Source organism: Streptomyces sp. NPDC045956, assembly GCF_056430705.1.
On sequence record NZ_JBWKKZ010000003.1, the window covers coordinates 640012 to 696586 of the forward strand.

A 56575-nucleotide genomic window follows, 5' to 3' on the forward strand; every position below is an offset into this window, starting at 1 on the left:
CGGCCGAGGAAGCCCCCGGAGGCCGGGTCGCGCCGCATCGAGCCGTCGGCCGTGGGCAGCGCGCCGTCCGGGCCGGGCCCCCACAGCTCCACGAGGGCGTCCGGCAGCGGCTCGCCCGCACCGTCGTACACGTACCCGTGCACGGTGATCGTGTCCGGGTGCCCGAGGGGTGCGATGTCCTCGCCGCCCGGGAAGGGCAGCGCGTACCCGTAGAACGGGCCGACGGTGTGCGAGGGGGTGGGCAGCACGTGCTCCGGGCGGCCCGGGTCGGTCTTCGTCATGGCGGGTCAGCGTCCTTCTTCGATCCAGGTGGCGTTCGGGCCGTCGAGCACGATGTCCCAGTGGTAGCCGAGCGAGAACTCGGGCACGGACAGGCTGTGGTCGTAGGCCGCGATCAGCCGCTGCCGCGCCGCGTCGTCCGTGACGGAGTGCAGGATCGGGTCGTACGGGAACAGCGGGTCGTTCGGGAAGTACATCTGCGTCACGAGCCGCTGGGTGAAGGCCGAGCCGAACACCGAGAAGTGGATGTGCGCCGGGCGCCAGGCGTTGACGTGGTTGCGCCACGGGTACGGGCCCGGCTGGACGGTGGTGAAGCGGTAGCGGCCGTCGTCGTCGGAGAGGGTGCGGCCGACGCCGGTGAAGTTCGGGTCCAGCGGCGCGTCGTGCTGCTCGCGCTGGTGGGCGTAGCGCCCGGCCGAGTTCGCCTGCCAGATCTCCACCAGCTGGCCGCGCACGGGCTTGCCGTCGCGGTCGAGGAGCCGGCCGGAGACGGTGATGCGCTCGCCGATCGGCTCCCCGTGGTGCTGCCGGGTCAGGTCGTTGTCGATCCCGGTGAGGTCCCGCTCCCCGAAGGCGGGGGAGGACAGCTCCACCAGCTCGGGGTCCTTGGTGACGTCGATGGCGACCGGCGGCTGCTTCGGGTGGCGCAGCACCGAGGAGCGGTAGGGGGCGTAGTCGCGGCGCGGGTGGTGCTCGACGGGCGCGCCGTCGGCGACGCGCCGGCCGTAGGCGGCGCGTTCGGCCGCGATCTCCGCGTCGATGTCGTGCTGGGTGAGAGTCATGGGGGTTCCCGTGGTGGCTAGCGGTCGAGGACGAGGGCGAGGCCCTGGCCGACACCGATGCAGAGGGTGGCGACGCCGGTGCCGCCGCCCCTGCGGGCGAGCTGGTGGGCGACGGTGCCGGCGAGGCGGGCACCGGAGGCGCCGAGGGGGTGGCCGAGCGCGATGGCTCCGCCCTGGGGGTTGAGGACCGCCGGGTCGAAGTCGGGCCACTCGGCGACACAGCCCAGCACCTGGGCGGCGAACGCCTCGTTGAGTTCGAGGACGTCCAGGTCGGCGAAGGTCCGGCCGGCCCTGGCGAGGGCGCGCTCGACGGCCTGGACGGGGGCGAGCCCGAAGAACTGCGGGTCGGTCGCCGAGACGCCGGTGGCGGAGATCCGGGCGAGCGGCTCGCGGCCGGTGGCCCGCAGCCCCTCGTCGTCCACGAGCAGGAGCGCCGCGGCGCCGTCGTTGAGCGGCGAGGCGTTGCCGGCGGTGACGGTGCCGTCGGCGGTGCGGAAGGACGGCCGCAGCTTCGCCATCGCCTCCAGGGAGGCGTCGGGGCGTACGCACTCGTCGGCGGCGAAGTCCACCGCGCCGCCCTTGCGTCGCGGCACCGGGACGGGTGCCAGCTCGGCGTCGAACAGCCCGGCGGCCTGCGCGCGGGCGGCCTTGCGGTGGGAGGCGAGGGCGTACTCGTCCTGCCGCTCCCGCGAGATGCCGTGCTTGTCGGCGATCAGTTCCGCGCTCTCGCCGAGGGGGACGGTCCACTGCGGGTCCATCCGCGGGTTGACCATGCGCCAGCCCAGGGTGGTCGAGTACAGCTCGGCGTGTCCGGCGGGGAAGGGCCGGTCCGACTTGGGCAGCACGTACGGCGCCCGGGTCATCGACTCCACCCCGCCCGCCAGGACGATCGACGCGTCTCCCACGGCGACGGCACGCGCGGCCTGGATCACCGCTTCGAGCCCGGAGGCGCACAGGCGGTTGACGGTGACGCCGGGGACCGTGGTGGGCAGACCGGCCAGCAGGGCGGCCATGCGGGCGACGTTGCGGTTCTCCTCGCCGGCGCCGTTGGCGTTGCCGAAGTACACGTCCTCGATGCGGGACGGTTCCAGGGCGGGCGTCCGGGCGAGGAGCTCGCGGACGGCGTGCGCGGCCAGGTCGTCGGGGCGTACGCCCGCGAGAGAGCCGTTGTACCTGCCGAACGGGGTGCGCACCGCGTCGACGATGTAGACGTCCTTCACTTCACGTCCTCCGGGACGACGAGTCCGGCATCGGTCCGGGCGACGACCTCGTCGACGCTCACGCCCGGCGCGGTCTCCACCAGCACCAGGCCCTCACCGGTGACGTCCAGGACGCCGAGGTCGGTGATGACCCGGTCCACACACGCCCTGCCGGTGAGCGGCAGCGCGCACTCCTCGAGGATCTTGGGCGAGCCGTCCTTGGCGGTGTGGGTCATGACGACGATGACGGTGCGGGCGCCGTGGACGAGGTCCATCGCCCCGCCGATCCCGGTGATCATCTTTCCGGGGACCGCCCAGTTCGCCAGGTCGCCCGAGGCCGAGACCTGCATCGCGCCCAGCACGGCGACGTCGATGTGCCCGCCCCGGATCATGCCGAAGGAGAGCGCCGAGTCGAAGAAGGAGGCGCCCGGCAGGACCGTCACGGTCTCCTTGCCGGCGTTGATCAGGTCGGGGTCCACCTCGGCCTCGGTGGGGTAGCGGCCGGTGCCCAGGATGCCGTTCTCGGACTCCAGGGTCACCTCCACGCCCTCGGGGAGGTAGTTGGGGATCAGCGTCGGCAGGCCGATGCCGAGGTTGACGTACTGCCCGTCCCGCAGCTCCCGGGCCGCCCGCGCGGCCATCTCCTCACGGGTCCACGCCATCAGGAACTCACCGTCCGCCGCTCGATCCTCTTGTCCGCCGCCTGCTCCGCCGTCAGCGCGACGACCCGCTGCACGAAGATCCCCGGCAGGTGCACCGCGTCCGGGTCGATCGCGCCGGGCTCGACCAGTTCCTCCACCTCGGCGACGGTCACCCGGCCGGCCATCGCCGCCAGCGGGTTGAAGTTCCGCGACGACTTGTTGAACACCAGGTTCCCGTGCCGGTCGCCCTTCGCCGCCCGCACCAGCGCGAAGTCGGTGCGGATGCCGTGCTCCAGCACGTACGGCGTGCCGTCGAACTCGCGGACCTCCTTGGGCGGCGAGGCCAGGGCGACCCCGCCGGAGCCGTCGTAGCGCCACGGCAGCCCGCCCTCGGCGACCTGGGTGCCGACCCCGGCCGGGGTGTAGAAGGCGGGGATACCGGCCCCGCCGGCCCGCAGCCGCTCGGCCAGCGTGCCCTGCGGGATCATCTCCACCTCCAGCTCCCCGCCCAGGTACTGCCGCGCGAACTCCTTGTTCGCGCCGATGTAGGACCCGGTCACCCGCGCGATCCGCCCCGCGGCCAGCAGCACCGCCAGCCCGGACTCCATCGCCCCGCAGTTGTTGGAGACGACCGAGAGCCCGCCGGTCCCGCGCTCGTACAGCGCCTGGATCAGCACGTTCGGCACACCGCTCAGCCCGAAGCCGCCCACCGCCAGCGACGCGCCGTCCGGCACGTCGGCCACGGCCCCGGCGGCTGTGGCCACCACCTTGTCCATCCGAGAAGCCCCATCTCTTCCAAGCGCCCCGGACCGTGAACCGATCGCCGATTAATCAGGGCACTGAGTATTTCAGCGAGGTGCCCCACACGCTGCCACCGGACCAGCCGGGCGTCAAGAGCCGGAAAAAGACGAGGTAGATCGTCCGTCGGGGCAACGGACAGCGGTCGTCCGCCCGATGTATCGTCAGTGCACCAACAGAAATGACCACTGGAGTGCACATGGCGGCGGTCGACCTGACCACCCATCCCGGGCACCTGGCCCGGCGGCTGCAGCAGGCGCACTACCTGCTGTGGAACACGATGGTCTCGGAGGAGGTCACCTCGCCGCAGTTCGCGGTCCTCAACGCCCTGGTCGCCGAGCCGGGCCTGGACCAGCGCACGGCGGGGGAGCGGGTCGGCCTGGACCGCTCCACCATCGCCGAGGTGATCAGCAGGCTCGGCCGCCGCGGGCTGCTGGACAAGGTCCGCGACCCGCAGGACGGCCGCCGCTTCCTGCTGCGTCCGACCGAGGAGGGCCTGCGCGCCCACCGCAAGCTGGCGGTGCGCACGGCCAGGATGAACCAGGTCTTCCTCGCCCCGCTCGCCGCCGAGGAGCAGGCCGTCTTCTTCGCCCTCATCCGCCGGGTGGCGGACGCCGCCGAAGGCCTCCGCGACCCGGCCGGGCCCGTGGTGGCCCCGAGCTGATCAGGCCTCCTTCGCCGCGTCGACGAACACCACCCACACCTGCCCCTCGGCGAACTCCAGCGGTGCGCCGTCCTCGCCGGTGAAGGACGTGCCGTCCGCGGCCGCGCCGCGCTTCCAGGTCGCGTCGTACGCGCGCCCGTCGCGCAGCACCTCGGCCGCGCCGGAGCCCACCGACTCGACGTAGGGCGAGTTGTTGCCCCGGAAGTCACCGAAGGCGGACTCGCGCACCTTCACGTGCTGCACGACGACCGTCGCCGGTGCCAGGCGCCCCCCGTCGGCCGTCCGGGCCGGAGCCCCGTCCATGGCCACCAGCCAGCGCTCACGGCTCTCGGACCAGGTGAAGCCGAAGGAGGCCGAGGGGTAGCGCACCGTGCGCGAGGACTCGGCGCGGCCACCGCCGGGAGCCTCGCCGAAGCGGAACCCCGTGGTCAGAGCGTCGGCGCCGGGAGGCTCGGGCAGCAGCCGGCCGGGGCGCAGATACAGGTTGTGCGGGGCGGCCCGGTCCTCGTCGCGCACATAGGCGTCGGTCTCCTCGCCGGGCGGCTCCGCGCGCAGCGGCGCCTCGTCGATGAGCGGCAGCAGCCTGCCCTGCGCGCCGGAGAAGGCGAGCGTCGGCCGGTCGAACTGGCGCAGCAGCTCCAGGTCCGACTCGCGGGCGCTGCGCACCGGACCCACCGACTCGGGCAGTTCCGTCGCGTAGATGGCCATCAGACGGCTCAGCCCGGCCTCCACCGGCTCCACGTAGACCACGTCCGCGGCCGCCAGACCCGACTGGGGGCGGGAGGCGGGGACGTTGTCGACCTTCACGGCCAGCACCGGGGCCGGGCTCTCCGCGGTCTGTGACCTCTCCGTGGCCTGCGACCGTTCCACCTCCGGCGCCCTCCGGTCGTCGCCCGCCCCGGGCCCGGCCGTGCAGGCAGCCCCCAGGGAGACCGCCAGCGCCGCGGTGAGCAGCGCGCCGCCCCGCCGCCTGTGCTTCCTTCGTCGCATTCCGACCACCGCCCGACCGTCCTCTGTCCTTGATTGTGTGCTTCTAGGAGCATTTAGCGCCATACCCGACCGAATCTGGTGCGGCGCGCGCTGCGGGGCACATGATCCGCTGTTCGGACGAAACCGGCGGCGGCGACGAGGGCGGCGGGCGGTTCGGTGGAGGGCGGCCGGGTACCCGGCCGCCACGCAGGACCGGCCCGCACGGGGCGACGGAGGGAGCGCGAGGCGATGAAGGCAGTGACATGGCAGGGCAAGCGGGACGTGCGGGTGGAGGAGGTGCCCGACCCCAGGATCCAGGAGCCGACGGACGCGGTCATCCGCGTCACCTCGACCGGGTTGTGCGGCTCCGACCTGCACCTGTACGAGGTGCTCACGCCGTTCATGACACCGGGGGACATCCTCGGCCACGAGCCCATGGGCATCGTGGAGGAGGTCGGCGCCGAGGTGACCGGTCTCAAGCCCGGTGACCGGGTCGTGGTGCCGTTCCAGATCGCGTGCGGGCACTGCCACATGTGCGGCACCGGCCTGCCGACCCAGTGCGAGACCACCCAGGTCACCGGCGAGGGCATGGGCGCCCAGCTCTTCGGCTACACCCGGCTGTACGGCGCCGTGCCCGGCGGCCAGGCCGAGTACCTGCGGGTGCCGCAGGCCCAGTTCGGCCCGATCAAGGTGCCCGAGGGCCCGGCCGACGACCGCTTCGTGTACCTCTCCGACGTCCTGCCCACCGCCTGGCAGGCGGTCGCGTACGCGGGTGTCCCGCAGGGCGGCAGCGTCGCCGTGCTCGGCCTCGGCCCGATCGGCGACATGGCCTGCCGCATCGCCCGCGCCCAGGGGGCCGAGCGGGTGTTCGGCGTGGATCTCGTACCGGAGCGGCTGCGGCGCGCCCGCGAGCGGGGCGTGGAGACGTACGACCTGCGGTCCTTCGACAGCCAGAAGGAGCTGGTCGCCGCGATCCGCGACGAGACCGGGGGCCGTGGGCCGGACGCCGTGATCGACGCGGTCGGCACCGAGGCGCACGGCGGCGCCGCCGCCAAGCTGGTCCAGCAGGCCGCCGCGGTGATGCCCCGGGCCATCGGCGGCAAGCTGGCGGAGCGCTTCAGCGTCGACCGGCTCGCCGCCCTCTACACCGCCATCGAACTGGTGCGGCGCGGCGGGACGATCTCGCTGTCCGGGGTCTACGGCGGCATGGCCGACCCGATGCCGATGCTCACCATGTTCGACAAGCAGATCCAGATGCGGATGGGGCAGGCCAACGTCCGTCGCTGGAGCGACGAGATCATCCCCTACCTGACGGACGAGGACCCGCTCGGCGTCGACGACTTCGCCACCCACCGGGTGCCGCTGACGGACGCGCCGCACGCGTACGAGATGTTCCAGAAGAAGCAGGACGGCGCGGTCAAGGTCCTGATGCAGCCGTGAGCCCCGGACCGGGTGCCGCTCACGGGCCGCCGAGGATCTCCGCGAGGTCGTAGCGGACCGGCTCCTCCAGCTGCGCGTAGGTGCAGCTGCGAGGAGTCCGGTCCGGGCGCCAGCGCCGGAAGCGGGCCGTGTGGCGGAACCGTGCACCGTTCTCCATGTGGTCGTACGCCACCTCGACGACCCGCTCCGGCCGCAGCGGCACCCAGGAGAGGTCCTTCTTGCCCGACCAGCGGCTGGGGGCGCCGGGCAGCCGGGCCGACTCGTGCGCCGACTCCTCCGCCCAGGCCGCCCACGGATGGCCCCGCACCTCGTCCATGCGCAGCGGCTCCAGCTCCTCCACCAGCTCGGCGCGCCGCTTCATGGTGAAGGCCGCGCTCACCCCCACGTGCTGGAGGGCGCCCCGGTCGTCGTAGAGGCCGAGCAGCAGCGAGCCGACCACCGGCCCGCTCTTGTGGAGGCGGTAGCCGGCGACGACCACGTCCGCCGTACGCTCGTGCTTGATCTTGTACATGGCCCGCTCGTCCTGGCGGTAGCGCAGATCGCGCGGCTTGGCCACGACACCGTCCAGCCCCGCCCCCTCGTACTGCTCGAACCACTGCCGGGCCACCTCGATGTCGTCCGTCGCCGGCGTTACGTGCACCGGCGGCGTGACCCCGGCCAGCGCCCGGACCAGCAGCGCCCGCCGGTCGGTGAGTGCCACGTCGAGCAGGGACGTGTCGTCCAGCGCCAGCAGGTCGAAGACCACCAGCGAGGCCGGCGTCCGCGCGGCGAGCGTCCGCACCCGGGAGTCGGCCGGGTGGATCCGCTCGGTGAGCGCGTCGAAGTCCAGGTGCCCCTCCCGAGCGATCACGATCTCCCCGTCCACCACGCACCGCTCCGGCAGGCGCTCCCGCACCGCCTCCACCAGCTCCGGGAAGTACCTGGTCAGCGGCTTGCCCGTGCGGCTGCCGAGCTCGACCTCGGCGCCGTCGCGGAACACGATCGCCCGGAAGCCGTCCCACTTCGCCTCGTAGTGCATGTCCGGCGGGATCTTCGCCACGGACTTGGCGAGCATCGGCTTCACGGGCGGCATGACGGGCAGATCCATGGTCCGACTGTAGGAGCGGCCACCGGTCCCCGCCCGTCAGGGCCGTACGGGCCCGGCGCCGCGGCGCCCGCACGGCCCGCCGCCTGATGTGCGAGGTCCCCGCGGTGCGCCTACCGTGGCTCGCATGGCAGAAGCGGTGGAACTGGAAGCGGGCGGACGGACCGTGCGGCTGTCCAGCCCGGGCAAGGTCTTCTTCCCGGAGCACGGCTACACCAAGCTCGACGTGGCCCGGTACTACCAGGCCGTCGCCCCCGGGATCCTGCGCGCCCTGCGCGACCGGCCCACCACCCTCCAGCGCTACCCGGACGGCATCACCGGCGAGTGGTTCTACCAGAAGCGCGCCCCCAAGGGGATGCCCGACTGGATCCCGACCGCGCACATCACCTTCCCCAGCGGACGCAGCGCCGACGAGATGTGCCCCACCGAGGAGGCCGCGGCGCTCTGGGCCGCCCAGTACGGCACCCTCACCTTCCACCCCTGGCCGGTGCGCCGCGACGACGTCGACCACCCCGACGAGCTGCGCATCGACCTCGACCCGCAGCCCGGCACCGACTACGACGACGCCGCCCGCGCCGCCCGTGAACTGCGGGCGGTGCTGGAGGAGTTCGGCGGCCTCCAGGGCTGGCCCAAGACCTCCGGCGGGCGCGGCCTGCACGTCTTCGTGCCGATCGAACCGCGCTGGACCTTCACCCAGGTACGGCGCGCCGCGATCGCCGTCGGGCGCGAGATGGAGCGGCGGATGCCGGACCGGGTGACCATCAAGTGGTGGAAGGAGGAGCGCGGCGAGCGGATCTTCATCGACTACAACCAGACCGCCCGGGACCGCACCATCGCCTCCGCCTACTCCGTGCGCCCCCGCCCGAACGCCCCGGTCTCCGCACCGCTGACCTGGGACGAGGTGGGCGTCGCGCATCCGCGGGACTTCGACATCACGACCATGCCCGCGCGCTTCGCCGAACTCGGCGACGTGCACGCGGGCATGGACGACCAGGCGTTCTCCCTCGACGCCCTGCTGGAACTGGCGACGAAGGACGAGCACGACCACGGGCTCGGTGATCTGCCGTACCCGCCCGAGTATCCGAAGATGCCGGGTGAACCCAGCCGGGTACAGCCGAGCCGGGCGAGGAAGCCGCGGCCGCAGGAGACGTGAGCTACAGCTCCTTGATCCGCACGTCCCGGTAGGAGACGACGTCCGTCGTGCCGTGGACCTGGAGCCCGATGTGGCCGGAGGAGAACCGCCGCCCGTCCGTGCCCGGGTCGTCCGAGCGCGGCGGGGTGAAGTCCTGGCCTCCGGTGTTGTCGAACTCGTTGATCAGCACGCCGTTGCGGAAGACGGAGTAGTGCTGGTCGACCACGCGGATCTCGTAGTCGTTCCAGGTGCCCTTCTCCGTCACCCCCGCCCCGGCGAGACCGACCCGGTCGAAGCCGTAGACCGACCCGGTCTTGTACATGTCGCCGGTGGGGCCGTCGAAGACCTGCACCTCGTGGCCGTACTTGATGGCGACCCACTCCGGGCGGGACTCCTCCGGGTGGTCGTGCACCTGCGGGAAGCGCACGAACACGCCGCCGTTGGTGTTGGCGGTCCCCGGGGCGTCGTCACGCCACTGGAGCTTCAGCGAGAAGTCGCCGTACTTGCGCTCCGGGAACCACAGCATGCCCATGCCCGGCGTGCTGGTGCTGGACGTGATCGACCCGTCCCCGTTGGGGGCGAACGAACCACCGCCGACCTGCTCCCACTTGGCCAGCGACCCCGCGGTGCCGTCCATGATCGTGCGGTAGCCCTCGGTCTGGCCGGGCGTGCCGATCCCCGACTGCCGGGCGGCCTGGTTGATCGCCCGGTACTCCCGGCGGTCGACGACACCCTCGTCCAGGAGCGCGTCCGCGACCTCGCGGACGTGCTTGAGGAACAGCGCCTGGGACGACCACTCCTTCTCGTCCTCGATCATCTCGTTGATCCGGCACCGGTTGTTCGTGACCCGGTTCGGCACGCCCGTGTCGACCGTGCCGACGATCACCGTCTGCCGCTCGTCGTACTCCGGGCAGGGCGGCGCCGGCACCCCGCCGGACACGACCGTGAAGCTCACGGTCACCGGCGCGGAGGTGTTGCCGGCCTTGTCACTGGCCCGGTAGGCGACGGTGTGCCGGCCCACGCGGTCCACGACCACGGGGGCGCCGTACGCGAGGTAGGGCCCGGCGTCGAGCGAGTACTCCACGCCGGCCACGCCGGAGCCGCCCTCGTCCGTGGCGTTGACGGTCACCTTCGCGCTGCCGACGTAGGCGCCGTCGGAGTTCCTGGTGCCGTCCACGGTCGCGCCGGTCACCGGCGGGACGGTGTCCTGCGGGGGAGCGGCCACCACGGTGAAGGCGACGCTCTTCTCGGCCGCCGCGTTGCCCGCCTTGTCGGTGGCGCGGTAGCGCACGGTGTGCTCGCCCACCGCGTGCACCATGACGGGCGCGGTGTACGCCTGCCAGGCGCCGTCCCCGACGGCGTACTCGATGGTGTTGACGCCGGAGCCCGTGTCGGAGGCGGTGACGGTCACCGTCGCCATGTCGATGTACGCGCCGTCGGGGTTCTTCTCACCGCTGACCGTCGCCGAGGTCTCCGGCGCGGTCGTGTCGTCGGTGTCCGGGGCGGCCACGGTGAACGCGACGCTCTTCTCCTCGGCGGCGTTGCCCGCCTTGTCGAAGGCCCGGTAGCGCACCGTGTGCTCGCCGACCTGGTCGACGACGACCGGCGTGGTGTACGGCTGCCAGGCGCCGTCGGCGCCGACGGCGTACTCGATCCGCTCGACGCCGGAGCCGCCCTCGTCGGTGGCGGCGAGCGTCACGGTCGCGGAACCGACGTAGGCGCCGTCGGCGTTCTGCGTGCCGCCCACCTCTGCCGAGGTCGCCGGCGCGGTGGTGTCGTCGCCACCGCCGCCCTCGGTCACCACGAGGACGCCCTGCATCTGGCCGTGGCCGGGGATCGTGCAGTGGTACATGTACCGGCCGGGCGTGAGGGTGACCTCGGCGGTGTGCTTGCCGCCCTGGTCGTCGCCCGGGTTGGCCAGGATGTTCAGCTGGACGTCCTGGTTGTACTCCGGATCGCTGGTCATGAACGTCAGCGTGTGCGGCATGCCGGTGGTGTTGCCGGTCGCCTCGCTGTTCTCGAAGACGATCGTGGCCGGACCGGCCACCGCCGTCTCGGGCGCCGACGTGTACTTCGTGATGTCGTCGCCGGCGGTCCAGGTGAGCACCTGGTCCGCGGCGGCGGCCTCGGCCTGTGCCCGGGGCTGCCCGGACGCGGACGTCACCTGAAGACCGAGCATCATCAGCAGGCCGGCCAACAGGGCCGCCCACATTCTTCGTTGGCGTATCACTCAGACCCCCTCGCCAGCTGTCCGGCGGCCGGCGTCGGCCCGCCGCCCTTGTAGGTGACCCGCCACAGGGCCGACTTGGAGTCCGAGGTGAAGAAGCCGCGGCCGTAGTCGAGGACGTACAGCGCGCCGTCCGGGCCGAACTTCCAGCCCATCAGGTTCTTGATGCCGTCGTTGCCGATCGGCACGATCTTCTTCAGCGACTCCGAGTGCACCGGCAGACCGCCGTCACCCTGTGTCTTCGGGTCCATCAGCACCGCGTTGCGCGGCTGGTCGGAGTCGTAGAAGTCCCCGACGAACCACTTGCCGTCCCAGTACGCGGGCCACTTGGTCTCGCTGGCGCTGTCCGCGTCGAAGCGGTAGAGCGGGCCGTTCATCGCGGCCTGCCCGCCGCCCTTGAGCCAGGGCAGCCGGTAGGTGGCCTCGTCCTGCTTGTACGACGGGATGCCGTTCGCGTCGCGCGGGAAGTCGGGGCCGCCGCCCTGCGGCGAGTACCAGATGTTGTTGCCGGTCACCGGCGGCAGGTTGACCAGGCCGTCGTTGTTCGGCGACTCGTTCTTCGGGGCGTCGCAGTCGTACCAGCCCAGCGGCTTCGTCGGGTCCGGCAGGTTCCGGTCCCGGTACGGCTGCTTGTTGCCCATGCAGTACGGCCAGCCGCGGTTGCTCGCCTCGGTGATCGTGGCGAACGTGTCGTACTTGGCCGGACCCCACGTCGTCGACGGGGCGCCGGCGTCCGGGCCGACCCAGCCCGCGTACAGGGTGTCGGTGGCCTTGTCGACGGAGATGCGCGCCGGGTTGCGCACACCCATCACGTAGATCTCCCCACGCGTCTTGCCGCCGCCCTCGGCGGTCTCCTTCCCGGTGAACAGGTTGCCCTCGGGCAGCGTGTAGGTGCCGTCCGGCTCCGGGTGGATGCGCAGGATCTTGCCGTTGAGGTTGTTGGTGTTGCCGGCGGTGCGGCGCGCGTCGGCGAAGGAGACGCCCTTGAAGTTGGGCTGCGGGTTGTTGCCCGAGTAACCGCCGCTGAAGCCGCTGGAGTTGTTGTCACCGGTCGCGATGTACAGGTTGCCCTTGGAGTCCCAGGCCATCCCGCCGCCCGCGTGGCAGCAGCTGTGGATCTGCACCGGCCACTTCAGCAGCACCTTCTCGCTGCCGAGGTCCAGCTTGTTCGTCGCCCGGTCCAGCGTGAAGCGGGAGACCCGCCGCTCCGCCATGTGGGTGTCGCGGTTGATCTGCGAGTGCGGCGTGTAGTGCAGGTACACCCAGCCGTTCTCGCTGAACCGCGGGTCCAGCTCGATGCCGAGCAGGCCCTCCTCGACCTTGACCAGTTCGTCGCCGCCGCCCTTGTTGCCGAAGACGGTGAGCGCGCCCGCGAGGGTGACCTTCCTGGTCTTCGGGTCCCAGACGTGGATCTCGCCCGTGCCCTTGCCGATGTCGGGGTTGTTCCAGTCGGTGATCACGGGCTTGGAGGAGTCGGCGCCGCCGCGTCCGATGTAGAAGACGCGGCCGTCGGGCGCGGTGACCAGGCCGTGCGGTTCGCCGATCTGGTCGTTCTGGCCGGCCTGGTTGGCCTGGGTGAGCCGCTCGGCCTGGTAGTTGCCCGTGATGGTGGCCTTGCAGTCGGCCTGCGCCAGCCGCGTCGTCCACATCAGGGCGCCGCGCAGGTGGGCGCGGAAGTCGGTCTCGTCGTAGGACGACACCGTGCCGCCCATGCCGGTGTAGAAGGACCGGCCGCCGTCGTAGTCCCGGCACCAGCTGACCGGGTGGTCCCAGCCGTTGGCACCGGCACCCGGCTGGTACGTCGACTCGCGCACCCGGGCGACGGTGTGCACGTCGCCGGACGGGTTCTTCGCCCAGTTGAGCCAGGTGTCCGGCCGCTTCCACTGCGTCGGCAGGTCCTTGGTGGCCGGGTGGCGCCGGTCACCGACCTCGACGGTGGCCCGCTGGACGGTCTTCGGGCTCGACGCCGCCGGGCGGGCCCCGACCAGACCGGTGAACCAGTCCGAGTACGGCTCCGCGCGGGCCGCGTCGTGGACGCCGACGAACCCGCCGCCGGCCTCCATGTACGCCTCCAGCCCCGCTTCCTGGGCCGGATCGAGCACGTCACCGCCGCCGGTCAGGAACACGACCGCGTTGAAGCGGCCGAGCCTCTTCTCGTTGGTGAAGACGGAGGCGTTGTCGGTCGCCTCGACCGTGAAGCGCTCCTTCTCCGGGCCGGTCAGCCCGATCCGCTCGATGGCGGCGATCCCGGCGTTGACGACCGGGGACTCGTCCCCGGCCGCGGCGGACCCGTAGAAGATCAGCACCCGTACGTTCGCGCCGCCCGGCGGCGACTTGATCGACATCGTTGTCAGGGATGGATCCGGCGCCGGACGGGCGCTTGCTGTGGGGCCAGACAGCAGTCCCGCGGCGACGAAACCGGCGGTAGCGAACGCCGCCCAGCCTCTTCTCCTTGCGCTCAACCCTCTCAAGGGCATGGGCACCTCCTCGGTCACGGCAGCAGCGCCAAGGAAGCTAGACCTCTTTGCGCGGTTCGCCAATAGGTATGACCGGGATGGAACCAACTTTGTCCTGAGTGTGGATAAACGCCGTCGCAGCCGGTACCGTCCCACAGGTTCATCACAGCCAATCACGGCTGCGTCTGCGCAAACACCGGGTCAGCGTGGGGAGTTCGGCATGGACAGGCGAGGCTTCAACCGACGGGTACTGCTGGGCGGCGCGGCCGTCGCGACATCGTTGTCCATCGCTCCGGAGACCGCGGGCGCGGCCGGCGCGGCGCAGGCCGTCACCGCCGGGACGGCACCGGCGGGGGGCGAGGTGAAGCACATCAGGATGTACGCCGAGAAGCTGCCCGACGGTCAGATGGGCTACGGCCTCGAGAAGGGCAAGGCGTCCATCCCCGGCCCGCTGATCGAGCTGAACGAGGGCGACACGCTGCACATCGAGTTCACGAACACGATGGACGTACGGGCGAGTCTGCACGTCCACGGCCTGGACTACGAGATCTCCAGCGACGGCACCGCAGCGAACAAGAGCGACGTCGAGCCCGGCGGCACCCGCACCTACACCTGGCGCACCCACAAGCCCGGCCGCCGCGCGGACGGCACCTGGCGGGCGGGCAGCGCGGGGTACTGGCACTACCACGACCACGTCGTCGGCACCGAACACGGCACCGGAGGCATCCGCAAGGGCCTGTACGGGCCGGTGATCGTGCGCCGCAAGGGCGACGTGCTGCCGGACGCGACGCACACCATCGTCTTCAACGACATGCTCATCAACAACCAGAAGCCGCACACGGGCCCCAACTTCGAGGCCACCGTGGGCGACCGGGTCGAGATCGTCATGATCACGCACGGCGAGTACTACCACACCTTCCACATGCACGGTCACCGCTGGGCCGACAACCGCACCGGCATGCTCACCGGTCCCGACGACCCGAGCCAGGTCATCGACAACAAGATCACCGGCCCGGCGGACTCCTTCGGCTTCCAGATCATCGCGGGGGAGGGGGTCGGCGCCGGGGCGTGGATGTACCACTGCCATGTGCAGAGCCACTCCGACATGGGCATGGTGGGGCTGTTCCTGGTGAAGAAGGCGGACGGCACGATCCCCGGCTACGACCCGCACGCGCACCCGCACGGGCAGCCGGAGGGTGCCGCGAGCGGAGCGAAGAGTGCCCCGGAGGGGGCGGAGGGGGCCTCCGCGGACGCGCACGCCCACCACCACTGAGGGGCGTCGAGAGCGCTCTCTCCCTCGCGGGGCTGCCGCTATCCTGGCGGCAGCCGCCCGACGAGGAGCCCGAAGTGAGCCAGACAGCGCCGCGTCCCACCCTGGAGGCCGTGGCCGAGCACGCCGGGGTCTCGCGGGCCACCGTGTCCCGGGTGGTCAACGGGGCGCAGGGGGTGCGGGACGCGCTGGCCGAGCGGGTGCGGCGCGCGGTGGAGGAACTGGGCTACGTGCCCAACCAGGCCGCCCGCAGCCTGGTCACCAGGCGGCACGACGCCGTGGCCGTGGTGGCCGCCGAACCGGAGGCCAGGGTCTTCGACGACCCGTACTTCGCGCAGCAACTGCGCGGCATCAGCAAGGAACTGACGGCGCACGACAACCAGCTCGTGCTGCTGCTCACCGAGGGACGCGAGGACCACGCCCGGGTCGGGCGCTATCTGGCCGGCGGACACGTCGACGGGGCCCTCGTCTTCTCCCTGCACCTCGACGACCCGCTGCCCGGCCTGGTCCGCAGCGCCGGCCTGCCGACCGTGTTCGGCGGCCGGCCCGGCTGGGACGACGGCCGGGACGGCGCGGTGTACGTGGACAGCGACAACCGCGGCGGCGCCCGTGCCGCCGTCCGCCACCTGGCCGGCCTCGGCCGCGACCGCATCGCGCACATCACCGGCCCGCTCGACCAGACCTCCGCGGCCGACCGGCTCGCCGGCTTCCGCGACCTCCGGGCGGACGCCGGCCCGGAACTGGTCGCGCGCGGGGACTTCACCGCGGTCGGCGGGGAGCGCGGGATGCGGGAACTGCTCGACCGGTGCCCCGACCTGGACGCCGTGTTCGCGGCCAACGACCTCACCGCGGCGGGCGCCCTGCGGGTGCTGCGGGAGCGCGGCAGGCGGGTGCCGGACGACGTGGCCGTGGTCGGTTTCGACGACATGCTGCCCGTCGCCGAGCAGACCGACCCGCCGCTGACGACGGTCCGTCAGGACATCGAGGGGATGGGGCGGCTGATGGCCCGCCTGCTGCTGCGCGGCCTGGACCGCCACGCCGTGGCCGGGGAGGGCGGGGCGACCGTGGCGGACACGTCGTCGGGGGTCGTGCTGCCGACCACGCTGATCCGCCGCGCGACCGCGTGAGGCGGTGACCGGGGCCGGAGGACCGCCTCTCGACGAGCCGCCGCGCGCCGGGTGGGCGAGGGGTCGCCGCGGAGCCGTCTAAGGCGTGCCCGGCGACGGTCTGAGCACCGCGAAGCGCGCGCCGTACGGGTCGGCGAGCCGGGCGAGGCGCCCGACGCCCGCGATGTCCGTGGCCGCCATCCGCACCGCGCCGCCCAGCCGCCCGGCCCGGGCCACCGCGGCGTCCGCGTCGTCCACCGCGAAGTACGGCAGCCAGTGGGCGTCCGTCTCCACGGGGTCGCCGGCGAGCGGGACCACGCCGCCGAACATGCTCTCCTCGCCCTCCCCGGCCGGGTTCAAGCACGTGTACGTGCCCGCGCCGGGGAAGCCGACGGCGGAGGTCTCCAGCCCCAGCACCGCGCGGTAGTACGCGGCGGCGGCGGCGACGTCCGCCGTGTACAGCTCGACCCAGCACAGCGCGCCGCTCTCCCCGGCCACGCCGAGGCCGCCCAGCCGCCCCGGCTGCCAGAGGCCGAACCGCGCTCCGCCCCGGTCGGTGAGGACCGCCGCGGTGCCCCGGTCCCGTACGTCCGTCGGGCGCACGAGCACACCGCCGCGGGCCCCCTCCGAGGCCTCGGCGGCAGCCGCCGCGTCATGGCTCTGGAAGTACACCGTCCAGGACGGCGGGCCCTGCTCCGGCGCCGGCCGCGTGCCGCCGGCCACGATCCGGCCGTCCAGCTCGAAGTGGCCGCACTCCCCGGCTCCGGGGCCCGCCGGCCGGAACCGCCAGCCGAAGAGGCCGCCGTAGAAGGAAGCGGCGCCGTCGAGGTCGGAGGTGGCGACATCGATCCAGTTCGGGGCGCCGGTGACGTAACGGGTGGTGAGCATCATCGCCCTCCTCGGAAGGGACCCGCTGCCTGCTCTGCCGAGTCTCGCACCGACCACCGACCACCGACCACCGACCACCGACCACCGACCACTGACGGCCGCTCCCGCGCGCCGCCGTGCGCCCGCGTCCGTCGCGGGGGACCATCGGGTCGGCCGCAGGCCCGTCCCGACGGCGTTGATCGCGCGTTGATCGAACGTTTTTCGCCGTCCGGCACGCTCTGAGCATGCACATCGAGACGATCGCGACGCCCGACGACCTCGCCTGGCAGCAGGAGGCGTTGTGCGCACAGACCGGGGGCGACTTCTTCTTCCCCGAGCCCGGCAGTTCCGTCCGCGACGCCAAGCGGATCTGCGCCCTCTGCCCGATCCGCTCGGCCTGCCTGGAGTACGCGCTCGACAACGACGAACGCTTCGGCGTCTGGGGCGGGCTGTCGGAGAAGGAACGGCTGGCGCTGCGCCGCACCACGTACTGAGCCCCGCCCGCCGCGCCGTCACGGCGGGGCGGGCGGGGCCGGGCCGGATCGGTCAGCCCGCCGCCCGGGCCGCCATCCGCGCCTTGCGCGCCGCGAGCTTCTCGTCGAACTTGGAGGCCTCGGCGTCCAGCCCGCCCATGTACAGCCCCAGCTCCTCCTGCGCCTGCTGACCCTCGGGGCCCAGGCCGTCGATCTCCATGATCTTCAGGAAGCGCAGCACCGGCTGGATCACGTCGTCGTGGTGGATGCGCAGGTTGTAGACCTCGCCGATCGCCATCTGCGCGGCGGCCCGCTCGAAGCCGGGCATGCCGTGACCGGGCATCCGGAAGTTCACGACCACGTCCCGCACCGCCTGCATCGTCAGGTCGGGCGCCAGCTCGAAGGCGGCCTTGAGCAGGTTCCGGTAGAAGACCATGTGCAGGTTCTCGTCGGTCGCGATGCGGGCCAGCATGCGGTCGCAGACCGGGTCGCCGGACTGGTGGCCCGTGTTGCGGTGCGAGATGCGGGTGGCCAGCTCCTGGAAGGCGACGTAGGCCACCGAGTGCAGCATGGAGTGCCGGTTGTCCGACTCGAAGCCCTCGCTCATGTGGGCCATCCGGAACTGCTCCAGCTGGTCCGGGTCGACCGCGCGCGAGGCGAGCAGGTAGTCGCGCATCACGATGCCGTGGCGGCCCTCCTCGGCGGTCCAGCGGTGCACCCAGGTGCCCCAGGCGCCGTCGCGGCCGAAGAGGCTCGCGATCTCGTGGTGGTAGCTGGGGAGGTTGTCCTCCGTCAGCAGGTTCACCACCAGCGCGATCCGGCCGATCTCGGTGACCTTGGACTGGCCCTTCTCCCACGCCTCGCCGTCCTCGAAGAACCCGGGGAAGTTGCGGCCGTCGCTCCAGGGCACGTACTCGTGCGGCATCCAGTCCTTGGTGACCTTCAGGTGCCGGTTCAGTTCGGTCTCGACCACTTCCTCCAGCGCGTACAGCAGCCGGGCGTCGGTCCATTCGGCTGAGCTGCCGAGGTGCGGGGAGACGATCGTCACAGAGAACTCCAGGGGACGTGCGACTGAGCGGAATGCGTCCGGCGAGCGGTGCCGGGGAACTTACGGGATCGTAGGCTACGAAACCGTAGGTTACGAGACCGTAGGTTAAATGCACTGTAAAGGCCGCTGATCAGCACCGTCCACGGGGGTCCGGCGCCACCCCGGGACACGCAGGTCCCGGGGCCGAACGGGTGACGTGCGCGAGGCTCGGCCGGACGGCTCCCGGAGCCGAACCGAGAGGCACCTCACACAGTCACCGCGTCCGGGTTCCCCGGCCGGTGGGTCACCAGTCCCCCGGCGAGCCGGGGCGCCCGTGGTGCGGCGCCGGTCGGCCATCATGCAGCCGGAGCGCGGCGGAGGGAACCCCCGGCACCCCCGGCCGGCCTCCTGAGGCACTCCGCCGTGCCGGGCCCGCGGGCGCCGCCCGGATCACCCGACGGCTTCCGGCCCGACGTCCTTCAGCTCGCCCCCTTCCATGAGCAGCCGGCGGGTGATGCCGATCGAGTCCAGGAACGGCAGGTCGTGACTGGCCACGATCAGCGACCCTTCGTACGACTCCAGCGCGGTGGTGAGCTGCCGGACGCTCGCCAGGTCGAGGTTGTTCGTCGGCTCGTCCAGCACCAGCAGCTGCGGCGCGGGCTCGGCCAGCATCAGCGCCGCCAGCGTCGCCCGGAAGAGTTCCCCGCCCGACAGCGTCGCCACCCGCTGGTCGGCGCGGGCGCCCCGGAACAGGAAGCGGGCCAGCAGCGCCCGGACCCGGTTGTCGGTGGCGCCCGGCGCGAACCGGGCCACGTTCTCGGCGACGCTCAGCTCGCCGTCGAGGACGTCCAGGCGCTGCGGCAGGAAGCGCAGCGGGACGTGGACCGCCGCCTCGCCCGACACCGGCTCCAGCTCCCCGGCGATCGTGCGCAGCAGCGTCGTCTTGCCCGCGCCGTTGCGCCCGGTCAGCGCGATCCGCTCGGGCCCGTGCAGGTCGAGGCCGCCCTTCACCCTTCTGCCGTGCGCGAGTTCCAGCTCCCGCAGGGTGAGCACCGACCGGCCCGCCGGCACGGCCGTGTACGGCAGGTCGACGCGGATCTCGTCGTCGTCCCGCACCGCCCGTTCCGCCTCGCCGAGCCGCTCCCTGGCCTCGGTGAGCTTCTCCTCGTGCAGGACGCGGTACCTGCCGGCGGACTCCTGCGCGGAGCGCTTGCGCAGCCGCATCACCGCGCGCGGCTCGCGCTTGGTGTCGTACATCTTCTGGCCGTACCGCCTGCGCCGGGCCAGGGTCACGTGGGCGTCGGTCAGCTCGCGCTTCTGCCTGCGCAGGTCCGACTCGGCGACCCGCACCATCCGCTCGGCCGCCTCCTGCTCCACCGCCAGCGCCTCCTCGTACGCCGAGAAGCGGCCGCCGTACCAGGTGATCGCGCCGGAGCGCAGGTCGGCGATCTGGTCGACGCGTTCCAGCAGCTCCCGGTCGTGGCTGACCACGACCATCGGGCCCGGCCAGTTCTCGACGGCCGCGTACAGCCGTCCGCGCGCGTACCGATCGAGGTTGTTGGTGGGTTCGTCCAGCAGCAGGACGTCGGGCCGGCGCAGCAGCAGCGCGGCCAGGCGCAGCAGCACCGACTCGCCGCCCGAGACCTCGCCGACGGTGCGGTCCAGCCCCACATGGCCGAGGCCGAGTTCGCCGAGCGTGGCGAGGGCCCGCTCCTCGACGTCCCAGTCGTCGCCGACGGTGTCGAAGTGCTCCTCGGCCACGTCACCGGCCTCGATGGCGTGCAGTGCGGTGCGCCGCGCGGCGATGCCGAGCGCCTCGTCGACCCGCGACGCGGTGTCGAGCGTGACGTTCTGCGGGAGATGACCGACCTCGCCGGAGACGTGGACGGTGCCGTCGGCCGGGGTGAGCCGTCCGGCGAGGAGCTTCAACAGGGTCGACTTGCCGGACCCGTTGACTCCGACGAGCCCGGTCCTGCCGGGGCCGAACGCGGCGTCGAGTCCCTCGAAGACGGGGGTGCCGTCCGGCCAGGCGAAGGAGAGGGAGGTACAGGTGAGGGAAGCGGACATACGGGGACTCCGTGGTTGCTCGATGCGGTCAGGGGCAAACGCGTATCGAGACACCGGAGGCGGCGACCGCCGTGGGGCGCGGAAAGGAGGGGCCCGGGAGCACCGGGCGGGAGAAGGCCCTGTTCCGCAAGGACGGCTCGAACGCCGAGGTCGCACGCGACGTACACACCCGCGACGGGTGTGGCGCGATGTCTCGAACCTCAGACGAGCAACGTCCTTCTCCGATCAGCGGCAACAAAAGCGATGTACAACGTAGAAAGGCCCAGGAGGGCTGTCAACGCCTTTACGGACCTGCCCCCGGCCCGGTCCGGGGGCCGCCCCCGTCCCACGACTCCGAGGAGGTCCCGTGCCCAACGGCTCGCTCTCACTGCCGGCCCGGCTCTGCCTGCTGGCCTGGGACCCCGCGCGGCCCGGGGCCGGTGACACCGCCCGGGTGCACCATCTGGTGCGGGCCGGCGCGCTCACCGAGCTGGCCCAGCGCGGTCTGCTCGTCGACGACGAGGGCGTCGCCACCCCCGTCGACCTGGACTCGCGCACCGCGGACGCGGTCCTCGACGGAGTGCTGGACCTCGTCCGCGAGTCGATGCCGCACCGGTGGCGCACCTGGGTGAGGCTGCACGCCCGGGTCACCTTCGACGCCGTCCGGGAGCAGTTGGTGGCCGACGGGTATCTGCGCGCCCGCAAACGGCGCGTCCTGGGCGTCTTCCCGTCGGTGGAGCACGTGCTCGCGCGGACCGCCGCCGCGCAGGTCCTGCGCGAGGAGACGCGCTACGCCATCGAGGGCCCGGTACCGGCCGGGGAGGTGTCCGAGCGGGACGCCGCCGTGGCCGCGCTGGCGGCCGCCGCGGAACTGCGCACCCTCGGACCCGTCGTGAGGGGCGCGCGTCGCGAACGCAGGATCGCGGAGCTGACCGGTCGCAGCGGGGCGGCGGCCCCCGGGCTGCGGAAGATCGTCGGCGAGGTGTGGGGCGCCGTGAGCGCCGAGACGGCCCGAACCGCGGCGTCGACGGGCGGCTGAACGGGGCACGTGGGGCACGCCCCTGGTCCGCGGGAGGCTCTCGGCACCTACGGGACCGTCAGGACCCCGGCCTCCGGCACCGACGGCCCCGGCGGGCCGGGAGTCCAGCTCTTCCGAGGCTCGGCTTCGGGGCCGTGCGGTCAGCAGGTGCCGCGCATCAACTCCGCCAGGTCGCGGTCCAGATCCAGCTGGAGGTGCTCCAGCCCCACCGGCACCAGCTCACCGGTGGCGTGCAGGAACCGGCGCAGCTCGCCCGAACGGACGTGGATCACGGCCGTGCCCTCGGGCGCGTGGAACTCCATGACGGTGCGGTCGTACCCGTAGGGCCGCACCCGCACGTCACCGTGACCGTCCGGCTCCCGCATCCCGGAGATGAGCAGTTCGCGGGAGAAGGTCCAGCAGACCTCCACGCCCTCGAGGGTGGCCGGGGCGGGGAAGGTCATGCGGACGGCGAACGGGTCGCCGCGGTCGTAGTGCAGGGTGGCGGGAATGCTCGGCATACGCGGCGCGGCGGCGACGAGACGCGCCTCGACGGGGTGCTCGATGACGGTGGACAACGTCTTGCTCCCTCGTGACGGCTGGACGGGCTCGGGGGTGTACGGGCCGGGCACTGGAAGAGACGACGGAATCAGCCAATCCGTGCACACGAGAAGCTAGTGACCTCTGTCACCGCGTTCATGCACGGGAGTGACACGGCTCTCCTCGGGTGCCACGCCCGGCACTTGCGCCACTCGCGCGCACGCCCGCCCGCCGTCCGGGCCCTCTGGACGGCACCGGGGCGGTGGGCTAGCTTCGCCCGCCATGAGGCGCTCGGGAAGCACGCGACGCACGGCAGGGTCCGTCCGAACCGGCGGCGGGGGAGGGGGACGGGGCCGGGCGGTGGTCGCGGCGGCGGTGTGCGCGGCTGCCCTGGCCGCCCTCACGGCCGCCCCCGCTCAGGCGCGGCACCGGCCGCCGCACTGGGAGGTGAAGGCGACCGACGTGTCCGACGCCAGGTTCCGGGGGCTCGCGGCCGTCAGCCGGCACACCGCCTGGGTGGCCGGCAGCCGGGGCACGGTCCTGCGCACCACCGACGGCGGCGGCACCTGGCGGAACGTCTCGCCACCGGGCGCCGGCGAGCTGGAGTTCCGGGACGTCGAGGCCTTCGACGCCCGCCGTGCCGTGGTCCTGGCCATCGGCGAGGGCGAGGCGTCCCGCGTCTACCGCACCGACGACGGCGGGGCGACCTGGACCGAGTCCTTCCGCAACACCGACGCACGGGCCTTCTACGACTGCCTCACCTTCTTCGACCACCGCCACGGCCTCGCCCTGAGCGATCCGGTGGACGGCAGGTTCCGCATCCTGGCCACCGGCGACGGCGGCCGCTCCTGGAAGGTGCTGCCGAGCCGCGGCATGCCCGCCGCGCAGCAGGGCGAGGCCGGCTTCGCGGCCAGTGGCCAGTGCCTGGTGGCGTCCGGGCCGAAGGACGTCTGGCTGGCCACCGGCGGGGCCGCACGCGCGCGGGTGCTGCACTCCGCCGACCGCGGGCTCACCTGGACGGCCGCGGACGTCCCGGTCCCGGCGGGCGACCCGGCCCGGGGCGTCTTCGCCCTCGCCTTCCGCGACCGCCTCCACGGCCTCGCGGTCGGCGGCGACTACCGCCCCGACCAGAGCTCCCCGCGCGCCGCCGCCCGCACCACCGACGGAGGCCGCGCCTGGCGGCCCGCGGGCGGCCCTCCGCCCGCCTACCGCTCCGGCGTCGCATGGCTCCCGCACAGCCGCACCGCCGCCCTCGCGGTCGGTCCCACCGGTACGGACCTCACCACGGACGGCGGCACCACCTGGCGGACGCTCGACACGGGATCGTACGACACCGTGGACTGCACGCCGGACCTGGGCTGTTGGGCGGCCGGCGAGCGGGGACGGGTCGCCCGGCTGGAGCCGTGACGCCGCGCGCGCCGGGGTGCTCGTCCGTAACGTGGGTACCCGTTCGCTGAACGCGAGAGGAAGTGAGCGGACATGCCACGCGGGTCGAGCCCCAAGCGGGAGCGGCAGTACGAGCACATCAAGGACAGCGCCGAGAGCCGTGGCGAGAGCACCGGTCGCGCCGAGGAGATCGCGGCCCGGACGGTGAACAAGGAGCGCGCCCGGTCCGGCGAGTCGAAGACCGCCAGCCGTACGTCCACCCAGGACAAGTCGCCGAGCAAGCGCGGCGGCCAGCGGTCGGGCAACCGGCAGGGCCCCCAGGGGCCCACCTACGACCAGCTCTACCAGGAGGCCAAGCGCCGCGGCGTCAGCGGCCGTTCGAGCATGAACAAGGGCGAACTCCAGCGCGCGCTGGGCAAGTGAGCCGCCCGGCCCGCGCACGGGCCACCGCGACGGCGACGACCACCCCGCGGTGCGGTACCGCTCGCGCACGAACAAGATCGCGAGCCTGCTCCGGACTCCCGTAGGCTGCGCCCATCATGACGACCGTGACCGCGCGGATACCCGAGGACTGGCCCGCGACCGAGGAGCGGGCCCGCGCCGTCCAGGACGGACTGCGGGCCCGCGTGGTGCTGCACGAACCGGGCCCGCCGCCCGGCACCGGCCTGGTGACCGGCGTGGACGTCGCCTACGACGACGAGCGGGACATCGTCGCGTCCGCCGCCGTCGTCCTCGACGCCGCGACCCTCGACGTCGTCGCCGAGGCCACGGCCGTCGGACGGATCTCCTTCCCCTACGTGCCCGGCCTGCTGGCCTTCCGCGAGATCCCGACGGTCCTGGCCGCCCTCGACGCGCTGCCCGGCCCACCGGGCCTGATCGTCTGCGACGGTTACGGCCTGGCCCACCCGCGCCGTTTCGGGCTCGCCAGCCACCTCGGCGTCCTCACCGGGCTGCCCACGATCGGCGTCGCCAAGAACCCGTTCGCCTTCACGTACGACGATCCGGGCCCCGCACGCGGCAGTACCGCCCCGCTGCTCGCCGGCGCCGAGGAGGTCGGGCGTGCCGTCCGCACGCGCGACGGCGTCAAGCCGGTCTTCGTCTCCGTCGGCCACCGCATGAGCCTCGACAACGCCTGCGCGCACACCCTGGCGCTGGCTCCCGCCTACCGGCTGCCGGAGACCACCCGCCGGGCCGACGCCCTGTGCCGCGAGGCTCTGCGGTCGGCCGCCTACCCGGCCTGACCCCGATCCTCGATGCTCCAGCGGCCCACCTCCCGGTAGGCGGAGTCGTAGACGGCCGAACCGTCGCCGGCCTCCAGGGCGTAGTGCTTCAGGTTGCCGCCCCAGTACCGCAGGATGCGCTGCAACTCGCCCGTGGGGTCCTCGGCGAGCGCGCCCTCGTCCATGGTGACTTCGAGAAGGAACTTCATACCTTCAAGGATTTCATTGAACTGCTCATGGGGACTTCTGCGGCGCACGGCCACCGGCAGTCATGAGCCGACGCGGGAAAAGTCTCAAACGGGGGTGCGGGCACCCGCGCCGGCCCGCACCGGCTCCGGGCGTCCGCACGGACCACCCAGGCCGACTGAGTACCCGTACGGATGTGCCCGTTCCCGACGGACGACAGGCTGGGCCCATGACGACACAGCGCGCACCCCGGCAGTCCACCCACCGACCCGGCCGGCCGGCCGAGCGGGCGGTGGTCGCCGGCCTGGTCCTCGCCATGGCGGCCGGGGTCGCGTGGATCGGCGGGATGATCTGCACGATCGCCGGATGGTCGGGTTAGGGCCCGTCCGACCCTTCCTGTCGTCGCCCGCCAGGCAGGCGACAAGGGCGGACAGGCACCGGGCCCCGGCCCGTCGCACCGGGCCCGCACCGTCCGTCAGCGGGTCGCGGCCACCCGGAAGCCGATGCCCGCCGCCCGCAGGCGCCCGGTCAGGGCGTCCCCCATCGCCACGGCCGTCGTGACCTGCCCGGCCACCGGCGGCAGCTCGTCGAGGGCGAGCGAGAGCGCCGCCTCGGCGAACATCTTCGCCGTCTCGTCGTACCCCGGGTCACCGCCCGTGACCTCGGTGCACACCCTCCGGCCACCGCCCTCGCCGACGAAACGGACCGAGAACCGGCTCCGCGCCCGCTTCTCGGCGCTGGGCCCGTCGCCCGGCTGGAGCCGGCCGGACAGCCAGCGCCGCGCCCGCGGCACCTGGGCCGCCACCGCCAGCGCGCCGACCGCCGCCACTCCGCCGACGGCGACCGGCAGGCGCCGGACGGCCGCGTAGTGGCGGTAGCGGAAGTCGGGGCCGTAGCGGTCCAGGGCCTTCGCGGACCGCCGCACGATCTGCGCGTCGATGGTCGGCAGCGGCAGCGCCCAGGCACCGATCTCCCCGGCGAACCGCGGCGCGCCGGTCGGCGTCACCGCGCGGCGGCCCACCAGCCGCGGCTCGTGCCGCCGGCGTTCCCGCGCGGCGTCCCGCAGCTGCCGCCCGCGCGCCAACTGCCCCAGCGCGGAGGCGAAGGTACCGCCCGAGAAGGCGGCGTCGACGCTGACGAAGCCGTCCACGGTCAGCGGCACGCCCTCCGGCAGCTGCCGCACGGTGAAGTGCACGCCGAGGTCGTGCGGTACGGAGTCGAAGCCGCAGGCGTGCACCAGCCGCGCGCCGGTCTCCCGCGCACGTGCGTCGTGGCGCACGTACGTCAGGTCCACGAACTCGGGCTCACCGGTGAGGTCGAGATAGTCCGTGCCGGTCTCCGCGCAGGCCGCGACCAGCTCGTCGCCGTACCGGACGTAGGGACCCACCGTAGTGGCCACCACGCGCGCCCGCTCGGCCAGTTCGCGCAGCGAGGAAGGGTCGCTGACGTCGGCGCGCAGGACGCCGACCTCCGACGCGCCCGGCAGCCGCTCCCGCAGCCGCCGCAGCTTCTCCTCGCTGCGCCCGGCGATCGCCCAGCGCAGCCCGTCGGGCGCGTGCGCGGCGAGGTACTCCGCGGTGAGTTCACCGACGAAACCCGTCGCCCCGAAGAGCACGACGTCGTACGGCCGGTCGGCCTTGTTCAGCCTGCTCATGACATCCCTTCGTCACCCTTCGGCGACCCCTGGACCCGCAGCACGCGCCGTCGCCGGTGGCCGAGGCTAGCGTGAGGACTGCCGACCCGGAGAGCGGCCCGGCCATAATTGGCTAAGCGCTTGCTCGTCCGGGTCTTGTGTCCGATGGAACACGTTCCTAGCATCACTGGTGTTACAGCAACTGTGTCACATGACTGGGGGCTCCATGTCGGGAGCGAGGACGCCGGGGCGAGAGCCGGGGCCGGAGCACGGCGCGGGCCCGCTCGGCGGGGTGCGCGTGGTCGAGCTGGCCGGTATCGGCCCCGGCCCCTTCGCCGCCATGCTCCTGGCCGACCTCGGGGCCGACGTGGTCCGCGTCGACCGCCCGGGCGGCGCCGGCCTCGGGATCGACCCCGCCCGCGACGTCACCAACCGCAACAAGCGTTCGGTGCTCGTCGACCTCAAGGCACCGGACGGCCCGGCCGCGGTCCTGGACCTCGCCGAACGTGCCGACGTGCTGATCGAGGGCTACCGCCCCGGCGTCGCCGAACGGCTCGGCGTCGGTCCGGACGACTGCCACGCACGCAACCCGCGCCTGGTCTACGGCCGCATGACCGGCTGGGGCCAGCACGGCCCGCTCGCCGACCGCGCCGGACACGACATCGGGTACATCGCGCTCACCGGTGCCCTCGGCATGATCGGCGCCCCGGACGAGCCCCCGGCCGTCCCGGCCAACCTGCTGGGCGACTACGCGGGCGGCTCCCTCTACCTGGTCGTAGGCATCCTCGCCGCCCTGCACCACGCCCGGGCGAGCGGCGCCGGACAGGTCGTCGACGCCGCCATCGTCGACGGCACGGCCCACCTCTCCTCGATGATCCACGGCATGCTCGCCGCCGGCGCCTGGCAGGACCGCAGGGGCGCCAACCTCCTCGACGGCGGCTGCCCCTTCTACGGCACCTACGCGACCGCCGACGGCCGCCACATGGCGGTCGGCGCCCTGGAGCCCCGGTTCTACGCGCAGTTCATGGACCTGCTCGGCATCCCCGAGCGGGCACCCGCCCGCGACGAACCCGCCCGCTGGGCCGAGCTGCGCGACGCCATCGCCGCCCGGTTCGCGACCCGTACCCGGGACGAGTGGACGGCCGTCTTCGCGGACTCCGACGCCTGCGTGGCGCCCGTGCTGTCGCTCCGCGAGGCCCCGCACCACCCGCACCTGGCCGCCCGCGGCACCTTCACCGACCACGGCGGCATCACCCAGCCCGCCCCCGCGCCCCGCTTCTCCGCGACCCCCACCGCCGTCCGCACCGGCCCCGCCCTGCCGGGCGCCGACGCCGAGGCCGTGGCCCGCGACTGGGACCTGCCCCGACGCCCGGACACCGTCCCGGACCTCGCACCCAACCCTCTGTGAAAGGCCTGCCAGTGACCACCGAAGCGTACGTGTACGACGCGATCCGCACCCCGCGCGGACGCGGCAAGGCGAACGGCGCCCTGCACGGCACGAAGCCCGTCGACCTGGTCGTCGGCCTCATCCACGAGATCCGCGCCCGCTTCCCCGACCTGGACCCGGCCGCCGTGGACGACGTCGTGCTCGGGGTCGTCGGCCCCGTCGGCGACCAGGGCTCCGACATCGCCCGCATCGCCGCCATCGCCGCCGGACTGCCCGACACCGTGGCCGGCGTCCAGGAGAACCGCTTCTGCGCCTCGGGTCTGGAGGCCGTCAACCTGGCCGCCGCCAAGGTCCGCTCCGGCTGGGAGGACCTGGTCCTCGCCGGCGGCGTCGAGTCGATGTCCCGGGTGCCGATGGCCTCGGACGGCGGCGCCTGGTTCAACGACCCGATGACCAACCTCGCCACCAACTTCGTGCCGCAGGGCATCGGCGCCGACCTCATCGCCACCATCGAGGGCTTCTCCCGCCGCGACGTCGACGAGTACGCGGCCCTCTCCCAGGAGCGCGCGGCCACCGCGTGGAAGGAGAACCGCTTCGAGCGCTCCGTGGTCCCCGTCCGGGACCGCGCCGGCCTCACCGTCCTCGACCACGACGAGCACCTGCGCCCCGGCACCACCGCCGACTCCCTCGCGGGCCTCAAGCCGTCCTTCGCCGACATCGGCGAACTCGGCGGCTTCGACGCCGTGGCGCTCCAGAAGTACCACTGGGTCGAGAAGATCGACCACGTCCACCACGCGGGCAACTCCTCCGGCATCGTGGATGGCGCCTCCCTGGTCGCCATCGGTTCCAAGGAGGTCGGCGAGCGCTACGGCCTCACCCCGCGGGCCCGGATCGTCTCCGCCGCCGTCTCCGGCTCCGAGCCCACCATCATGCTCACCGGTCCCGCCCCCGCCACCCGCAAGGCGCTCGCCAAGGCCGGGCTGACCATCGACGACATCGACCTCGTCGAGATCAACGAGGCCTTCGCGGCCGTCGTCCTGCGCTTCGTGAAGGACATGGGCCTGTCCCTGGACAAGGTCAACGTCAACGGCGGCGCCATCGCACTCGGCCACCCCCTCGGCGCCACCGGCGCGATGATCCTCGGCACCCTCGTCGACGAACTGGAGCGCCAGGGCAAGCGCTACGGCCTGGCCACCCTCTGCGTGGGCGGCGGCATGGGCATCGCCACCATCGTCGAGCGCATCTGACTCCCTGCGGAACCGCGGCCCCCGAGACCTCACTGGAGACCCCTGTCATGACGACCGAGAGCACCACCATCCGCTGGGAACAGGACGACACCGGAGTCGTCACCCTCGTCCTCGACGACCCCGCCCAGTCCGCGAACACCATGAACCAGGCCTTCCGCGAGTCCCTCGCGGTGGTCACCGACCGCCTGGAGGCCGAGAAGGACGCGATCCGCGGCGTCATCGTCACCTCCGCCAAGAAGACCTTCTTCGCCGGCGGCGACCTGCGGGACCTGATCCGCGTCACCCCGGAGACCGCCCAGGACCTCTTCGACGGCGGCATGGCGATCAAGCGGAACCTGCGCCGCATCGAGACCCTCGGCAAGCCCGTCGTCGCCGCGATGAACGGCGCGGCGCTCGGCGGCGGCTACGAGATCGCCCTCGCCTGCCACCACCGCGTCGCCCTCGACGCGCCCGGCTCGAAGATCGGCTGCCCCGAGGTCACCCTCGGCCTGCTCCCCGGGGGCGGCGGCGTCGTCCGCACCGTCCGCATGCTCGGCATCACCGACGCGCTGCTGAAGGTCCTCCTCCAGGGCACCCAGTACAACCCGCGCCGCGCCCTGGAGAACGGCCTGGTCGACGAGGTCGCCGACAGCCGCGAGGACCTGATCGCGAAGGCCCGCGCCTTCATCGACGCCCACCCGGAGTCCGCCCAGCCGTGGGACAGGCCGGGCTACCGCATCCCCGGCGGCACCCCGTCCCACCCGAAGTTCGCGGCCAACCTCCCCGCCTTCCCCGCCAACCTGCGCAAGCAGACCGCCGGCGCCCCCTACCCGGCGCCGCGCAACATCATGGCCGCCGCGGTCGAGGGCTCCCAGGTCGACTTCGAGACCGCGCAGGTCATCGAGGCCCGCTACTTCGTCGAGCTGGCCGCGGGCCAGACCGCGAAGAACATGATCCAGGCGTTCTTCTTCGACCTCCAGGCCGTCAACTCCGGCGCCAACCGCCCCCGCGCCGTCGAGCCCCGCAAGGTCACCAGGGTGGCCGTCCTCGGCGCCGGCATGATGGGCGCCGGCATCGCCTACTCGTGCGCCCGCGCGGGCATCGACGTCGTCCTCAAGGACGTCTCCCTGGAGTCGGCCCTCAAGGGCAAGGGCTACTCCGAGAAACTGTGCGCCAAGGCCGTCGCCAAGGGCCGCACCACGCGGGAGAAGGCCGACGCCCTGCTCGCCCGCATCACGCCGACCGCCGAGGCCGCCGACCTCGCGGGCTGCGACGCGGTCATCGAGGCGGTCTTCGAGGACACCTCGCTCAAGCACAAGGTGTTCCAGGAGATCCAGGACGTCGTCGACGCCGACGCGCTGCTCTGCTCCAACACCTCCACGCTCCCCATCACCGCGCTGGCCGAGGGGGTCGAGCGGCAGGCCGACTTCATCGGACTGCACTTCTTCTCGCCGGTCGACAAGATGCCGCTCGTCGAGATCATCAAGGGCGAGCGCACGGGCGACGAGGCGCTGGCCCGCGCCTTCGACCTGGTCCGGCAGATCGGCAAGACCCCGATCGTCGTCAACGACTCGCGCGGCTTCTTCACCTCCCGGGTCATCGGCCACTTCATCAACGAGGGCGTGGCGATGGTCGGCGAGGGCATCGAGCCCGCCTCCGTCGAGCAGGCGGCGGCCCAGGCGGGCTACCCCGCCAAGGTGCTCTCCCTGATGGACGAGCTGACGCTCACCCTCCCGCGGAAGATCCGCCAGGAGACGAAGCGGGCCGTGGAGGAGGCGGGCGGCACCTGGACCGCGCACCCCGCCGAGGCCGTCGTCGACCGCATGGTGGACGAGTTCGAGCGCCCCGGCCGCAGCGGCGGCGCCGGGTTCTACGAGTACGGCGAGGACGGCAGGCGGGCGGGTCTGTGGCCGGGCCTGCGCGAGCACTTCACGAAGCCGGGCCACGCGATCCCCTTCGAGGACATGCAGGAGCGCATGCTCTTCTCGGAGGCGCTCGACACGGTGCGGCTGCTGGAGGAGGGCGTGCTGACCTCCGTCGCCGACGCCAACATCGGCTCGATCCTCGGCATCGGTTTCCCCGGCTGGACCGGCGGCGTCCTCCAGTACATCAACGGCTACGACGGCGGGGCCGGCCTGCCCGCCTTCGTCGCCCGCGCGCGCGAGCTGGCCGACCGCTACGGCGAGCGCTTCACGCCGCCCGCGCTGCTGGTGGAGAAGGCGGACAAGGGGGAGGTCTTCACCGACGGCCGCTGAGCCCCCGGATCACCCGGCGGCGCCCGGGCCGGTGTCCGCGCCGGTGCCGTCACCCCCGGCGGTGCCGGCGCCGCCGGGCGCGTCGCCGTCGGTTTCCGCACCGGCGCCGCCGGGCGCGTCGCCGTCGGTTTCCGCACCAGCGCCCGTACCGGCGTCCCCCTCGCCGTCCCTGTCGAGCCATTCCCGCAGCTCCTCGCGGAGCGACCGCTGGAACGTGGTCAGCAGCGCCTGCACCACCAGCGGGTGCATGTGGGCGGAGAGCGACCGCACGTCCCGCGCGTCGCGTTCGGCGACCGCGTCGCGCAGCAGCCGCGACAGGTCCCGCGCGGCGGCGCGGGAGTGTGCCAGCAGGGCGGTGCGGGCGGCGAGGACCGTCTCGGGGGAGAGGGGCACGTCGAGCAGCTCGACGCCGAGCCGCAGCAGCCCGGCGTCGACGCGGTAGCGGTCGCCGTCGGGCACGGCGACGTCCATCGCCACGAGCCGGCCCACCTCCTCGTCGGTCACCGGCCGGCCCGCCCGCCGGTCCAGCTCCTCCCGCGTGACCGTCTCCACCGCCTCCGGCGCCCACGAGGCCACCACGGCCCGGTGCAGCGCGAGGTCGTGCGGGCTCAGGTCCGGCGGCAGCTGCCCCAGGTACCGCTCGATCGCGGCCAGCGTCATGCCCTGGTGCTGCAACTCCTCGATCAGCGCCAGCCGGGCCAGGTGCTCCCCGCCGTAGCGTCCCACCCGGCGCGGGCCGATCGCGGGGGGCGGCAGCAGCCCCCGGGTGCCGTAGAAGCGGACCGTGCGCACCGTGACGCCGGCCCGTGCCGCCAGCTCGTCGATCGTGAGGGCGGGCTCCCCGGTGTCGGTCGTCGTCATGTGCAGCAGTATCGCTGTCTCACCAACACTGTGACACCTCTTGTGCACCAGGTGGAGACCGCCGGCCGATCCTGTGAGAAGTCACCCTGTGTGACATGAGCCACCGCATGGCGACACAGCGTCGTGGGAAGGTGCTGCCTTGGTCTGTGCCGCGAAGGGTGGTGCGGGCCTCGTCACTGTACGGACGACCTGGGCGTATCCCGCCCGGGCGCACCAGAGAGTGGAACCACCCGTGAGCAAGGACGCCGTCGACACGGCACAGGTCGCCGCCCACCCCCAGGCGACCGGGACCATCCCCGCGGACGCGGGCGACGCCGGTTACAGCAAGGGCCTCAAGGCCCGCCACGTGAACATGATCGCCATCGGTGGCGCGATCGGCACCGGGCTCTTCCTCGGCGCCGGCGGACGCCTGCGCGACGCGGGCCCGGCCCTCGCGATCGCCTACCTCGTCTGCGGCGTCTTCGCCTTCTTCGTCGTCAGGGCGCTCGGTGAGCTGGTCCTCTACCGGCCCTCCTCCGGGTCCTTCGTGTCGTACGCGCGCGAGTTCCTCGGGGAGAAGGGCGCCTACGTCGCCGGCTGGATGTACTTCCTGAACTGGTCGACGACCGGCATCGCCGACATCACCGCGATCGCCCTGTACACGCACTACTGGAGTATGTTCACGAGCATTCCGCAGTGGGTGCTCGCGCTGATCGCCCTCGCGGTCGTGCTGGCCGTCAACCTCATCTCGGTGAAGATCTTCGGCGAGATGGAGTTCTGGTTCGCGATCGTCAAGGTCGCCACCCTCGTCGGCTTCATGCTGATCGGCATCTTCCTGCTGGCCACCCAGCACGAGGTGGGCGGCCACACCCCGGGCATCGGCATGATCACCGACCACGGCGGCGTCCTCCCGCACGGCGTGATGCCCGTCGTCCTGGTGATGCAGGGCGTGATCTTCGCGTACGCGGCACTGGAGCTGGTCGGCGTCGCCGCCGGCGAGACCGCCGAGCCGGAGAAGGTCGTCCCGCGCGCGGTGAACTCGATCATGTGGCGCGTGGCCCTCTTCTACGTCGGCTCGGTCGTCCTGCTGGCCCTGCTGCTGCCGAGTTCGCTCTACTCGGGCGACCAGAGCCCCTTCGTCACCGTCCTGTCGAAGATCGGCGTCCCGGCGGCCGGCGACGTGATGAACCTCGTGGTCCTCACGGCCGCCATGTCCTCCCTGAACTCCGGCCTGTACTCCACCGGCCGCATCCTGCGCTCCATGGCGATGGCGGGCTCCGCGCCCAGGTTCACCGGCGTGATGAGCCGCACCCAGGTCCCCTACGGCGGCATCCTGCTGACCTGTGCGGTCTGCGTCCTCGGCGTCGGCCTGAACTTCCTGGTGCCGAGCAAGGCCTTCGAGATCGTGCTGAACGTCGCCTCCCTGGGCATCATCAGCACCTGGGTGATCATCATGATCTGCCACCTGGTCTTCGTGCGCCGGGCGCGCGAGGGCCTGGTCACCCGGCCGCACTTCCGTCTGCCGGGCAGCCCGGTCACGGAGATCGTCACGATCGTCTTCCTGCTCTCCGTCCTCGTCCTGATGTGGAACGACCCCGAGGTCGGCCGCAAGACCCTGTACCTGGTCCCGGTGATCGCGGCGATGCTGGTGGCGGGCTGGTTCGGCGTACGGCGCCGGGTGTCGGCCACCGCCGGACAGGAGCCGTCCGGCCTGACGAAGTAGCGGACCGGGGGCCTCGGGGGCGCCCCGCACGCGGAGGCGTCCCCGGCCCCAGGAGCCACCGAACGCCCTCTTCTGCACGGGAGTTGACCGCTGTAGCGTCCCGCGCATGCCGATACGCATGCGCTTCACGATCTGGAGACCGCTCGCGACGGCGGCCACGGCCGCTCTCATGGCAACCTTCCTCACGCCCGCCGCGACCGCCCACCCCGCACCGCGACAGAGCGAACCCGTCCACTCCTACGCCGACGCCGTCCGCGAGGCCGTCTGGGTGGACACCGGCCACGACGGGGACGGTGACGGCGAGGACGACCGCGTCGCCGTCGACGTCGTCCGCCCCCGCGAACCCGCCCGGCAGGGACGGAAGGTCCCCGTCATCATGGACGCCAGCCCGTACTACTCCTGCTGCGGGCGCGGCAACGAGAGCCAGAAGAAGACCTACGACGCCGACGGCGACGTCGTCGGCATGCCCCTCTACTACGACAACTACTTCGTGCCGCGCGGCTACGCCTTCGTCGGCGTCGACCTGGCCGGCACCAACCGCTCCGACGGCTGCGTCGACGTCGGCGGCCCCTCCGACGTCCGGTCCGCGAAGGCGGTCGTCGACTGGCTGAACGGCCGCGCGAAGGCGTACACCAGCCGCACCGGCGGCGAGCGCGCCAAGGCGACGTGGACCAACGGCAGGACCGGCATGATCGGCAAGAGCTGGGACGGGACGATCGCCAACGGCGTCGCCGCCACCGGCGTCGAGGGCCTGGAGACCATCGTCCCGATCGCCGCCATCTCCTCCTGGTACGACTACTACTTCAGCCAGGGCGCCCCGCTCTACGACTCCGGCCCCGACTGGCTGTCGGACTACGTCAACAGCCCCGACGCCCGCGACCGCTGCGACGCCGTCCAGCAGGAGCTCGTCGACGGCGCCCCGCGCACCGGCGACCGGACGAAGCTGTGGAGCGAGCGCGACTACGTGAAGGCCGCGAGCAAGGTGAAGGCCAGCGTCTTCCTCGTCCACGGCATGCAGGACCTCAACGTCCGCATGCAGCACGTCGGCCCGTGGTGGGACGCCCTCGCGAAGAACGGCGTCGACCGCAAGATCTGGCTCTCGCAGACCGGTCACGTCGACCCCTTCGACTTCCGCCGCGCCGAGTGGGTCGACACCCTGCACCGCTGGTTCGACCACGAACTCCTCGGCTACGACAACGGCATCGACGACGAGCCCATGGCCGACATCGAACGCCGGCCCGGCCGGTGGGAGACCTCGGGCACCTGGCCCCCGCGCTCCACCGCCCCCGCCACCCTGCGCCCCGCCGACGGCGCGCGACCCGGCGTCGGCACCCTGGGCCTGCGCCCGGACCGCGGCACCGAGACCTTCACCGACGACCCCGCCCTGAGCGAGACCGACTGGGCGGCGCACATCGACGAACCCACCCCGGGCAAGGCCGGGTTCGTCACCGGCCCGCTCACCCGCGACCTGCGCCTGTCCGGCGCCTCCGAGGTCACCGTCACGGCCCGCTCCAGCACCCCGACGGCCCACCTCTCCGCCGTCCTCGTCGACCTCGGCCCCGACACCATCCGCGACTACGGCGACCGGGGCGAGGGCGTCACCACCCTCACCGACCGCACCTGCTGGGGCCCGAGCACGCCGGGCGACAGCTCCTGCTACCTGGAGACGGCGGCGAAGACCACCGACGTGGAGTACACCGTCGTCAGCCGCGGCTGGGCCGACCTCGGCAACCACGCGTCCCGGTGGCAGGGCCGCCCGCTGACCCCGGGCAGGGCCTACACCCTCACCCTGGACCTGGCGGCGACCGACCACGTCGTCCCGGCCGGCCACCGCCTCGCGCTGATCGTCGCGGGCACCGACAAGGACCTCATCGACCCTCCCCCAAGCTCTCCGAGCTGGGGGGACCCCCATGCCGACACGCCGACCCTCACGCTGGACCTCTCCCGCACGTCCGCGCGCGTACCGTTCGTCGGCGGCACCGCCGCGTTCGCCAGGGCCACCGCCGGTACGGCGGCCACCGCTCACGCACCCATGCCCCTCGACGGCGTGAGCGCGCCGCACACGACGCACCGCGTCCCGAAGGGAGCCCGATGAAGCGCCTGCGCACCCTCACCGTGACCGGCGCGGCCCTCGCCGCGTCCCTCCTGGCCGCACCGGTCCACGCCGAAGACACCGCGCCCCGACCGCCCCGCACCGGCTTCGAGCGGACGCACGGCGCCCGCTGGACCACGCAGCCCGAGGAGCAGACGCTGCTCGCGGCCGCCGACCGGGCGAGCGACCGCGTCACCGTCGAGCGCGTCGGCACCACGAAACAGGACCGCCCGCTCCAGCTGGTGACCATCGGCCGGCCCACCGCCCCGAACAAGGTGCTCCTCGTGTGCAGCCAGCACGGTGACGAGCCCTCCGGCCGCGAGGCCTGCCTGTCCACCGTCCGCGACCTGGCATACGCGACGGACCGGCCGACCCGGCGCTTCCTGGACCGCACCACCGTGCTGGTCGTCCCCACCGCCAACCCCGACGGCCGGGCCGCCGACACCCGCGGCAACGGCGACGGCGTCGACGTCAACCGGGACCACCTCGCACTGCGGACGGCCGAGGCCCGCGCCCTGGCCGCCGTCGTCCGCGACCGGCGCCCCGACGTCGTGTACGACCTGCACGAGTACGGCGCCACGCCCCCCTACTACGACCGGGACCTGTTCGACCTCTGGCCCCGCAACCTCAACACCCACCCCCGGGTCCACGACGAGGCCCGCGGCCTGTCCGGGGAGTACGTCCGCCCCGCCGCCGAAGCGGACGGACACACGACCGGCACCTACGGCATCTGGACGGACCCCGTCACCGGCGACCCGATCCGGCAGACCGCCGGCGACGGCCAGGAACGCATCCTGCGGAACATGTCCGGCATCAAGCACGCGGTCGGCCTGCTCATCGAGAGCCGCGTCGACCCGCTCACCGACGCCGAGCGCGCGGACCCGGCCCTGAACAACCGGCGCCGGGTCGATTCCCAGCTCGCCGCGCTGGACGGCCTGTTCCGCTTCGCCGACCGGCGGCGCGGACCCGTCGAGGCGGCCACCGCGGCCGCCCGGTGGTCCGGCCTGACCGACACCGGCCCCGTGTACCTCGGCGGCGCGGACAACGACCCGGCCGAACCCGGGGAGGTGCTCCGGGACCCGCCCTGCGGCTACCGGCTCGGCGCTGACCAGTACCAGGAGGTGCGGGACGAACTGGCCCTGCACGGTGTAAGGGCGCACCGGACCGGGGAGGAGGGCGCCTACGTGCCTCTGCGCCAGCCCCTGCGGGCCCTGGTGCCACTGCTCCTGGACGAGCGGGCGACGTACCGCCTGACGGTGGGTGAACCCGACACCACCTGCTGAAGAGGTGAGTTCCGTGTCGCACGTGGTAAGGGCGTAGCAGAGGACTATTTTCAGCCTCACCGACGTGAAAGGTGCCACCTGTGACGCAGGACCGACCGAGCGACAAGGAACACCACGAGAGAGGCACGCTTCCGGGTGCGGAAGCGGGCCTCCCGGGGCAGGAGCGCAAGCCCCGTACCGACTGGATCGTCTTCGGCGTCACAGCGGCCCTGACCCTCGCCTTCGTCATCTGGGGCGCCGCCGGCACCGATTCGCTGGAGGACGCCTCCGGCACGATGCTGAGCGGCCTGATGCACAACGGCGGCTGGGCTTTCGTCCTGGCCGCCTCGGGGTTCGTCGTCTTCGCCCTCTGGCTCGCGGCCAGCCGCTACGGCCGCATCCACCTCGGGGCCGAGGGCGAGCAGCCCGAGTTCCGCACGGTGTCCTGGGTCGCGATGATGTTCAGCGCGGGCATGGGCATCGGTCTGATGTTCTGGGGCGTGAGCGAGCCGCTGGCGCACTTCGACACCGCCCCGCCCGGGACCAGCCCCGCCGACACCGGCGACCGCATGGCCACGGCCATGGCGACCACCCTGTTCCACTGGACCCTCCATCCGTGGGCCATCTACGCGGTCGTGGGCCTCGGCATCGCCTACAGCACCTTCCGCAGGCGGCGCCGCCAGACCATCAGCGCCGTCTTCACCCCCCTCATCGGCGAGCGGCACGCCAACGGCGTCAGCGGCCGGGTCATCGACATCCTGGCCATCATCGCGACGGTCTTCGGCTCCGCTGCCTCGCTGGGCCTCGGCGCCCTGCAGATCGGCTCCGGCGTCGAGAAGCTCGACTGGATGGACAAGGTCAGCACCGGACTGCTCGTCGGCATCATCGCGGTGCTGACCGTGGCGTTCGTGGCCTCCGCGATCTCCGGTGTGGAGAAGGGCATCCAGTGGCTGTCCAACACCAACATGGTGCTGGCCCTGCTGCTCGTGGTGTTCGTCTTCGTCGCGGGCCCGACCATCCTCATCCTCGACCTGCTGCCGACCTCGCTCTTCACCTACCTGGGCGACCTGCCCGCGATGGCCGGCCGCACCGAGATCAGCGGCGGCGAGGGCGTGGCGGACTGGCTGAGCAGCTGGACCGTCTTCTACTGGGCCTGGTGGATCTCCTGGACGCCCTTCGTCGGCATGTTCATCGCCCGCATCAGCCGGGGCCGGACCATCCGTCAGTTCATCGGCGGCGTCATCCTCGTCCCCAGCACCGTCAGCCTGATCTGGTTCGCGATCTTCGGCGGCTCGGCGATGCGGCTCCAGGAGCAGAACCGGCTCGGCGACGAGACGACCCCCGAGGGCCGGCTCTTCGCCGTGCTCCAGGAGTACCCCATCGCCACCGTCACCAGCCTGCTGGTGATGATCCTCGTCGGCATCTTCTTCGTCTCGGGCGCCGACGCGGCCTCCATCGTGATGGGCACCCTCTCGCAGAAGGGCGCGCTCGAACCCAGCCGCTGGGTGGTGGTGTTCTGGGGCGTGGTGACCGGAGCGGTCGCCGCCATCATGCTCCTGGTCGGCAGCGGCGAGGGGGACGCGCTGACCGGACTGCAGAACCTCACGATCCTCGCGGCGGCGCCCTTCGTCATCGTGATGATCTTCATGTGCGTCGCCCTCATGCGCGACCTGCGCCGCGACCCCCTCATCGTGCGCGGCGAGATGGCCTCCGAGGCCGTGGAACTGGCCGTCATCGAGGGCCACAAGCAGTACGAGGGCGACTTCGAGATCCGCATCGGTCCGGGGCCCGGCACCGACGTGGAGGGCGACCCCATCGGCAAGCACCACTGAGCGGACCCCGGTGTCCGGCCCGGCGACGGAACGCCGGCCGGCAGCGGGGGAGCGGCGAGGGGCCGGCACGCGCACGCGTGCCGGCCCCTCGCGTCAGCCGGTGGCCAGCTCGGCGGCCTCCCGTGCGCAGCCCCAGGCCACGGTGACGCCCCCGCCGCCGTGCCCGTAGTTGTGGACCAGCAGCCTCCCGTCGGGGAGCGGCTCGCGCTCCAGCCGCACCGCGTCCCGCGCCGGACGCAGCCCCACCAGGTGGCCCAGCACCCGCGCCCCGGCGATCTCCGGCCGCAGCGCCGCGCACCGCCGCACGATCGCCTCCGCGACCGCGGGGTCGGGCTCCGCCGACCAGGCGTCCTCCTCGGCCGTACCGCCCAGGACCAGCCGGCCGGGCTGCGGGAAGAAGTACGCCATCTCCCCGGACACGGGATCGGTGGAGACCGTCCAGGTCCGGATGCCGGGGTTCGCCACGACGACCAGCTGCCCGCGCACCGGACGCACGGACGGGTCCGGGACCAGCTCCCGGGCCCCCAGCCCCGTGCAGTTGACGACCACCGGCGCCCCGGCCTCCGCCAGATCGGTCACCGCGCGGGTCTCCACCACACCGCCCGCGGCCACCAACCGCTCCCGCAGCCACGGCAGATGAGCCGACATGTCGATGAGCGGCAGGCGCGCCCACAGCCCCGACCCGCCGTACTCCCGCGCGGTCGCCGCGCGCAGCCCCGGCAGCCGCGCGGCCGCCCAGGTGTCCACGTCGTCCGGGCCGGTCTCGCCCAGCACCCCCTCGACCAGCCGTACGCCGGTCTCCTCGGGCCGCCGCGCCAGGTCCTCGTACACGTCCAGCGAGTGCAGCGCCCACGCACGCGCCAGGGCGACCGGCTTCACGCGGTACGGCCACCAGAGCGCGCCCGCGACCGCGGAGGTGGTCCGCTCGGCGGGCTCCCGCGTCCACAACCGCACCCGCCTGCCCCGCTCGGCGAGGACGACGGCCGTCGTCAGCCCGGCCACCCCGCCGCCGACGACGACGATCTCGGCATCCCGTCCGGTATCCACACCGGGACGTTAGCGGAACATGTCATGCCGTGCGCAGAGCGGCTCCGCCCTGGGAAGACTCACCGCATGGCTGTCGAGTACGCGACCTTCGGGCTGGCACCGGCGATGCGGGCCGGGGGAGTGCTCGCCGACGGCGACTACCAGGTCCACCGCGATTTCCTGGACTTCGTCGTCGACGGACGTCCCCTGCTGTTCCGCCTCTGCGACCTGGACGCCGTCTCCCCGCTCGCCTCCGACGTCCCTCCCGCGATCTTCGCCGCGCAGGTCCGCGGCCTGCTCCTGGAGACCGGCGCACCCCTGCCCGGCGGCCGGTACGTCCTCTACGGCTGCCCCGAGTGCGAGGACCTGGCCTGCGGCGCGGTGACCGCCGTGATCCTGCGGGACGGCGACGACTTCGTCTGGCGCGACTTCGCCTGGCAGACCGGCGAACACGCCGACCTGGAACGCGACGGCTACCACGGCATCGGCCCGTACCGCTTCCCCGGCGCCGAGTACCGCGCGGCCCTCGCCCCCCTGCTCGACGGCACCGCGCGCCCCGCCCGCCGGGTCCTGCTGATCGGCGCCCGCGCCGCGCTGCCCGCCCGGCTCGCCGCCGCGCTGCGCACCATCGGCGTCGGCGCCGACATCACCGAGGACGCCGGCGCGGTGCCCGCCGAGGAGCTCCGGGCCTACGGCGCCGTCGTCCTCGGTGACGCGGTCCCGGACGAGAAGCGCACGGCCGTACGCCGGGCCTTCGCCGACGCCGGGGTGGACGTGGCCGAGGTCGACGCCGCGGCCCCGATCGTTCCGCTGCTCGTCGCCCAGGTCGAACACGCCCTGGGCGGCGGCCCGTCCGGGCGGCACCGGCTGGCCCGTCTGACGGCGACCGGCGCCGCGGCGGACGTCGAGGTCACCTCGCCCTGCCGGGTGCGGCTCACCGCGTACCGCCTCGACCGCCTCCACCGCACCCGCACCCACGAGGTCTTCGACGGGGTCCTCGAACCGGGCGGCCACCGCGTCCCCCTGGACGCCGGGGCGGTCAAGGGGGAGGCCTACCTGGTGGCGCGGGCGCCGGGGAGCGTCCTGGTCACGGCGGTGAGGCACGGGACGCCCGGGTGAGCGGACCCCGGCGCGCCGGTAAAATCCACGGTCTGATGACTGCCACCCTCGTCGCCAAGAACCTCGCCGCCGGCCACGGCGACCGCGCCCTGTTCACCGGACTCGACCTCGTCGTCGCCCCCGGCGACGTGATCGGTCTCGTCGGAGCCAACGGCGCGGGCAAGTCCACCCTCCTGCGGCTGCTGGCCGGACTGACCGCGCCGGAACAGGGCGAGCTGCGCCTCTCCCCGCCGGCCGCCACCGTCGGCCACCTCCCGCAGGAGCCCGAGCGCCGGCCAGGCGAGACGGTCCGGGCCTTCCTCGCCCGCCGCACCGGTGTCACCGAGGCCCAGCGCGTCATGGACGAGGCCACCCAGGCCCTGGTCGACGGCGCCCCGGGTGCCGACGACGCGTATGCGGGCGCCCTGGAGCGCTGGCTGGGACTGGGCGGCGCCGACCTCGACGACCGCGCCGAGGAGACCGCCGCCGCGCTGGGCCTCACGGTGGACCTGGACCAGCCGATGACGGCGCTCTCCGGCGGCCAGGCGGCCCGGGCCGGCCTCGCCTCCCTGCTGCTCTCCCGCTACGACGTCTTCCTGCTCGACGAGCCGACCAACGACCTCGACCTGGACGGCCTGGAACGCCTCGAACGCTTCGTGACCGGCCTGCGCGCCGGCACCGTCGTCGTCAGCCACGACCGCGAGTTCCTCACCCGCACCGTCACCAAGGTCCTCGAACTCGACCTCGCCCAGCGGCAGATCAATCTCTACGGCGGCGGCTACGAGGCCTACCTGGAGGAACGCGAGGTGGCCCGCCGGCACGCCCGCGACGACTACGAGGAGTACGCCGACCGGCGGGCGGCCCTCCAGGACCGGGCGCAGACGCAGCGCTCCTGGATGGACAAGGGCGTCAAGAACGCCCGGCGCAAGGCCGGTGACAACGACAAGATCGGCCGCAAGTTCCGCAGCGAGTCCAGCGAGAAGCAGGCCGCCAAGGCCCGCCAGACCCAGCGCATGATCGAGCGCCTGGAGGTCGTCGAGGAACCGCGCAAGGAGTGGGACCTGCGGATGGAGATCGCCTCGGCGCCCCGCTCGGGCGCGGTGGTCGCCACCCTGCGCGACGCCGAGGTCCGGCGGGGCGACTTCGTCCTCGGCCCGGTCTCCCTCCAGATCGACTGGGCGGACCGGGTGGCGGTCACCGGGGCCAACGGCGCGGGCAAGTCCACGCTCCTCGCCGCGCTCCTCGGCCGCGTCCCGCTCGACGCCGGCCACGCGGCCCTCGGCTCCGGCGTCCTGCTCGGCGAGGTCGACCAGGCCCGCGCGCTGTTCCACGGCCCCGAGTCGCTGCTCGACGCCTTCCGCACGGCGACCCCGGACACCGAGCCCGCCGAGATCCGCACCCTGCTGGCCAAGTTCGGGCTCAAGGCGGACCACGTGGTGCGCCCGGCGTCGACCCTCTCACCCGGCGAACGCACGCGGGCCGCGCTGGCCCTGCTCCAGGGCGCCGGAGTCAACCTCCTCGTGCTGGACGAGCCGACCAACCACCTGGACCTGCCGGCCATCGAGCAGCTGGAATCGGCCCTGGACGCCTACGAGGGCACGCTCCTGCTGATCACCCACGACCGGCGCATGCTCGACGCGGTGCGCGTGACCCGCCGTCTGGAGGTGTCCGACGGCAAGGTGACGGAGGCGTCCGCGTAACCGCGGCGCACCCCGCCACCCTGCCCGGGGGCTACGCCAGGCCGGCCCGCCGCAGCGCCTCGGCCATCGCCCCGTCGGCGGGGGCCGGCGCGGGCCGCCCCTTCCCGCCCGAGGGCTGCCGCTTCTGCTGCCCCCGCTGCTTGGGCGGCCGTGCGCCGCGTTCGCGCTTCTCCTCGCCCTGGGGAGCCGCTTCGTCGTCCAGCCGCAGCGTCAGCGAGATCCGTTTGCGCGGGATGTCGACGTCCATCACCTTCACCCGGACGATGTCACCGGGCTTCACCACGTCCCGCGGGTCCTTCACGAACGTCTTCGACATCGCGGACACGTGCACCAGCCCGTCCTGGTGCACACCGACGTCCACGAACGCCCCGAACGCCGCGACGTTCGTCACGACACCCTCCAGGACCATCCCGGAGGACAGGTCGGACAGCTTCTCCACGCCTTCCTTGAAGGTGGCCGTCCTGAAGGCGGGCCGCGGGTCGCGCCCGGGCTTCTCCAGTTCCCTGAGGATGTCCGTGACCGTCGGCAGACCGAACGCCTCGTCCACGAAGTGGTCCGGCTTCAGCGAGCGCAGCACGGACGTGTTGCCGATCAGGCCGGCCACCTCCTGGCCGGTGGTCTTCACCATCCGGCGCACCACCGGATACGCCTCCGGGTGCACGCTGGACGCGTCCAGCGGGTCGCTGCCGCCCCGGATCCGCAGGAAGCCCGCGCACTGCTCGTACGCCTTGGGCCCGAGCCGCGGCACCTTCTTCAGCTCGGTCCGCGACGTGAACGGCCCGTTGCTGTCCCGGTGCGCGACGATGTTCTCGGCGAGCCCCGAGGTGATGCCGGAGACCCGGGAGAGCAAGGGGGCCGAGGCGGTGTTGACGTCCACGCCCACGCCGTTCACACAGTCCTCGACGACCGCGTCCAGCGAGCGGGACAGCTTCACCTCGGACAGGTCGTGCTGGTACTGGCCGACGCCGATCGACTTCGGGTCGATCTTCACCAGCTCGGCCAGCGGGTCCTGCAACCGGCGGGCGATCGACACCGCGCCGCGCAGCGAGACGTCCATGTCCGGCAGTTCCTGGGAGGCGAAGGCCGAGGCCGAGTAGACGGAGGCGCCCGCCTCCGAGACCATCACCTTGGTGAGCTTCAGCTCCGGGTGCTTGGCGATGAGTTCCCCGGCGAGCTTGTCCGTCTCGCGGGACGCCGTGCCGTTGCCGATGGCCACCAGCTCCACGGCGTGCCGAGCGGCGAGCCGGGCCAGCTTGGCGATCGCCTCGTCCCAGCGGTTGGCCGGGACGTGCGGGTGGATCACGTCCGTGGCCACGACCTTGCCGGTCGCGTCGACCACGGCGACCTTCACACCGGTACGGAAGCCCGGGTCCAGGCCGAGCGTGGCGCGGGTGCCGGCCGGCGCGGCCAGCAGCAGGTCCCGCAGGTTCGCGGCGAAGACGTTCACGGCCTCGTCCTCGGCGGCCGTGCGCAGCCGGAGCCTGAGGTCGATGCCGAGGTGGACGAGGATGCGGGTGCGCCAGGCCCAGCGGACGGTGTCCACGAGCCACTTGTCCCCGGGCCGGCCGCGGTCGGCGATGCCGAAGCGGCTCGCGACGATGCCCTCGTAGGACGACGGGCCGTCGGTGGCCTCCTCGGGCTCCAGGACCAGGTCGAGCACGTCCTCCTTCTCACCGCGCAGCATCGCGAGGATCCGGTGGGAGGGCAGCTCGGTGAAGGGCTCGGCGAAGTCGAAGTAGTCGGCGAACTTGGCGCCCGCCTCCTCCTTGCCCTCCTTCACCTTGGCGGCGAGCCGACCGCGCACCCACATCCGCTCGCGCACCTCGCCGATCAGGTCGGCGTCCTCGGAGAACCGCTCCGTGAGGATCGACCGCGCGCCGTCCAGTGCGGCCTGCGGGTCGGCCACGCCCTTGCCGGCGTCGACGAACGCGGCCGCGGCGGCGAGCGGGTCGACCGACGGGTCGCCGAGCAGGCCCTCGGCGAGCGGCTCGAGACCGGCCTCGCGCGCGATCTGCGCCTTCGTCCGCCGCTTGGGCTTGAACGGAAGGTAGATGTCCTCCAGGCGCGCCTTGGTCTCCGCCGTGCGGATGCGCGCTTCGAGTTCCTCGGTGAGCTTGCCCTGCTCGCGCACCGAGTCGAGGATCGCCGCGCGCCGGTTCTCCAGCTCCCGCAGGTAGCGCAGCCGCTCCTCGAGCGTGCGCAGCTGCGCGTCGTCGAGCATCTCGGTCGCTTCCTTGCGGTAGCGGGCGATGAAGGGCACCGTCGAACCGCCGTCGAGCAGCTCCACCGCGGCCCGCACCTGCCGCTCCCGTACGCCGAGTTCCTCGGCGATCCTGCTCTCGATGGACCTCACGTCGATGGACGCGCTGGACCCGGGTGTCGTCACGATCCCGTACCGCCTTCTCACAGAGGTTGCGCGGCAATTGTGGCAGGTGGCGCCGCCGATCGGGGATCAGGGCGCCACCTGGGCCGGGTCGGGACGGTCGCTTCCGGGCCCGGGATCACACCCTGCGGCTGCGGGTGGAGGACGAGGCCCCGCCGAACAGCCGGGCCACGGCTCGGAACGGAAGCGTCACGACGGTGGCGACGGCGCCGCCGATCTGGCGCAGGACGTCTGCAATGGCACGGAACACGAAAAGCCCCTTTCCTCTCCCGGCCCCTCCGGCCGGGACAGTACGGGTACCTCGTCAGCGGCCGGACATGCCCCCGCGCTCCGCCCGAACCGGTGTCACGCCCTGCCGAGCAGGTCCGCCGGGAAGGCGCCGGCGCCGACCGCGGTACGGGCGAAAGCCGTTGCCAGCTCCGTGAGCCGCGCCACGCCGTCCACGCCGAGGTGCGCGTAGGGGGCGGCGTCCAGCCGGTCCGTCTCCCGTTCGATCTCGTCGCGCAGCGCCGCACCCGCCCCGGTCGGCTCACCGGCCCCGTCGAGCAGCCCGCGCCCGCGCAGCCGCTCCGTCGCGGTGTCCCACTCCTCCCGGCTCCAGCCCCGGGTGATGAAGATCCACTTCGGTGTCATGCCCTTGCCGGTCGCGGTGTGCGTCACCAGCGCCTCCAGGCCGTCCAGTCCCGCGGCCGCCAGCGCGGCGACATGGCCGTCGCCCCGGTGCTCGCGCAGCAGGGTCGCCGCGTGCCAGTACGCCAGGTGCGGTGCCGCGGGCACCGGGAGGTCGGCGTGGGCCGCGTAGAGGGGGCGGGCGCCGCGGGCGCAGCCCTCGGCGGCGCGCAGCGCCAGACCGGCCGCCTCCGACATCTCCGGGGAGGTCAGGATCTCCTCGCCCAGCAGCCGGCGCAGGGTCGCGTCGACGGCCCGCTCCCGTGCCGCCAGGGCCTGTCCCGGCGTGACGGTCTCCCACACGGCGGGGACGTGCCGGGCGACGAGGTCGTGCCGGTAGTTGTAGAAGGCCGCCGTCACGACTCCGGCGCCGACCGGACCCAGCGCGGCGGCGCGTGCCGCGAAGTTGACGGCCCGGGGGTCGGTGACCCCGAGGGCGCCCAGTTCCCGGCCCAGGTCGGGCGAGAAGTAGTGCGTCGAGTGCAGCGTGTTCAGCGCGTTGTGGCAGCGGCGGCCGGCGCGTGCGTCGAGGACGGCGGTTGTCATGCTCCGCACGTTACCAACCGCTCAGTACGTCCTCCAGGCCCGGTGCCCCGTCCCTTCCGCGCACCGCCAGCGGCATGGCAGGAAAGGTGGGAAACTCGTCATTGCGGCCATCGCCGTGCGGGCGCACCATCAAGGCATGGCGCAGCGAACCGTCCTCCTCGTCCTGTTCGACGACGTCCAGAGTCTCGATGTCACCGGCCCTGTGGAGGTCTTCGCGGGCGCCGAGAAGCACACGCCGGGGACCTACCGCATCCGCACCGCCTCGCTGGACGGAGCCCCGGTGCGCACGTCCAGCGGCCTGACCGTCGTACCCGACCAGGCGCTCGCCGCGGCGTCCGGTCCCGACACCCTGATCGTCCCCGGCGGCCAGGGGACCCGGGATGCCGATCCGCGCCTGATCGAGTGGCTGCGGGGACAGGGGCCGCGCGCCCGGCGCCTGGTCTCCGTCTGCACCGGGGCGATCCTGCTCGCCCGGGCGGGCCTGCTCGACGGCCGCCGCGCCACCACCCACTGGGCCTACTGCGACCGGCTCGCCCGCGACCACCCGGCCGTGGACGTCGACCCCGACCCGATCTACGTCCGCGACGGCCAGGTCGCCACGTCCGCCGGGGTCACCTCCGGCATCGATCTCGCCCTGGCCCTGGTGGAGGAGGACCTGGACCGGGAGACGGCCCTGACCATCGCCCGCCACCTGGTCGTGTTCCTGCGCCGGCCCGGGAACCAGGCCCAGTTCAGCGCCCAGCTCGCCGCCCAGACCGCACGCCGCGAGCCCCTGCGGGAAGTGCAGCGGTGGATCACCGAGCACCCCGGCGCCGATCTGGGCGTCGAGTCACTCGCCGCCCGCGCGGGCCTCTCGCCCCGCCACTTCGCCCGGGCCTTCCGTGCCGAGACCGGCACGACACCCGGCCGGTACGTCGACCGGGTCAGGATCGAGCACGCCCGCCGGCTCCTGGAGGACACCGGCGCGGGCGTCGACCAGGTCTCCCGGGCCAGCGGTTACGGCACTCCGGAGGCCATGCGCCGCGCCTTCGTCAGGGCCCTCGGAACGGCCCCGGCCGAGTACCGCCGCCGCTTCCGCCCCGCCCCGACAGACCCGCCCCGCGCCGCCCCCGGCGCCGGGCTCACCGGCACCCCCGCGACGCGGGGCCGTCCAGCCGGCGGGTGACCCCGCCCCGTACGCGACACCGGTGACCAGGACCGGAAGCCGGAAGCCCGCAGCGAACCCCCGCCCGGCACCACATCACCCCCGGCCCGCCCGGGACCGCCCACCGGAAGGAACCCCGTGCAGACAGCCATTCTCCTCTTCGACCGCTTCACCGCCCTGGACGCCGTCGGCCCCTACGAGACCCTCGGCCGCCTCCCGGACTCGGAGACGGTCTTCGTCGCCGAACAGGCGGGTCCGGTGCGTACCGACACCGGGAACCTCGCGCTCGTCGCCGACCGGACGCTTGCCGAGGTGCCGGCCCCGGACATCGTCGTCGTGCCGGGCGGCCCCGGCCAGACGGCGCAGATGGAGAACGAGACCCTGCTGGACTGGCTGCGCACCGCCGACACCACCAGCACCTGGACGACCTCGGTCTGCACCGGCTCGCTCCTGCTCGCCGCGGCCGGCCTGCTGGCGGGCCGCCGCGCCACCTCGCACTGGCTGGCCCTGTCCTTCCTCGAACGGTTCGGCGCCGATCCGACCGGCGAGAGGGTGGTCACCGACGGCAAGTACGTCACCGCGGCGGGGGTCTCCTCCGGCATCGACATGGGCCTGACCCTGCTCGGCCGGATCGCCGGCGACGACCACGCCCGGGCGGTCCAGCTGCTGACCGAGTACGACCCGCAGCCGCCCTACGACGCGGGGTCGCCGCAGAAGGCGCCCGCGCACCTCGTGGAGGAGTTCCGCGCCAAGAGCCGGTTCACCCTGACGTAGTCACGCCCGTCGGCGCGCTCCAGTCGAAACGCGGCTGCCTGCGCTCCAGGAAGGCGGCGACGCCCTCTGCGGTGTCGCCGCTGCCGCGGGCCTGCGCGGTCCAGTACGCGTCCCGGTCCGTGCGCCCGTTCGCGAACTCCTTCGCCGCGGCCTGGGTCAGCTGCGAGCGCGACACCAGCAGGCGGGCGAACCGGTCGACCCGCTCGCCGAGTCCGCCCTCCGGCAGCACCTCGTCGACCAGCCCCGTCCGCAGTGCCCGCTGCGCGTCGATCAACTCCCCGGAGAACAGCAGGTACTTCGTGGTGGCCGGCCCGGTCAGCGACACCAGTCGCCGCGTCGACGACGCCGGGTACACCACCCCCAGTTTGGCCGGGGTCACCCCGAACAGCGCGGTCTCCTCGGCGAACCGCAGATCGCAGGCGGCCGCCAACTGCGCCCCACCGCCCACGCAGTGACCGCGGACGGCGGCCAGCGTCGGCTTGGGGAAGGAGGCGAGGGCCTCCTCGGCGCGGACGGCCAGCCCCTGCGCCTCCTCCGCGGACCCCCGCAGCGTCGAGATGTCGGCCCCGGCGCAGAACGTCGCGCCCTCACCGGTGAGCACGAGCACCCGCACCGCCGGATCGTCCGCCAGGGCGTCGAGCAGCGGAGGCAGGGCCCGCCACATCGCGGCGGTCATGGCGTTGCGCTTGGCGGGATGGTGGACGACTACGGTGGCGACCGAGTCGGTGACCCGGTGCAGCAGCTGCGGCTCCATGGCCCGGATGCTATCCGCCGACCGGGGGACCGCACGGACGATGCCGGTGGGACAGGAACGGTCCCACACCTGACCGTGTCATACGCCGATGGTCAGAAGTGTTCGATACCCGCTGACTTGTGTTCACTTTCCCGGGAGGAAGGGACGCGTTACCCAACACTCAGGGGTGTGGTGACAATCGAGCCCAGAGGTGGCGACCGGACGATGGACGAGACCGGGCCCGCCGGGCCGCTGCCGTACGAAGGCGTCTGGCGGTTCACCGCCCCCGCCGTGGACGAGTCGGTCCCGCAGGCGCGGCACGCGGTGCGGGACCTGCTGGTGCGCCAGGGCGTCCCGGTCTCCGAGGACGTGGCCCAGGGCCTGCTCCTGATCGTGTCCGAGCTGGTCACCAACGCCGTCCGGCACGCGGCGGTGCTCTCGCCCGTGCTCGCCGTGGAGGTCGCCGTCGGACCCGAGTGGGTCCGCCTGTCCGTGGAGGACGACCATCCCTACCGCCCGACCGCCCTGGAGACCGATCACGGCCGGACGGGCGGGCGCGGACTGCTCCTGGTCCGGGAGATCACCCGCGAGGCGGGCGGGGCGTGCGACGTCGCCCACACCGCGGGCGGCGGCAAGGTGATCTGGGCCGCCCTGCCGCTCGAACCCGCCCTGCGCTAGACCGGGCTCACCAGCCGGCCGACGGTCCCGTCAGCTCGCGGACGGCGGGCCGGGCCGCGTCCAGCACCGTCATGAACCAGGCGGAGAAGGTGTCCCTCCCGTGCCGCTCGATCAGCTCGGCCGCAGACACCAGGGCCGTCTCGGCCACCTCCTCCGGGTCGGGCCGCGGCGGCGCCTGCACCAGACCCACGAAGAGGTGGTTGTACTCCTGCTCCACCAGCCCCGAGGCCGGGTCCGGGTGGTTGTAGCGGACCGTGCCGGCCTCGGCGAGCAACGACGGGGAGACGCCCAGCTCCTCGTACGTCCGCCGGGCCGCCGCCGCGAAGGGCGCCTCACCGGGGTAGGGATGACCGCAGCAGGTGTTGGACCACACACCGGGGGAGTGGTACTTGCCGAGCGCCCGCTGCTGGAGCAGCAGCCGCCCCCGCTCGTCGAACAGGAACACGGAGAACGCGCGGTGCAGCCGTCCGGGCGGCTGGTGCGCGGAGAGCTTCTCCGCGGTGCCGATCGTGACGCCGTCCTCGTCGACCAGTTCCAGCAAAATCGCGTCTGCGGTGCCGTTCGACGAGTTGTGCGTCGCGGTGGCAGGAGTGATCGGCATACCCATCCTTCACATCGGTCCTCGCGCCCCAAGTGTGCCGTACGAATCCGGCACTCTCGGCACTTCCCGGCACTCCGCATGTCCCGCTGCGGCGCGGGCGGCGGTCGTGACCGGTCGGACGCCGAGGCGGGGCCCGAAGGTTGATCGTTCCCGACCGCCGGGCCGGGAACCGCGCGGAGGCGTCACCGGGCCGAGTCCCCGGGAGACAGGGAGCGGTCGACCGGCGGACGGCTGCGCGGACCGGCGCGTTCCCTCCCGCACGCGCCCCCTTCGACCGCGCGCCGGGGACGCGGCGGCTCAGTGGCACAACCGCGCCTCGTGCTCCGCGTGGCCGCCGGGCTCCAGCTGGAAGGTGCAGTGCTCCACGTCGAAGTGGTCGCCGAGGCAGCCCTGAAGCTCGTGGAGCATCTTCTCGTGGCCGATCGCGCTCAGTGCCTCGCCGCTGACCACCACGTGGGCGGAGAGCACCGGCAGGCCCGAGGTGATCGTCCAGGCGTGCAGGTCGTGGACGTCCTCCACCCCGTCCAGCGCCAGTATGTGGGCGCGTACCTCGGCGATGTCCACGCCCTTGGGCGCGGCCTCCAGCAGCACGTCCAGGGTCTCGCGGAGCAGGCGCCAGGTCCGCGGCACGATCATCACGCCGATGACCAGCGAGGCGATCGGGTCCGCCGCCTGCCAGCCGGTGGCCAGGATCACCAGCGCCGAGACGATCACGGTCACCGAGCCCAGCGCGTCGGCCGCCACCTCCAGGAAGGCGCCCCGCACGTTCAGGCTCTCCTTCTGGCCCCGCATCAGCAGGGTCAGCGAGACCGTGTTGGCGACCAGGCCGATCACGCCGAACACGACGGTCAGCCCGCCCTCGGTGTCGACAGGTGTGAGGAAGCGCTCGATCGCCTCGAACAGGACGTAGCCGCCGACGCCGAGCAGCAGCACGCAGTTGGCCAGGGCCGCGAGGATCTCCGCCCGGGCGAAGCCGAAGGTGCGCCGGTCGCTCGGGGGCCGGCTCGCGAAGTGGACGGCGAGCAGCGCCATGCCGAGTCCCAGGGCGTCGGTCGCCATGTGCGCGGCGTCGGCGACCAGGGCGAGCGAGTCCGCGAGCATGCCGCCGACGATCTGGACCACCATGACGAAGAGCGTGATCGCCAGCGCCACCCGGAGCCTGCCCCGGTACGCGGCGGTCGCCGTGCCCCCGGCGCGCGCCCCGTGCGCATGCCCGTGATCGTGCCCAGCCCCCATGAGAAGCCGCCTCCGTGTCCTCGCCACCGGTGTCCGGCTCACAGTCAACTACGGGCGGGGGGTATCGGGCAACGCGGCACTGAACACCGTTGTCATCTGCTCTGACCTGCGGAAACGTTGTGCAGGTCAGAGCGTTCGAAGATGCGGGAGAGGCATGCCCGAGCGGCGGTCGAGTGCCGCCGCCCGCCCGGCGCGATGACCCTCCGTACCCACCGTCGGACGCTTCGCGATGTCCGCGATGCCCGGTCTGGGAGCGCGGTTTGTGGGGCGGGGCCCGCATCCACGATGATGATCGCGGCAAAGACGGGTGCACGGGTGCCGACCGACCGTGAAACGGGCGGTGAACACGGCGTTCGGGGCATCCGATAACCTCTGCCGACATGCCGCCCGGGTGCCGCAGGCGCGGGCGTCCCACCATGCACAGGACCGGCGCCCCGGGCGTCGGCACCAGGGAGTGAGTTCGGTTGCCGACCGCCATCCTCACCGGTCAGCCGGTCCCCGGTTCGTCGATCGAGAGCGAGCTGCGGTCCCTGGGCTTCGAGGTGCGTGCCGCCTCCGGTGCGGCCGACGCCGAGCTGCTGCTCGCCCAGGTGTCCGCCGGAGAGCGGGTCGCCCTGGTCGACGCCCGCTTCGTCGGCCACCTGCACTCCCTGCGCCTGGGCCTCACCGACCCCCGCTTCCCGCTCGCCGCGGTCCCGGGTGCCGTGACCGCGCGGCCGGAGGCCCGCCAGGCCCTCACCCGCGCGATGGCCCGCGAGAACCTCGCCGTCGGCGGCCCCGCACCCGCGAGGGCGGGCGAAGGGAACCCGCAGAGCCTCCCCGACCGGATCACCGCCTCCCTCGACGCCGACGGCGCCGACGTGCACCGGCCCGAGCTGGGCAGCCTCGTCGCCGCCGTCCCCGCGGACCCGCAGGCCCGCAACGAGGCACGGCAGTCCGTCGCCGCCGTCGACGACGAGGCCGTACGCCTGAAGTCGGCCGTGAAGGCCCGCGACGGCTTCGTCACCACCTTCTTCATCAGCCCCTACTCCCGCTACATCGCCCGCTGGTGCGCGCGCCGCGGACTGACCCCCAACCAGGTCACCACCGCCTCGCTGATCACCGCGCTCATAGCGGCGGCCTGCGCGGCCACCGGCACCCGCGGCGGCTTCGTCGCCGCCGGCGTCCTGCTCATCGCCTCCTTCGTCCTGGACTGCACCGACGGGCAGCTGGCCCGCTACTCCCTGCAGTACTCCACGCTCGGCGCCTGGCTGGACGCCACCTTCGACCGGGCCAAGGAGTACGCCTACTACGCGGGCCTCGCCCTGGGCGCCGCCCGCGGCGGCGACGACGTGTGGGCCCTCGCCCTCGGCGCGATGATCCTCCAGACCTGCCGGCACGTCGTCGACTTCTCCTTCAACGAGGCGAACGTCGACAGCACGGCCGCCGCGGCCAACACCAGCCCCACCGCCGCCCTCTCCGACAGGCTCGACAGCGTCGGCTGGACGGTCTGGGTGCGCCGCATGATCGTCCTGCCCATCGGTGAACGCTGGGCCATGATCGCCGTGCTGACCGCGGTCACCACCCCGCGCATCACCTTCTACGTGCTGCTCGTCGGCTGCGCCTTCGCCGCCACGTACACCACCGCCGGCCGCCTCCTGCGCTCGCTGACCCGCAAGGCGACGCGCACCGACCGGGCCGCGAAGGCGCTGGCCGACCTCGCCGACTCCGGCCCGCTCGCCGAGGCCGTCGCCGCGGGGCTGCGGGGGCCCGTCCGCCGGCTGCCGGGCTTCACCGCCCCCGCCCTCGCCCTCCTCGGCGGCCTCGCGGTCGTCGTCACGGCGGCGCTCACCGGTTTCGGCGGCTTCTGGCCGGCCGCAGCGGCCGTCGCCTACGTCGTGACCTCCGGTGTCACCGTCGCCCGCCCCCTCAAGGGCGCCCTCGACTGGCTGGTCCCCCCGTTCCTGCGCGCCGCCGAGTACGGCACCGTGCTGGTACTTGCGGCGAAAGCGGACGTGAACGGGGCCCTTCCGGCGGCTTTCGGACTGGTTGCGGCGGTCGCCTACCATCACTACGACACGGTCTACCGCATCCGCGGTGGCGCGGGCGCGCCGCCGCAGTGGCTGGTGCGGACGATCGGGGGGCACGAGGGCCGCACGCTGGTGATCACCGTGCTGGCCGTGCTGCTCACCGCCACCCAGTTCACGCTCGCGCTCACGGTCCTCGCCGTGGCCGTGGCACTCGTGGTGCTCGCCGAGAGCATCCGCTTCTGGGTCGCCGCCCATCAGGGCGGCGCACCCGCCGTACACGACGAAGGAGAACCCGCATGATCGGCCTCGTGCTGGCCGCCGGCGCCGGCCGGCGTCTGCGCCCCTACACCGACACCCTGCCCAAGGCACTGGTGCCGGTCGGCCCCGAGGGTGCGGAGGAGAGCATCACGGTGCTGGACCTGACCCTCGCGAACTTCGCCGAGGTCGGCCTGACCGAGGTCGGGATCATCGTCGGCTACCGCAAGGAGGCCGTGTACGACCGCAAGGAGGCGCTGGAGCAGAAGTACGGCGTCAAGATCACGCTGATCGACAACGACAAGGCCGAGGAGTGGAACAACGCCTACTCCCTGTGGTGCGGCCGTGACGCCCTCAAGGACGGCGTGATCCTCGCCAACGGCGACACCGTGCACCCGGTCTCCGTCGAGAAGACGCTGCTCGCCGCCCGCGGCGACGGCAAGAAGATCATCCTCGCCCTCGACACGGTGAAGAGCCTCGCCGAGGAGGAGATGAAGGTCGTCGTCGACCCCGACAAGGGCGTCCAGCGCATCACCAAGCTGATGGACCCCTCCGAGGCGACCGGCGAGTACATCGGCGTCACCCTCATCGAGGGCGAGGCCGCCGCGGAGCTGGCCGACGCCCTGAGGACGACCTTCGAGCGCGACCCGCAGCTGTACTACGAGGACGGCTACCAGGAGCTGGTCAACCGCGGCTTCAAGATCGACGTGGCGCCGATCGGCGAGGTCAAGTGGGTCGAGATCGACAACCACGACGACCTCGCCAAGGGCAGGGAGATCGCGTGCCAGTACTGACGAGGCTCATCCCGTCGCCGGTCGTCGTGGACATCCGCGCGGGTGCCCTCGACGACCTGGGGTGCGTGCTCGCCGACGAGCGCATCTCCCACTCGGGCAAGCTCGCCGTCGCCGTCAGCGGCGGCTCGGGCGCCCGGCTGCGCGAGCGCGTCGCCCCGTCGCTGCCCGGCGCCGACTGGTTCGAGGTCGGCGGCGGCACCCTGGACGACGCGATCAAGCTGGCCGGCGCGATGAAGGCCGGTCACTACGACGCGGTCGTCGGCCTCGGCGGCGGCAAGATCATCGACTGCGCCAAGTTCGCTGCCGCCCGCATCGGCCTCCCGCTGGTCGCCGTGCCGACCAACCTCGCGCACGACGGCCTGTGCTCGCCGGTCGCCACCCTCGACAACGACGCGGGCCGCGGCTCCTACGGTGTGCCGAACCCGATCGCCGTCGTGATCGACCTGGACGTCATCCGCGAGGCCCCGGTGCGGTTCGTGCGCGCCGGTATCGGCGACGCCGTCTCCAACGTCTCCGCGATCGCGGACTGGGAGCTGGCCAACCGGGTCAAGGGCGAGCGGATCGACGGCCTGGCCGCCGCGATGGCCCGCCAGGCCGGCGAGGCCGTCCTGCGCCACCCGGGAGGCGTCGGCGACAACGACTTCCTCCAGGTGCTCGCCGAGGGCCTGGTCCTGACCGGCATCGCCATGTCGGTCTCCGGTGACTCGCGGCCCGCCTCCGGCGCCTGCCACGAGATCAACCACGCCTTCGACCTGCTCTTCCCCCAGCGCGCGGCCGCCCACGGCGAGCAGTGCGGCCTGGGCGCGGCCTTCGCGATGTTCCTGCGCGGGGCCCACGAGGAGTCCGCCCACATGGCCGAGGTGCTGCGCCGGCACGGGCTTCCGGTACTGCCGGAGGAGATCGGTTTCACCCCGGAGGAGTTCTTCCGGGCCGTGGAGTTCGCCCCGCAGACGCGGCCCGGCCGCTACACGATCCTCGAGCACCTCGACCTCAAAACCGACCAGATCAAGGACCTGTACGCCGACTATGTCAAGGCCATCGGTAGCTGAACTACGTCCGGTCGTCCACCCCGCCGGGGTCAAGGACCGGCGCAGCGGTGAGCACTGGGCGGGACGCCTCTACATGCGCGAGGTCTCGCTGCGGATCGACCGCTACCTGGTGAACACCAGGGTCACGCCCAACCAGCTCACGTACCTGATGACCGTCTGCGGCGTGCTCGCGGCCCCGGCGCTGCTGGTGCCGGGGATCACGGGCGCCGTGCTCGGCGTCGTGGCGGTCCAGCTGTACCTGCTGCTGGACTGCGTCGACGGCGAGGTCGCCCGCTGGAAGAAGCAGTACTCGCTCGGCGGGGTCTACCTGGACCGGGTCGGCGCCTACCTGACGGACGCCGCGGTCCTGGTCGGCCTCGGCCTGCGCGCCGCCGACGTGTGGGGCACCGGCCGGATCGACTGGCTGTGGGCCTTCCTCGGCACCCTGGCCGCGCTCGGCGCCATCCTGATCAAGGCCGAGACCGACCTGGTCGGCGTCGCCCGGCACCAGACGGGCAAGGCGCCGGTCCAGGAGTCCGCGTCCGAGCCGCGCTCCTCCGGCATGGCGCTGGCCCGCCGGGCCGCCGGGGCGCTCAAGTTCCACCGGCTGATCCTCGGCATCGAGGCGTCGCTGCTGATCCTCGTCCTCGCCATCGTCGACGAGAGCCGCGGCGACCTGTTCTTCACCCGCCTCGGCACCGCCGTACTGGCCGGCATCGCGCTGTTGCAGACCCTCCTGCACCTGGTGTCCATCCTCGCCTCCAGCAGGCTGAAGTGAGCGGGGCCATGAAGGTCGGCGCCGTCGTCATCACGATGGGCAACCGCCCCGAGGAACTGCGCG

Annotated in this window: 50 protein-coding genes and 1 pseudogene (2 of these 51 running past the window's edge); 28 read left to right on the forward strand and 23 right to left on the reverse strand. The window is 73.0% G+C overall.

Annotation, left to right across the window (positions count from 1 at the left end):
• The 5 genes in view from pcaG to AC07FV_RS11800 are tightly spaced (at most 17 nt apart) and all read right to left on the reverse strand, a layout consistent with a single transcriptional unit that may run on beyond the window.
• Positions 1-281, reverse strand: the start of a protein-coding gene (gene pcaG, locus AC07FV_RS11780) for a protocatechuate 3,4-dioxygenase subunit alpha (RefSeq protein ID WP_479086555.1). Its footprint begins 325 nt before the window's first position; only the first 281 of its 606 coding nucleotides appear in the window; its start codon is at positions 279-281; its stop codon lies beyond the left edge, outside the window.
• A 6-nt stretch (positions 282-287) separates the two neighbouring features.
• A complete protein-coding gene (gene pcaH, locus AC07FV_RS11785) occupies positions 288-1061 on the reverse strand; it encodes a protocatechuate 3,4-dioxygenase subunit beta (protein ID WP_479086556.1) in 774 nt (257 codons plus the stop codon).
• 17 nt (positions 1062-1078) lie between these two features.
• Complete coding sequence (locus tag AC07FV_RS11790) at positions 1079-2281, reverse strand: thiolase family protein (RefSeq protein WP_479086557.1); 1203 nt, start codon at positions 2279-2281, stop codon at positions 1079-1081.
• Positions 2278-2922, reverse strand: coding sequence for a CoA transferase subunit B (locus tag AC07FV_RS11795; protein WP_479086559.1), 645 nt, complete (start codon positions 2920-2922; stop codon positions 2278-2280). Before AC07FV_RS11795 ends, AC07FV_RS11790 begins: the two co-directional genes overlap by 4 nt.
• Positions 2922-3677: a CoA transferase subunit A gene (locus AC07FV_RS11800; RefSeq protein ID WP_479086560.1), complete on the reverse strand. Its 756-nt coding sequence runs from the start codon at positions 3675-3677 to the stop codon at positions 2922-2924. Before AC07FV_RS11800 ends, AC07FV_RS11795 begins: the two co-directional genes overlap by 1 nt.
• Before the next feature lie 221 nt (positions 3678-3898).
• On the opposite strand from AC07FV_RS11800, the gene AC07FV_RS11805 reads away from it, so the two are divergent.
• The gene (locus AC07FV_RS11805; RefSeq protein ID WP_479086653.1) at positions 3899-4363 is read left to right on the forward strand and encodes a MarR family winged helix-turn-helix transcriptional regulator; all 465 of its coding nucleotides are present in this window, start codon (positions 3899-3901) and stop codon (positions 4361-4363) included.
• On the opposite strand, the gene AC07FV_RS11810 is transcribed toward AC07FV_RS11805, so the two are convergent.
• Positions 4364-5353 (reverse strand): DUF3048 domain-containing protein, encoded by a 990-nt coding sequence (locus tag AC07FV_RS11810; RefSeq protein ID WP_479086562.1) that lies wholly within the window; start codon positions 5351-5353, stop codon positions 4364-4366.
• Positions 5354-5581: 228 nt separating this feature from the next.
• On the opposite strand from AC07FV_RS11810, the gene AC07FV_RS11815 reads away from it, so the two are divergent.
• The gene (locus AC07FV_RS11815) at positions 5582-6772 is read left to right on the forward strand and encodes a zinc-dependent alcohol dehydrogenase (RefSeq protein WP_479086563.1); all 1191 of its coding nucleotides are present in this window, start codon (positions 5582-5584) and stop codon (positions 6770-6772) included.
• A gap of 19 nt (positions 6773-6791) precedes the next feature.
• Here the strand turns inward: AC07FV_RS11815 and AC07FV_RS11820 are convergent, their stop codons facing one another.
• Positions 6792-7859: an ATP-dependent DNA ligase gene (locus tag AC07FV_RS11820; RefSeq protein WP_479086564.1), complete on the reverse strand. Its 1068-nt coding sequence runs from the start codon at positions 7857-7859 to the stop codon at positions 6792-6794.
• Between the two features lie 124 nt (positions 7860-7983).
• Between AC07FV_RS11820 and ligD the strand changes: the two genes are divergently transcribed.
• On the forward strand, positions 7984-9009 hold the full coding sequence (gene ligD / locus AC07FV_RS11825) for a non-homologous end-joining DNA ligase (RefSeq protein ID WP_479086565.1): 1026 nt from the start codon (positions 7984-7986) through the stop codon (positions 9007-9009).
• Position 9010: 1 nt separating this feature from the next.
• On the opposite strand, the gene AC07FV_RS11830 is transcribed toward ligD, so the two are convergent.
• Positions 9011-11200 carry an OmpL47-type beta-barrel domain-containing protein gene (locus AC07FV_RS11830; RefSeq protein WP_479086654.1) on the reverse strand — a complete coding sequence of 730 codons (2190 nt, stop codon included), beginning with the start codon at positions 11198-11200 and terminating at the stop codon, positions 9011-9013.
• A 14-nt stretch (positions 11201-11214) separates the two neighbouring features.
• The gene (locus tag AC07FV_RS11835; RefSeq protein WP_479086567.1) at positions 11215-13692 is read right to left on the reverse strand and encodes a ThuA domain-containing protein; all 2478 of its coding nucleotides are present in this window, start codon (positions 13690-13692) and stop codon (positions 11215-11217) included.
• 199 nt (positions 13693-13891) lie between these two features.
• On the opposite strand from AC07FV_RS11835, the gene AC07FV_RS11840 reads away from it, so the two are divergent.
• Both AC07FV_RS11840 and AC07FV_RS11845 read left to right on the forward strand, forming a co-directional pair.
• The gene (locus AC07FV_RS11840) at positions 13892-14944 is read left to right on the forward strand and encodes a multicopper oxidase domain-containing protein (protein ID WP_479086569.1); all 1053 of its coding nucleotides are present in this window, start codon (positions 13892-13894) and stop codon (positions 14942-14944) included.
• Between the two features lie 74 nt (positions 14945-15018).
• Positions 15019-16068, forward strand: coding sequence for a LacI family DNA-binding transcriptional regulator (locus tag AC07FV_RS11845; protein ID WP_479086571.1), 1050 nt, complete (start codon positions 15019-15021; stop codon positions 16066-16068).
• A 78-nt stretch (positions 16069-16146) separates the two neighbouring features.
• Here the strand turns inward: AC07FV_RS11845 and AC07FV_RS11850 are convergent, their stop codons facing one another.
• A complete protein-coding gene (locus AC07FV_RS11850; RefSeq protein ID WP_479086573.1) occupies positions 16147-16935 on the reverse strand; it encodes a VOC family protein in 789 nt (262 codons plus the stop codon).
• A 224-nt stretch (positions 16936-17159) separates the two neighbouring features.
• Here AC07FV_RS11850 and AC07FV_RS11855 point away from each other — a divergent pair, with 224 nt between their 5' ends.
• Positions 17160-17408 carry a WhiB family transcriptional regulator gene (locus AC07FV_RS11855; RefSeq protein WP_356610831.1) on the forward strand — a complete coding sequence of 83 codons (249 nt, stop codon included), beginning with the start codon at positions 17160-17162 and terminating at the stop codon, positions 17406-17408.
• A gap of 52 nt (positions 17409-17460) precedes the next feature.
• On the opposite strand, the gene AC07FV_RS11860 is transcribed toward AC07FV_RS11855, so the two are convergent.
• Positions 17461-18435, reverse strand: coding sequence for an acyl-ACP desaturase (locus tag AC07FV_RS11860; protein WP_356610830.1), 975 nt, complete (start codon positions 18433-18435; stop codon positions 17461-17463).
• Between the two features lie 429 nt (positions 18436-18864).
• On the reverse strand, positions 18865-20481 hold the full coding sequence (locus AC07FV_RS11865) for an ABC-F family ATP-binding cassette domain-containing protein (protein ID WP_479086574.1): 1617 nt from the start codon (positions 20479-20481) through the stop codon (positions 18865-18867).
• A 346-nt stretch (positions 20482-20827) separates the two neighbouring features.
• Between AC07FV_RS11865 and AC07FV_RS11870 the strand changes: the two genes are divergently transcribed.
• Positions 20828-21499 carry a GOLPH3/VPS74 family protein gene (locus AC07FV_RS11870; protein WP_479086576.1) on the forward strand — a complete coding sequence of 224 codons (672 nt, stop codon included), beginning with the start codon at positions 20828-20830 and terminating at the stop codon, positions 21497-21499.
• 140 nt (positions 21500-21639) lie between these two features.
• Here AC07FV_RS11870 and ssgD read toward each other — a convergent pair whose 3' ends face one another.
• On the reverse strand, positions 21640-22056 hold the full coding sequence (gene ssgD / locus AC07FV_RS11875) for a spore wall synthesis regulator SsgD (protein WP_384699520.1): 417 nt from the start codon (positions 22054-22056) through the stop codon (positions 21640-21642).
• Between the two features lie 337 nt (positions 22057-22393).
• Between ssgD and AC07FV_RS11880 the strand changes: the two genes are divergently transcribed.
• The 3 genes from AC07FV_RS11880 to AC07FV_RS11890 all read left to right on the forward strand — a co-directional run bounded on the left by AC07FV_RS11880 (position 22394) and on the right by AC07FV_RS11890 (position 24645).
• Complete coding sequence (locus AC07FV_RS11880) at positions 22394-23425, forward strand: oxidoreductase (RefSeq protein ID WP_479086656.1); 1032 nt, start codon at positions 22394-22396, stop codon at positions 23423-23425.
• Between the two features lie 72 nt (positions 23426-23497).
• Positions 23498-23827: a plasmid stabilization protein gene (locus AC07FV_RS11885; protein ID WP_479086578.1), complete on the forward strand. Its 330-nt coding sequence runs from the start codon at positions 23498-23500 to the stop codon at positions 23825-23827.
• A 116-nt stretch (positions 23828-23943) separates the two neighbouring features.
• Positions 23944-24645 (forward strand): endonuclease V, encoded by a 702-nt coding sequence (locus tag AC07FV_RS11890; RefSeq protein WP_479086580.1) that lies wholly within the window; start codon positions 23944-23946, stop codon positions 24643-24645.
• Here AC07FV_RS11890 and AC07FV_RS11895 read toward each other — a convergent pair.
• Complete coding sequence (locus AC07FV_RS11895) at positions 24633-24833, reverse strand: hypothetical protein (RefSeq protein WP_479086582.1); 201 nt, start codon at positions 24831-24833, stop codon at positions 24633-24635. The two genes, AC07FV_RS11890 and AC07FV_RS11895, sit on opposite strands and share 13 nt — an antisense overlap.
• A 206-nt stretch (positions 24834-25039) precedes the next feature.
• Here AC07FV_RS11895 and mmpA point away from each other — a divergent pair, with 206 nt between their 5' ends.
• Entirely contained in the window at positions 25040-25189 is a 150-nt protein-coding gene (gene mmpA, locus AC07FV_RS11900) for a morphogenic membrane protein MmpA (RefSeq protein WP_479086583.1), read from the forward strand.
• 96 nt (positions 25190-25285) lie between these two features.
• On the opposite strand, the gene AC07FV_RS11905 is transcribed toward mmpA, so the two are convergent.
• Entirely contained in the window at positions 25286-26464 is a 1179-nt protein-coding gene (locus tag AC07FV_RS11905) for a saccharopine dehydrogenase family protein (protein ID WP_479086585.1), read from the reverse strand.
• A 205-nt stretch (positions 26465-26669) separates the two neighbouring features.
• Here AC07FV_RS11905 and AC07FV_RS11910 point away from each other — a divergent pair, with 205 nt between their 5' ends.
• From AC07FV_RS11910 to AC07FV_RS11920, 3 genes are read left to right on the forward strand one after another with little or no spacing between them, the layout of a single operon-like run.
• On the forward strand, positions 26670-27851 hold the full coding sequence (locus AC07FV_RS11910) for a CaiB/BaiF CoA transferase family protein (RefSeq protein ID WP_479086657.1): 1182 nt from the start codon (positions 26670-26672) through the stop codon (positions 27849-27851).
• 11 nt (positions 27852-27862) lie between these two features.
• A complete protein-coding gene (locus AC07FV_RS11915) occupies positions 27863-29077 on the forward strand; it encodes an acetyl-CoA C-acetyltransferase (RefSeq protein ID WP_383643625.1) in 1215 nt (404 codons plus the stop codon).
• A gap of 47 nt (positions 29078-29124) precedes the next feature.
• A complete protein-coding gene (locus AC07FV_RS11920) occupies positions 29125-31311 on the forward strand; it encodes a 3-hydroxyacyl-CoA dehydrogenase NAD-binding domain-containing protein (RefSeq protein WP_479086587.1) in 2187 nt (728 codons plus the stop codon).
• A gap of 165 nt (positions 31312-31476) precedes the next feature.
• Here AC07FV_RS11920 and AC07FV_RS11925 read toward each other — a convergent pair.
• Positions 31477-32172: pseudogene (locus AC07FV_RS11925) on the reverse strand (MerR family transcriptional regulator); the annotation flags it as partial.
• A gap of 232 nt (positions 32173-32404) precedes the next feature.
• Between AC07FV_RS11925 and AC07FV_RS11930 the strand changes: the two are divergent.
• From AC07FV_RS11930 to AC07FV_RS11945, 4 genes are all read left to right on the forward strand, one after another.
• Positions 32405-33874: an amino acid permease gene (locus AC07FV_RS11930; protein WP_479086588.1), complete on the forward strand. Its 1470-nt coding sequence runs from the start codon at positions 32405-32407 to the stop codon at positions 33872-33874.
• 106 nt (positions 33875-33980) lie between these two features.
• Entirely contained in the window at positions 33981-35969 is a 1989-nt protein-coding gene (locus tag AC07FV_RS11935; protein WP_479086590.1) for a Xaa-Pro dipeptidyl-peptidase, read from the forward strand.
• Positions 35966-37249: a M14 family metallopeptidase gene (locus tag AC07FV_RS11940; RefSeq protein WP_479086591.1), complete on the forward strand. Its 1284-nt coding sequence runs from the start codon at positions 35966-35968 to the stop codon at positions 37247-37249. The genes AC07FV_RS11935 and AC07FV_RS11940 overlap by 4 nt, the downstream gene beginning before the upstream one ends.
• 80 nt (positions 37250-37329) lie before the next feature.
• Complete coding sequence (locus AC07FV_RS11945) at positions 37330-39060, forward strand: BCCT family transporter (RefSeq protein ID WP_479086593.1); 1731 nt, start codon at positions 37330-37332, stop codon at positions 39058-39060.
• Between the two features lie 93 nt (positions 39061-39153).
• Here AC07FV_RS11945 and AC07FV_RS11950 read toward each other — a convergent pair whose 3' ends face one another.
• Positions 39154-40107 carry an FAD-dependent oxidoreductase gene (locus tag AC07FV_RS11950; protein ID WP_479086595.1) on the reverse strand — a complete coding sequence of 318 codons (954 nt, stop codon included), beginning with the start codon at positions 40105-40107 and terminating at the stop codon, positions 39154-39156.
• Positions 40108-40173: 66 nt separating this feature from the next.
• Here AC07FV_RS11950 and AC07FV_RS11955 point away from each other — a divergent pair, with 66 nt between their 5' ends.
• Entirely contained in the window at positions 40174-41205 is a 1032-nt protein-coding gene (locus AC07FV_RS11955) for an oxidoreductase (RefSeq protein WP_479086597.1), read from the forward strand.
• A gap of 35 nt (positions 41206-41240) precedes the next feature.
• Entirely contained in the window at positions 41241-42884 is a 1644-nt protein-coding gene (locus AC07FV_RS11960; RefSeq protein WP_479086599.1) for an ABC-F family ATP-binding cassette domain-containing protein, read from the forward strand.
• 31 nt (positions 42885-42915) lie between these two features.
• Here AC07FV_RS11960 and AC07FV_RS11965 read toward each other — a convergent pair whose 3' ends face one another.
• The 3 genes from AC07FV_RS11965 to AC07FV_RS11975 all read right to left on the reverse strand — a co-directional run bounded on the left by AC07FV_RS11965 (position 42916) and on the right by AC07FV_RS11975 (position 46482).
• Positions 42916-45270 (reverse strand): Tex family protein, encoded by a 2355-nt coding sequence (locus tag AC07FV_RS11965; RefSeq protein WP_479086600.1) that lies wholly within the window; start codon positions 45268-45270, stop codon positions 42916-42918.
• 115 nt (positions 45271-45385) lie between these two features.
• Positions 45386-45517 carry an LPFR motif small protein gene (locus tag AC07FV_RS11970; protein WP_252100479.1) on the reverse strand — a complete coding sequence of 44 codons (132 nt, stop codon included), beginning with the start codon at positions 45515-45517 and terminating at the stop codon, positions 45386-45388.
• Between the two features lie 95 nt (positions 45518-45612).
• Positions 45613-46482, reverse strand: a complete 870-nt coding sequence (locus tag AC07FV_RS11975; protein WP_479086601.1) for an SCO6745 family protein — start codon at positions 46480-46482, stop codon at positions 45613-45615.
• Positions 46483-46618: 136 nt separating this feature from the next.
• Here AC07FV_RS11975 and AC07FV_RS11980 point away from each other — a divergent pair, with 136 nt between their 5' ends.
• Both AC07FV_RS11980 and AC07FV_RS11985 read left to right on the forward strand, forming a co-directional pair.
• Complete coding sequence (locus AC07FV_RS11980) at positions 46619-47647, forward strand: GlxA family transcriptional regulator (RefSeq protein WP_479086603.1); 1029 nt, start codon at positions 46619-46621, stop codon at positions 47645-47647.
• 117 nt (positions 47648-47764) lie between these two features.
• Entirely contained in the window at positions 47765-48400 is a 636-nt protein-coding gene (locus tag AC07FV_RS11985) for a DJ-1/PfpI family protein (RefSeq protein ID WP_479086604.1), read from the forward strand.
• On the opposite strand, the gene AC07FV_RS11990 is transcribed toward AC07FV_RS11985, so the two are convergent.
• Positions 48387-49154 carry an enoyl-CoA hydratase/isomerase family protein gene (locus tag AC07FV_RS11990; RefSeq protein WP_479086606.1) on the reverse strand — a complete coding sequence of 256 codons (768 nt, stop codon included), beginning with the start codon at positions 49152-49154 and terminating at the stop codon, positions 48387-48389. The two genes, AC07FV_RS11985 and AC07FV_RS11990, sit on opposite strands and share 14 nt — an antisense overlap.
• Before the next feature lie 204 nt (positions 49155-49358).
• Between AC07FV_RS11990 and AC07FV_RS11995 the strand changes: the two genes are divergently transcribed.
• On the forward strand, positions 49359-49811 hold the full coding sequence (locus tag AC07FV_RS11995) for an ATP-binding protein (RefSeq protein ID WP_479086607.1): 453 nt from the start codon (positions 49359-49361) through the stop codon (positions 49809-49811).
• Positions 49812-49818: 7 nt separating this feature from the next.
• Here AC07FV_RS11995 and idi read toward each other — a convergent pair whose 3' ends face one another.
• Together idi and AC07FV_RS12005 are read right to left on the reverse strand one after the other, a co-directional pair.
• Positions 49819-50412, reverse strand: a complete 594-nt coding sequence (gene idi / locus AC07FV_RS12000) for an isopentenyl-diphosphate Delta-isomerase (protein ID WP_479086609.1) — start codon at positions 50410-50412, stop codon at positions 49819-49821.
• Between the two features lie 297 nt (positions 50413-50709).
• The gene (locus tag AC07FV_RS12005) at positions 50710-51648 is read right to left on the reverse strand and encodes a cation diffusion facilitator family transporter (RefSeq protein ID WP_479086611.1); all 939 of its coding nucleotides are present in this window, start codon (positions 51646-51648) and stop codon (positions 50710-50712) included.
• A gap of 464 nt (positions 51649-52112) precedes the next feature.
• Between AC07FV_RS12005 and AC07FV_RS12010 the strand changes: the two genes are divergently transcribed.
• The 5 genes in view from AC07FV_RS12010 to AC07FV_RS12030 are tightly spaced (at most 8 nt apart) and all read left to right on the forward strand, a layout consistent with a single transcriptional unit that may run on beyond the window.
• Positions 52113-53957 (forward strand): DUF5941 domain-containing protein, encoded by a 1845-nt coding sequence (locus tag AC07FV_RS12010; protein ID WP_479086612.1) that lies wholly within the window; start codon positions 52113-52115, stop codon positions 53955-53957.
• Positions 53954-54706, forward strand: coding sequence for a phosphocholine cytidylyltransferase family protein (locus AC07FV_RS12015; RefSeq protein WP_479086613.1), 753 nt, complete (start codon positions 53954-53956; stop codon positions 54704-54706). The genes AC07FV_RS12010 and AC07FV_RS12015 overlap by 4 nt, the downstream gene beginning before the upstream one ends.
• The gene (locus AC07FV_RS12020; RefSeq protein WP_479086614.1) at positions 54694-55755 is read left to right on the forward strand and encodes an iron-containing alcohol dehydrogenase family protein; all 1062 of its coding nucleotides are present in this window, start codon (positions 54694-54696) and stop codon (positions 55753-55755) included. Before AC07FV_RS12015 ends, AC07FV_RS12020 begins: the two co-directional genes overlap by 13 nt.
• Positions 55733-56512 carry a CDP-alcohol phosphatidyltransferase family protein gene (locus tag AC07FV_RS12025; RefSeq protein WP_383643689.1) on the forward strand — a complete coding sequence of 260 codons (780 nt, stop codon included), beginning with the start codon at positions 55733-55735 and terminating at the stop codon, positions 56510-56512. Before AC07FV_RS12020 ends, AC07FV_RS12025 begins: the two co-directional genes overlap by 23 nt.
• Positions 56513-56520: 8 nt before the next feature.
• Positions 56521-56575 carry the 5' portion of a glycosyltransferase family 2 protein gene (locus AC07FV_RS12030; protein WP_479086616.1) on the forward strand. 818 nt of this gene lie beyond the right edge of the window, so only the first 55 of its 873 coding nucleotides appear in the window; its start codon is at positions 56521-56523; its stop codon lies beyond the right edge, outside the window.

Bases quoted from the DNA above. Each gene is read 5' to 3' on its own strand.
- AC07FV_RS11960 (WP_479086599.1), top strand. From the start codon at position 41,241: ATGACTGCCACCCTCGTCGCCAAGAACCTCGCCGCCGGCCACGGCGAC.
- ligD (WP_479086565.1), top strand. From the start codon at position 7,984: ATGGCAGAAGCGGTGGAACTGGAAGCGGGCGGACGGACCGTGCGGCTG.
- AC07FV_RS12025 (WP_383643689.1), top strand. From the start codon at position 55,733: ATGTCAAGGCCATCGGTAGCTGAACTACGTCCGGTCGTCCACCCCGCC.
- AC07FV_RS11895 (WP_479086582.1), bottom strand. From the start codon at position 24,833: ATGAAGTTCCTTCTCGAAGTCACCATGGACGAGGGCGCGCTCGCCGAG.
- AC07FV_RS11800 (WP_479086560.1), bottom strand. From the start codon at position 3,677: ATGGACAAGGTGGTGGCCACAGCCGCCGGGGCCGTGGCCGACGTGCCG.
- AC07FV_RS11835 (WP_479086567.1), bottom strand. From the start codon at position 13,692: ATGCCCTTGAGAGGGTTGAGCGCAAGGAGAAGAGGCTGGGCGGCGTTC.
- AC07FV_RS12015 (WP_479086613.1), top strand. From the start codon at position 53,954: ATGATCGGCCTCGTGCTGGCCGCCGGCGCCGGCCGGCGTCTGCGCCCC.
- AC07FV_RS11905 (WP_479086585.1), bottom strand. From the start codon at position 26,464: ATGAGCAGGCTGAACAAGGCCGACCGGCCGTACGACGTCGTGCTCTTC.
- idi (WP_479086609.1), bottom strand. From the start codon at position 50,412: ATGCCGATCACTCCTGCCACCGCGACGCACAACTCGTCGAACGGCACC.
- AC07FV_RS11810 (WP_479086562.1), bottom strand. From the start codon at position 5,353: ATGCGACGAAGGAAGCACAGGCGGCGGGGCGGCGCGCTGCTCACCGCG.
- pcaH (WP_479086556.1), bottom strand. From the start codon at position 1,061: ATGACTCTCACCCAGCACGACATCGACGCGGAGATCGCGGCCGAACGC.
- AC07FV_RS11980 (WP_479086603.1), top strand. From the start codon at position 46,619: ATGGCGCAGCGAACCGTCCTCCTCGTCCTGTTCGACGACGTCCAGAGT.
- AC07FV_RS11830 (WP_479086654.1), bottom strand. From the start codon at position 11,200: ATGTGGGCGGCCCTGTTGGCCGGCCTGCTGATGATGCTCGGTCTTCAG.
- AC07FV_RS11910 (WP_479086657.1), top strand. From the start codon at position 26,670: ATGTCGGGAGCGAGGACGCCGGGGCGAGAGCCGGGGCCGGAGCACGGC.
- AC07FV_RS11955 (WP_479086597.1), top strand. From the start codon at position 40,174: ATGGCTGTCGAGTACGCGACCTTCGGGCTGGCACCGGCGATGCGGGCC.
- AC07FV_RS11995 (WP_479086607.1), top strand. From the start codon at position 49,359: ATGGACGAGACCGGGCCCGCCGGGCCGCTGCCGTACGAAGGCGTCTGG.
- AC07FV_RS11975 (WP_479086601.1), bottom strand. From the start codon at position 46,482: ATGACAACCGCCGTCCTCGACGCACGCGCCGGCCGCCGCTGCCACAAC.
- AC07FV_RS11865 (WP_479086574.1), bottom strand. From the start codon at position 20,481: ATGTCCGCTTCCCTCACCTGTACCTCCCTCTCCTTCGCCTGGCCGGAC.
- AC07FV_RS11920 (WP_479086587.1), top strand. From the start codon at position 29,125: ATGACGACCGAGAGCACCACCATCCGCTGGGAACAGGACGACACCGGA.
- AC07FV_RS11935 (WP_479086590.1), top strand. From the start codon at position 33,981: ATGCCGATACGCATGCGCTTCACGATCTGGAGACCGCTCGCGACGGCG.
- AC07FV_RS12005 (WP_479086611.1), bottom strand. From the start codon at position 51,648: ATGGGGGCTGGGCACGATCACGGGCATGCGCACGGGGCGCGCGCCGGG.
- AC07FV_RS11850 (WP_479086573.1), bottom strand. From the start codon at position 16,935: ATGCTCACCACCCGTTACGTCACCGGCGCCCCGAACTGGATCGATGTC.
- AC07FV_RS11795 (WP_479086559.1), bottom strand. From the start codon at position 2,922: ATGGCGTGGACCCGTGAGGAGATGGCCGCGCGGGCGGCCCGGGAGCTG.
- AC07FV_RS11890 (WP_479086580.1), top strand. From the start codon at position 23,944: ATGACGACCGTGACCGCGCGGATACCCGAGGACTGGCCCGCGACCGAG.
- AC07FV_RS11820 (WP_479086564.1), bottom strand. From the start codon at position 7,859: ATGGATCTGCCCGTCATGCCGCCCGTGAAGCCGATGCTCGCCAAGTCC.
- AC07FV_RS11855 (WP_356610831.1), top strand. From the start codon at position 17,160: ATGCACATCGAGACGATCGCGACGCCCGACGACCTCGCCTGGCAGCAG.
- mmpA (WP_479086583.1), top strand. From the start codon at position 25,040: ATGACGACACAGCGCGCACCCCGGCAGTCCACCCACCGACCCGGCCGG.
- AC07FV_RS11805 (WP_479086653.1), top strand. From the start codon at position 3,899: ATGGCGGCGGTCGACCTGACCACCCATCCCGGGCACCTGGCCCGGCGG.
- AC07FV_RS11940 (WP_479086591.1), top strand. From the start codon at position 35,966: ATGAAGCGCCTGCGCACCCTCACCGTGACCGGCGCGGCCCTCGCCGCG.
- AC07FV_RS11815 (WP_479086563.1), top strand. From the start codon at position 5,582: ATGAAGGCAGTGACATGGCAGGGCAAGCGGGACGTGCGGGTGGAGGAG.
- AC07FV_RS11990 (WP_479086606.1), bottom strand. From the start codon at position 49,154: ATGGAGCCGCAGCTGCTGCACCGGGTCACCGACTCGGTCGCCACCGTA.
- AC07FV_RS11840 (WP_479086569.1), top strand. From the start codon at position 13,892: ATGGACAGGCGAGGCTTCAACCGACGGGTACTGCTGGGCGGCGCGGCC.
- AC07FV_RS11885 (WP_479086578.1), top strand. From the start codon at position 23,498: ATGCCACGCGGGTCGAGCCCCAAGCGGGAGCGGCAGTACGAGCACATC.